This is a genomic window from Streptomyces sp. NPDC026301, assembly GCF_055567935.1.
Genome location: NZ_JBVHPN010000022.1, coordinates 1 through 56,853 on the forward strand (window position 1 = coordinate 1; position 56,853 = coordinate 56,853).

The following is a 56,853-nucleotide window of genomic DNA, read 5'->3' on the forward strand; positions in this document are numbered from 1 at the left end:
TTTGGGGGGGGTGGGGGGGGGAGGTGGACGAAGGGTGTCTTTTGGGCGGTGTGTTTTTTTCGGGGGGGTTTGGGGGGCCACACGCGAAGGATCACCCCGCGACGTCGACCGGTCAGCGCGGCCAGAAGCTGGTACGCCAGGCGCGCGGGCCCGGGTGCGGAATCCGTCGCGGTACGAGGGACGCCGGGTCGGACCACTCCTCGCCCTGGTCCCGGCCGCCGGGCGCGGCGGCAGCGGCGGCCGCCGCGCGGGCTTGGACCACCGCGACTGCGGCGGCCAGCTCCTCTGGTGTCGGGTTGCCCCGCAGGACCTTGATCACCGTCAGCCTCCTTGCAGCAGTGGATTCACAGCAGTCGATCCCGGCGTCTCTACAGCGGGATGTTGCCGTGCTTCTTCGGGGGCAGCTGCTCGCGCTTGTTGCGCAGCGTGCGCAGGCCGCGGACGATGTGCCGGCGGGTCTCGGACGGCATGATCACCGCGTCGACGTAGCCTCGCTCGGCCGCCGCGTAGGGGTTGAGGAGGGTGTCCTCGTACTCGGCGATCAGCTCCTGGCGCTTGGCCTCCTGCGCGGCGGGGTCCTCGATGGCGGCGAGGGTGCGCCGGTGCAGGATGTTGACCGCGCCCTGCGCGCCCATCACCGCGATCTGGGCGGTGGGCCAGGCGAGGTTGAGGTCGGCGCCCAGGTGCTTGGAGCCCATGACGTCGTACGCGCCGCCGAACGCCTTGCGCGTGATGACCGTGATCAGCGGGACGGTGGCCTCGGCGTAGGCGTAGATCAGCTTGGCGCCGCGGCGGATGATGCCGTCCCACTCCTGGTCGGTGCCGGGCAGGAAGCCGGGCACGTCCACGAAGGTCAGGACGGGGATGTTGTAGGCGTCACAGGTGCGCACGAAGCGGGCGGCCTTCTCGGACGCCTTGATGTCCAGCGTGCCGGCGAACTGCATCGGCTGGTTGGCGACGATGCCCACCGAGTGGCCCTCCACGCGGCCGTAGCCGGTGACCATGTTCGGCGCGTACAGCGCCTGGACCTCCAGGAACTCGCCGTCGTCCAGCACATGTTCGATGACGGAGAGCATGTCGTAGGGCTGGTTGGCGGAGTCCGGGATCAGCGTGTCCAGCTCGCGGTCGTGGTCGCTGGTCTCCAGGTCCGCTTCCTCGGGGAAGGAGGGCGGCTCGGAGAGGTTGTTGGAGGGCAGGTAGGACAGCAGCGCCTTGATGTACTCGACGGCGTCCTTCTCGTCCCCTGCCATGTGGTGGGCCACGCCGGAGGTGGCGTTGTGGGTGCGGGCGCCGCCCAGCTCCTCCATGCCGACGTCCTCGCCGGTGACGGTCTTGATGACGTCGGGCCCGGTGATGAACATGTGCGAGGTCTGGTCGACCATGACCGTGAAGTCGGTGATGGCGGGGGAGTACACCGCGCCGCCCGCGCAGGGCCCGACGACCAGGGAGATCTGCGGGATCACACCCGACGCGTGGGTGTTGCGGCGGAAGATCTCGCCGTACGCGCCGAGCGAGACCACGCCCTCCTGGATGCGCGCGCCGCCCGAGTCGTTGATGCCGATGACCGGACAGCCGTTCTTCAGCGCGAAGTCCATCACCTTCACGATCTTCTCGCCGAACACGCCGCCCAGCGCGCCGCCGAAGACCGTGAAGTCCTGCGAGAACACCGCCACCGGGCGCCCGTCGACGGTGCCGTAGCCGGTGACCACGCCATCGCCGTAGGGGCGGTTCTCCGCCATGCCGAAGTCGGTGGAGCGGTGCCGCGCGAACTCGTCCAGCTCGACGAAGGATCCTTCGTCCAGCAGCAGGTCGATCCGCTCACGGGCGGTCAACTTGCCCTTCGCGTGCTGCTTTTCCACCGCGCGCGCGGAACCGGCGTGCGTGGCTTCTTCGATGCGTCGCTGAAGATCGGCCAGCTTGCCCGCGGTGGTGTGACTGCCTGAATTGTTCAAAGCGGTTGCTTCCGGCTCGGACATCGGGATGCGGCTCCTGCTCGTCCTGGACTGGTGCTCGTACGGGGTGCGCTTCGCTCAGGGGTTGGCTACCGATTCGTAGCGTATCCGCGGCACTGCTCAGCGGCACTGCGTCGTTGGCCACACTCCGGGGCCCCAAAGCCTCCTAGGCTGGGCACCATGACGCCTCAACCTCCCGTAAACCCCGAAGGCCCTGGAAACCCGGGAAATGCTGACAAAGGCCGTGGCGGCCGGTGGACCGACCTCGACCGCCCCCCGCTGAACGCGACGGCGCTGCGCACGGCCCTCGTACGCCCCGGCTCCCTGTGGACCTCCCTGGACGTGGTCCAGGTCACCGGCTCCACCAACACCGACCTGGCGGGCCGCGCGGCCAAGGGTGAGGCGGCGGCGGGCAGCGTGCTCGTCGCGGAGGAGCAGTCGGCGGGCCGCGGCCGGCTGGACCGCCAGTGGTCCGCGCCGCCCCGCTCCGGGCTCTTCTTCTCCGTGCACCTCAAGCCCGAGGTGCCCACGGACCGGTGGGGCTGGCTGCCGCTGCTGGCCGGCGTCGCCACCGCCACCGCGCTCTCCCGCGCGGCCGGCGTGGACACCGCGCTGAAGTGGCCCAACGACCTCCTCGTCACGGTCGACGGGGAGGAGCGCAAGGCGGGCGGCATCCTCGCCGAGGCGGCCGCCGGCGGCGTCGTCGTCGGCATCGGCCTGAACGTCTCGCTGCGCGCCGACGAGCTCCCGGTGCCCGGCGCCGGCTCGCTCGCCCTGGCCGGCGCGCAGGGCACCGACCGGGACCCGCTGCTGCGTGCCGTACTGCGCTCGCTGGAGCAGTGGTACGGCGACTGGCAGGCGGCCGGCGGCGACCCGGCGGCCTGCGGGCTGCAGGAGGCGTACGCGGCGGGCTGCGCGACACTCGGCCGCACGGTCCGCGCGCTGCTCCCGGGCGACCGGGAGATCCGCGGCGAGGCGGTGGCGCTGGACGGCGACGGACGGCTGGTTCTGGCCACCGCCGACGGCGTACAGCTGCCGGTAGCGGCGGGCGACATCGTCCACCTGCGGCCGGCGGGCGAAGCGGAGTAACGGGACACCGCAGATCAGGGAAATGGACCGGAGCGGAGCGACGGGAGACGCCGAGTGGTTCTTGACGACATTCCACACCTGCGAATGGTGCGCTATGTGTGGAATGGGAGAGTGAGCCAGAGCACACCTGCCGTATCGTTGACGCGATCGGCCCGGCAGCGGGCCGCGGGCGAACAGTGATCGGAAGGGCAGTGCGCAGGGATCGGAAGAGGAGGGCGCGGTGACCCTCGACGACTCGGGCGCATCACCGCGCGACGCGGAAGCGGTACCGCGTGACGCCGACACCGCCGACGGCTCCGACGGGGAGTCCGGCGACGACACCATCGCCATCCGCCTGGAACAGCTGATCCTCGGCTCCGAACGGCGCTACACGCCGTTCCAGGCGGCCCGCAGCGCCGGCGTCTCCATGGACCTGGCCTCCCGTTTCTGGCGGGCCATGGGCTTCGCCGACATCGGCCAGGTCAAGGCGCTCACCGAGGCCGACGTGCTGGCCCTGCGCCGGCTCTCCGGCCTGGTGGAGGCCGGACTGCTGAGCGAGGCGATGGCCGTACAGGTCGCCCGCTCGACCGGGCAGACCACCGCCCGGCTCGCCGACTGGCAGATCGACTCCTTCCTGGAGGGCCTGACCGAGCCGCAGGACTCGGGCCTGACCCGTACGGAGATCACCTACCCGCTGGTCGAGCTGCTCCTTCCCGAGCTGGAGGAGTTCCTGGTCTACGTCTGGCGCCGGCAGCTCGCCGCCTCGACCGGCCGCGTCGTGCAGGCCCAGGACGACGCCGAGATGGTCGACCGGCGGCTCGCCGTCGGCTTCGCCGACCTGGTCGGCTTCACCCGCCTCACCCGCCGCCTGGAGGAGGAGGAACTGGGCGAGCTGGTCGAGGCGTTCGAGACCACGGCTGCCGACCTGGTCGCCGCGCACGGCGGCCGGCTCATCAAGACCCTGGGCGACGAGGTGCTGTACTCGGCCGACGACGCGGGCACCGCGGCGGAGATCGGGCTGCGCCTCATCGAGACCATGAGCCACGACGACACCATGCCCGAGCTGCGGGTGGGCATCGCCTTCGGCACGGTCACGACCCGCATGGGCGACGTCTTCGGCAACACGGTGAACCTCGCCAGCCGGCTCACGTCCATAGCGCCGAAGGACACCGTCCTGGTCGACGAGGCGTTCGCCGAGGAGCTGAGCCGGACCGGCGAGGCCCCGGTCTCCGAGGCCGAGGCGGCAGCGGCGGAAAAGGAGGGCGACGGCCCGGTCCCCGCGTACCGCTTCGCACTCCAGCCCATGTGGCAACGCCCGGTCCGCGGCCTGGGCGTGGTCGAGCCGTGGCTGCTGACGCGCCGGTCTTCGAGGCCCTGACGCCCGGTGCGGCCGGCCCGCCCGGTTACGATCGCCGCGTAAGCGACCGTTAACCGGGAGGGGCGGCCCCCATGGGCGACCAGCAGGAACAGCGATACGGCGACTTCGTGGCGGTCCGGCGACACGGCGAGAACGTCGCCGAACTCGCCATGGACCGCCCCAAGGCCATGAACGCCGTCTCCACGGCCATGGCACAGGCGCTGACCGCCGCCTGCGACGCCCTCGCCGCCGACCGCACCGTACGCACCGTCGTCCTCACCTCCACCCACGACCGCGCCTTCTGCGTCGGCGCCGACCTCAAGGAGCGCAACTCCTTCACCGACGCCGACCTGATGCGCCAGCGCCCGTACACCCGCGCCGCCTACACCGGCGTACTGGAGCTGCCGATGCCCACCATCGCGGCCGTGCACGGCTTCGCGCTCGGCGGCGGCTTCGAGCTGGCGCTCTCCTGCGACCTGATCGTGGCCGACCCGACCGCCGTCGTGGGCCTCCCCGAGGTCTCGGTCGGCGTGATCCCCGGGGGCGGCGGTACGCAGCTGCTGCCGCGCCGGGTCGGCGCGGCCCGGGCGGCCGAGCTGGTCTTCACCGCGCGCCGCGTCGAGGCCGCCGAGGCCGCCGAGTTGGGCCTGGTCGACCAGCTCGTCGGCGCGGGCGAGGACCGTACGCAGGCGCTGGAGCTGGCCGCGCGCATCGCCCGCAACTCCCCGGTCGGGCTGCGCGCCGCCAAGCGCGCCATGCGCCTGGGGCACGGCCTGGACCTGCGGACCGGGCTGGACCTGGAGGACGGCGCCTGGCGCAGCGTCGCGTTCTCCGGCGACCGGGCCGAGGGCGTGGCCGCCTTCAACGAGAAGCGGACGCCGGACTGGCCGGGGGAGTGACCCCGGGCCCTCTCCCTAGCAATCCGTAACCCCATAAGGGGCGGACCGTGGCAAACCTTCCTACTCTGTAAGGTCAAGGTGCGCCTACGGTTACGGATTGTGAGGATCAGTGACGGGCGAGGCTGCGGGCGGGAGCGAATACGGGTGCGACGCCCGGCTGCGGGCCGTCGTGGCGCTCGCGCAGGCCATGGCCGCGGCGCACCACCCCAAGGAGTCGGCACGCGCCGCGGCGCACGGCGCGTGCCGGGCGCTGGGCGGCTCCTTCGCCGCGGTCTCCGTCTGGGAGCGTCAGCTCGGCCGGCTCCGGGTCCTGGTGAACGTCGGCGACCTGGCCGACGGCGAGCAGGAGTACCCGGACGACGAGTCCTACCCGGTGCACCAGTTCCCCGAGATCGTCGGCTTCCTGCACGAGCGGTGGGCCGGCGGCGGCGAGCCCGACGCCTGGGTGGAGACCGCCGACGGGCCGCACGAGGACGGCTCGTACTGCCACCAGCGCGTGGCCGCGCTGCGCCGCCGCGGCCGGGGCAGCTGCGTGGTGGCGCCGATCGTGCTGCACGGCCGCGCCTGGGGCGAGCTGTACGTGGCCCGGCCGCGCGGCGCGCCGGTCTTCGGCCGGAACGACGCGGACTTCGCCACCGTCCTGGCCGCGGTGGCGGCGGCCGGCATCGCGCAGACCGAGCGGCTGGCCGAGGCCCGCAGGCTGGCCTTCACCGACGCGCTGACCGGCCTGGCGAACCGGCGCGCGGTCGACATGCGGCTGGACGAGGCGCTGGAGCGGCACCGGGCCGACGGCACGGTCGTCAGCCTGGCGGTCTGTGACCTCAACGGTCTGAAGCGGGTGAACGACACCCAGGGGCACGCGGCGGGCGACCGCCTGCTGGAGCGGTTCGGGTCGGTGCTGTCCCTGTGCGGCGCGATACTGCCGGGCACCCTCGCGGCCCGCCTCGGCGGCGACGAGTTCTGCCTGCTCGCGGTCGGGCCGCCGGCCGGGGACGTGGTGCGGGCCGCGTCGGAATTGTGCCGCCGCGCGGGCGCGTTGGACCTCGGTGAGGGCGTGGCGGTCGGCGTCGCCTCCACCGGCGACCCGGTCGGCGAGGTGCGGTCGGCGCGCCGCCTCTTCCGGCTGGCGGACGCCGCGCAGTACCGCGCCAAGGCGGCCCGTTCGCCGGGCCCGGTGGTGGCGGGCCGGGACGGCGGCGAGGACGACCCGGTGGTCCGCATGGCCGACGCGCCGGACCGCGGCCCGGCGGCGCCGCACGGGGAGCGCCGCCGCTTCCGCCGCTGAACCAAGAGGCGGGGCGGGCCGTGCCCGTGCGTTCTCCGAGGTAAGGGGTGCTGCCGCACCCCGCTGATGACATCTGCGCTTTCACTCTCTAGGGTGCCTGAATATGGATATGCACACCGTGGTGCTGGGGACGACCGGCACGACCGCTCAGGACGTCATCGACGTGGCCCGTGGCGCCGCCCGGATCGAGGTGTCCGCCGACGCGCGCGCGGCCGTCGCCGCCTCCCGCGCCTTCATCGACGACCTCGCCGCCAAGCCGGACCCGGTCTACGGCGTCTCCACGGGCTTCGGCGCGCTCGCCACCCGGCACATCAGCCCCGAGCTCCGCGCCCAGCTGCAGCGCAACATCGTCCGCTCGCACGCGGCCGGCATGGGCCCGCGCGTCGAGCGCGAGGTGGTACGCGCGCTGATGTTCCTGCGCCTGAAGACCCTCGCCTCGGGCCGTACGGGCGTACGCCCCCTGGTCGTCGACACGATGGCGGAGCTGCTGAACGCGGGCATCACCCCGGTCGTCCACGAGTACGGCTCGCTCGGCTGCTCCGGCGACCTCGCGCCGCTCTCGCACTGCGCGCTGACCCTGATGGGCGAGGGTGAGGCCGAGGGCCCCGACGGCGTCGTGCGGCCCTCCGCCGAGCTGCTCGCGGCGCACGGCATCGAGCCTGTCGAGCTGCGCGAGAAGGAGGGCCTGGCCCTCCTCAACGGCACCGACGGGATGCTCGGCATGCTCGTGATGGCCTGTGCCGACCTCGCTCGCCTGTTCACCTCGGCCGACATCACCGCCGCGCTCTCCCTGGAGGCGCTGCTCGGTACGGACAAGGTCCTCGCGCCCGAGCTGCACGCCATCCGCCCGCATCCGGGCCAGGCCGCCTCGGCCGCCAACATGCTCAAGGTGCTGGCCGGCTCCGGCCTCACCGGTCACCACCAGGACGACGCGCCGCGCGTCCAGGACGCCTACTCCGTGCGCTGCGCCCCGCAGGTCGCGGGCGCGGGCCGGGACACCCTCGCGCACGCCCTCCTTGTCGCCGAGCGCGAGCTGGCGGCCGCCGTGGACAACCCCGTCGTCCTGGAGGACGGCCGGGTGGAGTCCAACGGCAACTTCCACGGCGCCCCGGTCGCCTATGTCCTGGACTTCCTCGCCATCGCCGCCGCGGACCTCGGCTCGGTCGCCGAGCGCCGCACCGACCGGCTGCTGGACAAGAACCGCTCGCACGGCCTGCCCGCCTTCCTGGCCGGCGACCCGGGCGTGGACTCCGGGCTGATGATCGCCCAGTACACGCAGGCCGCGCTGGTCAGCGAGATGAAGCGGCTCGCGGCCCCGGCCTCGGTGGACTCCATCCCGTCCTCCGCCATGCAGGAGGACCACGTCTCGATGGGCTGGTCGGCGGCGCGCAAGCTGCGGACCGCGATCGACAACCTGACCCGGGTGGTCGCCGTCGAGATGTACGCGGCGACCCGCGCGGTGGAGCTGCGCGCCGGGCTGACCCCGTCGCCCGCCACCCGCGCGGTGCTGGACGCCGTACGGGCCGAGGGCGTGCAGGGACCGGGGGAGGACCGTTTCCTCGCTCCTGACCTGGCGGCGGCGTACGACGTCGTACGCAGCGGCAGGCTGGTCGCGGCCGCGGAGTCGGTCACGGGGAAGCTGGCCTGAGCGCCGGCGAACCGGCCTCAGGACCGGCGAACCGGCCTGAGCGCCGGCGGACTGGCCTGAGCGCGGAGCCGGAGGTTCCCCGCCGTCCCCTCTGGGTAACCCCCTGCTGGGGGGATGTGATCGTTCGAATCGCCCCGAAGGGCGCGGCGGGTTCCGGCCGTCAGGCCGTTTCGCGCGAGCGGCGCACGGCGAGGGTGACCAGGGCGGCCCCGACGCCGAGGAAGGCCGTACCGCCGACGGCGTACGGGGTCGTGTCGATGGAGCCGGAGTCGGCGAGCCGGACCTCGCCGGTGCCCTGCGCGCCGTCCGTGCCGTCGGCGACCTGCGTACCGGGGGCGACGCGCGCCTGCTGACCGGTCCCCGCGGTCGGGTCCGTACTCGTGTCGGTACTCGTGCCCGTACTCGTGTCCGTACCGGCCCGTACGTCCTGGCCCACGGCCGGGACGGCGGAGTGCCGCATTCCGTCGTCGTGCTCGGCCGTGGCGTTCGCCGACGGTACGAAACACAGCGCGATCAGCACCGAACCGGCCGCTGCGGCAGTCACCAGTGGTCGGCGTGCGGTCACGGAACGATCCCCCTTCACGGCTCGGCGCGTTGGCCGTTACGCAGATGTTAGTAACAGCCGCGGGTCGCGGGGAAGGCAGGGGCCCGACGTGCCTACGCTCCGTGGCATGAACAACGGTGACACATCACGGTTTGTCCGCTTGCGCGTCGACCTGATCATGGAGATCACGGACCCCGATCTGCTGACCGGCGCGGCACTCGACGGGATCAGCGACGAGGACCACCTGTCCGATCGGGAGCGCAGCTACGCGCGACAAGCGGTCCAGGCGGAGCCGGCCGAGGCCGTCGCCCACCTCGTCGACCCCTTCGACCTCGTCAACGACGTGCCCGGCGTCGAGCTCACCCAGGCGTCCTGGACCAGCGAGGAGACCGACTACGACCCCGAGGCCGAGGAGTGGGAGCTCGGGGATGCGGGGGACGACGAAGACCTCGCCTGAGGCCCTGCTCCGGGGGCCTGAAGGGCCGGTACGGGCGGCCGTCCGCCCGCCCGTACCGGCGGTGTCCGCCCGCCCGTACCGGCGGGTGTCCTTTCCCACACTTTCCGGGCGAATGGAACGGGAAATGGGGAACAGGTGTTCATCATGGGAGCGACTGGGACCAAGTGTGCCCAGTCAGGCTCGGGGAACCTTCAGGTTCAGTAAGCAATGGAGTAGTGACTGATGACGGACAGCAAGCGCCGCAGGGGCTTCATAGCCACCGCCGCGCTGCTCGGCGGGGCGCTGACGCTCGCGGCCTGCGGCGGCGGTGGTGACAAGGCGAGCGGCGACAGCGGCGGCTCGGGACCTCCCCAGCAGCACCAGAAGCAGGAACAGGTCGACAGGGCGGCCGCCCAGGACGCCTCGGACGCCTCGATCAAGATCGCGCCGAAGAGCGGTACGGACAACGCGGGCATCAACAGCGACACCAAGGTCACCGTCGCGCACGGCAAGCTGACCGACGTCACCATGACCTCCCTGGAGTCCAAGGAGAAGGTGGCCGGCACGCTCGCGCCCGACGGCAAGTCCTGGAAGCCGCAGTCCCCGCTGAAGCGCTCCACGCAGTACCGGATCACCGCGCACGCCGAGGACTCCAAGGGCCGCACGGCGGTCGAGCACTCCACGTTCACCACCGTCTCGCCCACCAACAGCTTCATCGGGAACTTCACCCCCGAGGACGGCTCGACCGTCGGCGTCGGCATGCCGGTGTCGCTGAACTTCGACAAGCCGGTCAAGAACAAGGCCGCCGTCGAGTCGAAGATCAAGGTCGCGGCGAGCAGCAACCAGAAGGTCGTCGGCCACTGGTTCAGCGACACCCGCCTGGACTTCCGCCCGCAGGAGTACTGGAAGGCCGGCTCCAAGGTCACCATGAACCTCGACCTGGACGGCGTCGAGGCGTCGCCCGGCGTGCAGGGCATCCAGGACAAGACCGTCAGCTTCGACGTGGGCCGCTCCCAGGTGAGCACCGTCGACGCCAAGACGCACCAGATGACCGTGGTGCGCGACGGCAGGACCGTCAAGCAGATCCCGATCTCGGCCGGCGGCCCGGAGAACCCGACCTACAACGGTCAGCTGGTGATCTCCGAGAAGTACCTCCAGACCCGCATGGACGGCTCGACGGTCGGCTTCAAGAAGAAGGACGGCAAGGGCGAGTACGACATCCCCGACGTCCCGCACGCCATGCGGCTGTCCAACTCCGGCACCTTCATCCACGGCAACTACTGGGGCAAGGGCATCTTCGGCAAGGCCAACACCAGCCACGGCTGCATCGGCCTCGAGGACGCGAAGGGCGCCAAGAGCGACAAGACCGACGGCGCGTGGTTCTACGACCACTCCCTCCTCGGTGACGTCGTCGTCATGAAGAACTCCCCGGACAAGACCATCCAGCCCGACAACGGCCTGAACGGCTGGAACATGGACTGGTCCCAGTGGGCGGCGGGCAGCGCCCTGCAGTGACCCGGGCGACCCGACCTGGCCCGACCTGACAGCTCACCGACCCGACGGCTTCCCCGAGCCGTGCGCGGGCGGCACCCCGGACACCGGTCCGGAGTGCCGCCCGCTGTCGTTTCCGGCCGCACCGTACGCGTCCGTACAGTGACCCGGTGGGCAACAAGGGCAACAAGGGCAGCAAGGGCGACGGGCGCGGCGGGCGCCGGGAGAGCGGGGCCGGGAACGGCGCCGAGGAGACCGTGGCACGCGTACTGGGCGCGGTCCGGTACGCCGCTGACGGCAGGGCCGCCGAGGACGCCGTCGAGGCCGGAGCCTCGGCGCTGAGCGCGGACCCGGCAGGCCCCGAGGCCGTGAGCCGGGCCCTGCTGACCGCCGCGGCGGCGACCGTGCGCGGCTGCTGGGAGGGCGGCTGGCACCCCGCCGACCTGGTACGCCTCGTACGGCGCGCGGGCGCGGCGCCCGCGCTGGCCGCCGACCTCGTCGCCGCCGAGCTCCGCCGCTACCCCGCCGAGGAGCTGCCGCCGCGCTGGCCCGCGCAGCTGCGCGAGGCGGGCGCGGAGGTCTGGTGGCCGGACGACGGCGGTTACCCGGACGCGCTGGCCCGGCGCCGCCGCACCACCCGCTTCGAGGCGCTCTGCGCCGTCCTGGAGGTACTGCGGGTCCTCGGCCGACTGCCCCGCGTCACGCCTACGGGGCCGGTGCCGGGGGCGCGGGGCACGCGCACGGCCGGTGCGGCCGGTGCGGCCGGGTCCGGCACTTGCGGGGCGGGGTCCGGCACTCGCGGGGCGGGGTCCGGCACCCCGGCGGCCGGAGAGCCGCGCGTCCTCGGCCGCATCCGGGGCCTGCTCGCCAAGGCCGAGTCCACCGCCTTCCCCGAAGAGGCCGAAGCCCTCTCCGCGAAGGCCCAGGAGCTGATGGCCCGGCACAGCGTCTCCGAGGCGCTGCTCGCGGGCGCCGAGCCCACCGGCGGCCCGGAGACCCTGCGCATCGGCGTCGAGGGCCCGTACGAGAGCGCCAAGGCGCTGCTCCTGGACGCGGTGGCCGTCGCCAACCGCTGCCAGGCGGTCTGGTCCCCGGAAGTCGCCTTCACCACCCTCGTCGGCTTCCCGTCCGACCTGGACGCCGCCGAACTGCTCTACACCTCCCTTCTCGTCCAGGCCACCACGGCCATGAACCGCGCGGCCGACACCCTCCCCCAAGCTCTTAAGGGGCAGGGAGGTGCCCCCATCGCCCGCGGCAGATCCCGCCGCACCAAGGATTTCCGCCAGTCCTTCCTCGCCGGATACGCCTCGCGCATCCGCGACCGCCTCACCGACGCCGCCGACCACGTCACCTCCGAGGCCGCCGAGGGCACGCCGGACCTGCTGCCGGTACTGGCCGCCCGCGACCTCGCGGTCCAGGAACGCACCGGCGCGCTCTTCCCCGAGACCACGGCCGTACGGATGCGCGGCGTACGGGACGCGGAGGGCCTCCACCAGGGCGCGGCCGCGGCGGACCGGGCCCGACTGGACCACCGCCGCCGGTAGGGCCTGCCGCCTCGCCGGCCTCAACTCCCCCACTGGTAACGTCACTTACGTCACTTACTGGTGGCCCGGTACGTGCCGGTACCGGCCGGGAGGGGAGCGGGTGGCATGACGGACGCCGACGCACACACGGAGTCGAGGTCGCCGTCGACATCGACATCGACATCGACATCGACACCGACATCGATGTCCCGGATCAACACCGGGGTCGCGCACAACGCCCGGGTCTGGAACCACTGGCTCGGCGGCAAGGACAATTACGCCGTCGACCGCGCGGTCGGTGACCACGTCACCGGCCTGTACCCGAGCATCGGCGAGGTGGCACGCGCCGACCGCGCGTTCCTCGGCCGGGCCGTGCGCCACCTCGCGGGGGCCGGCATCCGCCAGTTCCTGGACATCGGTACCGGCCTGCCCACCGCCGACAACACCCACGAAGTCGCCCAGCGCGTGGCCCCCGACGCCCGCGTCGTCTACGTCGACAACGACCCCATCGTCCTCACCCACGCCCGCGCGCTGCTCACCAGCGCCCCGGACGGCGCCACCGACTACATCGACGCGGACGCGCAGGACCCGGACGCGATCCTCCACGCGGCCGCCCGGACTCTCGACCTCGGCCGGCCCGTCGCGATCATGCTCCTCGGCATCCTCAACTTCGTGCTCGACACCGAGCGGGCGCAGCGGACCGTGGACCGGCTGCTCGCCGCCGTACCGTCCGGCAGCCACCTCGTCCTCACCCACCCCACCCTCGAACTGGGCGGCGAGGGCAACGCCGAGGCCATGCGCTTCTGGAACGAGAACGCCACCCCGCCCATCACCGCCCGCACCGGCGAACAGATCGCCCGCTTCGCCGCGACCCTGGACCTCCTCCCACCCGGCCTGGTCTCCTGCACCCGCTGGCGCCCGACCCCCACCCCGGACGGCAGCCCCACCGACCCCCCGCAGCTGGCCCAATACGCCCTAGTGGCCCGCAAGCCCTAATTCCCCGGCACCCTCCCCCTCCCCCCTTCTCCTCTCTTCTCCCCCCTTCCGTCCCTTGACCCCGGGGGTTGACGGTCTGGTGTCACCGGGCGTGGAGCGGGCACACCAAGAAAACGCACCTGACAAGTGATCAAGTGATCAGCCGGCGCGGCCGCGGCAGTTCCGGGCCCGCCGCCGGCGCGGAGAGGAGCAGCGGTGGCCAAGACGCTCGTGGTGGTCGGTGCCGGGCCGGGTCGGGGCATGGGGGTGGCCCGCGCGTTCGGGCGCCACGGCTTCCGGGTCGGGCTCGTCGCCCGTACGAAGGACCGGCTGGACGCCCAGGTCGCCGAGCTGGCCGGGCTGGACATCCCCGCCGCCGCGTTCCCCGCGGACATCCGCGACCGCGACGCGCTGGCCGCCGCGCTCGCGCAGGCGACCGAGACGCTGGGCCCCGCCGACGTACTGGACTACGCCCCCGGCCCCTCAGGCCCGGTCACGCACGCCGCGCAGACCACCGCCGCCTCGGCGTCCGCCCAGTTCGACCTGTACGTCCTGGGCGCGATCACCGCCGTGGGCCAGGTACTCCCGGACATGCTCGCCCGCGGCTCCGGCACGCTACTCGTCACCACCGGCGCCGCGGCGACGGTCCCCACCCCCTCCCTGGCCAACGCCGGCCTGGCCATGGCCGCCCTCCGCAACTACGCCCAAACCCTCCACGCCGAACTGGCCCCCCACAACATCCACACAGCCACAATCACGATGACGTCCCCACCGACGTCCCCGACCGCAGCAGACACGATCGGCGCGGCCTACTACACCCTCTACGAACACCGCACTCCGGCCGAAGCCCACATCAGCCCCACGGGAGCCCTCACCCCGCAATCTCCACAGCCCTCTCAGCCCTCCGCCTGAGCCACTCCCACCGGGCAGGAGACGCCCGTGCCGCCGATGCCGCAGTAGCCTGCGGGGTTTTTGTCGAGGTACTGCTGGTGGTAGGGCTCGGCCGGGTAGAAGGGGCCGGCCGGGAGGAGTTCGGTGGTGATGTCGGCGTAGCCGGATGCGGTGAGGACCTTTTGGTAGGCCTCGCGGGAGGCTTCGGCGGTCTGCTGTTGGGCGGGGGAGTGGGTGTAGATCGCGGAGCGGTACTGCGTGCCGACGTCGTTGCCCTGGCGGAAGCCTTGGGTGGGGTCGTGGGACTCCCAGAAGACCTTGAGGAGGGTGGCGTAGGAGACCTTCGACGGGTCGAAGACGACGCGGACGGCTTCCGTGTGGCCGGTGTGGCCGCTGCAGACCTCTTCGTACGCGGGGTTCGGAGTGTGGCCGCCCTGGTAGCCGACGAGGGTGGTCCATACGCCGTCGGTCTGCCAGAACTTGCGCTCGGCGCCCCAGAAGCAGCCCAGCCCGAAGTCGGCGATCTCCAGGCCCTCCGGGTAAGGGCCGAGCAGGGCGTTGCCGAGGACGGTGTGGCGGTCGGGGACCGTGAACTCCGGCTCGGGGCGGCCCTTCAGTGCCTCGTCGGCGGAGGGGAGGTGGTTCTTGAAGCGGGAGAACAGCATCGTGATCAGGCTCCGGAGGGACGAAGGACGAAGGATGGAGGACGGGGACGGAGTACGGGGACGACGGAGGGGGTGTTGGGCGGCGGGTGGAGTGTCGACCGGTAAACGTTCCGGGCGCGTGGGGAATTCCGGTCAGAACGGGGGGTGGTCCGGGGGCAGTGTCGCGGGGGTGCCGCCCTGGGACTCCCAGCCGGCTACGGCGAGGGCGCGGTAGGTGGCGTACGCGGCGGCCGGCTGGGGGTGGTACGACCAGGGCATCGCGCCGACGTGGCCGTCCACCAGGCGCAGCTGCTCCATGGCCTCGGCGTACCGCTCCGCCTGGACGAGGAACCAGATGAGGAGGTGGCGGACGTGCGGCGCCACCGGGTGGTCGGCGGGGGCCTGGCGCAGTGCGTAGTGCGCCCCCTCGACGGCCCGTTCGACGACCGCGCTCTGGAAGAGGCTGCGGACCATGTTGGCCTCGGGGAGGTGGTCGAAGACGGAGAAGAGCGGAAGGGCGGGCAGGAGCGACTTCGCGGGGGCGCCCGCGGCCGCGCGTTCGGTGAACGCGTCGGCGTCCTCCTTGGAGCCGTGCCACTTCTCCGACCAGTACGGCAGCGCGGCCAGATGCGCGCCCATGTGGTGCGGGGCGCGCTGGATCACCTTGGACCAGAGCTCTTCGTAATCGGGGCGGCGGTCGCCGAGGCCGCGGGCCACGGCCAGTTCGATGATGTACGGGACCGGGCTGCCGGGGGCGAGGAGGGTGGCCTCGCCGCAGACCGTGCGGGCCTCTTCCAGGATCATGCGGAAGTCCTGCGAGCCGGGGTCGCGCATGGCCTGGACGACCAGGAACTGGGCGTGCGACTGGGCGCCGCCGGAGTCCTTGGGGGCCTCGGAGCGCCACGTGCGCAGCCAGATGCCGCCCCGGGACCCGCCCGGCGCATCGCTGTGCGCACTCGGCGCACCGTCCCCCTCGTGCGCCGACGCGAACGCCGCGGCGCCCGCCAGCGACTGCACGCGCTGCCACCGCCGCTCGTCGCCCTCGGGCGTCCCGGCCAGCAGCCGGGACGCCGGCCGCCAGTCCTGCGTGCGGGCGATCTCCGCCAGCGCCTCCGTCAGTTCCGGGTCGGGCCCGGGCAGCCGTGCGTCCAGCTGCTCGGCCGGGACGAAGCCGTAGCCCGCCATCGGGTCGGCGACCGATGCCAGGCCCTGCCCGGCCTGCTGGAGCGCGCGCCGGCGCCGCGCCAGGGGATAGCCGATCAGCCCCGCGATCGCGAGGAGGGCGATGAGGGCGAGCAGTACGTCCATGAGCAGTCAGTCGTTCCCAGGTCGGTCGGTCGGTCGGGCGGTCGGTCGGGGCGACCGATAGGTCGACCGATGGGTCGGCCGAGCGGGAGTCGGCCGGGTCGGTCGTGTCGGTCGTGTCGGGCGGAGGTGAGGTCCGGCGGCACGGTGTCTTGTTCTCTTTCCACTCTCCAGCGAAGCAGAAAGTTCCTGACCGCGTGCGCGCCTGTGGAGGACTACCCTCGTCAGCCATGAGTGATCAGCGCGGACAGCGCCACCAGCACTTCGAAACTCTCGCTATTCACGCAGGTCAGGAGCCCGACCAGGCGACCGGCGCGGTAGCGGTGCCCATCTACCAGGTTTCCACTTACAAGCAGGACGGCGTGGGCGGGCTGCGCGGCGGTTACGAGTACAGCCGCAGCGCGAACCCGACCCGTACGGCCCTGGAGGAGAACCTCGCGGCCCTGGACGGCGGCCGCCGCGGCCTCGCCTTCGCCTCCGGCCTCGCCGCCGAGGACTGCCTGCTGCGGACCCTGCTCGTCCCCGGTGACCACGTCGTCATCCCCGATGACGCGTACGGCGGCACGTTCCGCCTCTTCGCCAAGGTCGCCGAGCGCTGGGGCGTGGAATGGTCGGTCGCCTCCTCCTCCGACCCGCGGGCCGTACGGGAGGCCATCCGGCCGCGTACGAAGGCCATCTGGGTCGAGACGCCCAGCAACCCGCTGCTCGGCATCACCGACATCGCCGCCCTCGCCGACGTCGCGCGCACCGCGGGCGCGAAGCTCGTCGTGGACAACACCTTCGCCAGCCCCTACCTCCAGCAGCCGCTCGCACTCGGCGCCGACGTGGTCGTGTACTCGACGACCAAGTACATGGGCGGCCACTCCGACGTGGTGGGCGGCGCGCTGGTCGTCGACGACGACGCGCTGGGCGAGGAGCTGGCCTTCCACCAGAACGCGATGGGCGCGATCGCCGGGCCGTTCGACGCGTGGCTGGTCATGCGCGGCATCAAGACGCTCGCCGTACGGATGGACCGGCACAGCGCCAACGCGGCGCGGGTCGCCGAGCTGCTGGCCGCGCACCCGAAGGTGACCAAGGTGTACTACCCGGGCCTCCCGGACCACCCCGGCCACGAGACCGCCGCCAAGCAGATGCGGTCCTTCGGGGGCATGGTGTCCTTCCAGGTCGCGGGCGGGGAGCAGGCCGCGGTGGACGTCTGCGACCGGGCGCAGCTGTTCACGCTGGGCGAGTCGCTGGGCGGCGTGGAGTCGCTGATCGAGCACCCGGGCCGGATGACGCACGCCTCGGCGGCGGGCTCCGCGCTGGAGGTGCCGGCGGACCTCGTACGCCTGTCGGTCGGCATCGAGTCCGTCGACGACCTGCTCGCGGACCTGACACAGGCGCTGGGCTAGGCACCGCGCTGTACGCACCGGCCGGGCGCCGCACATGGGCCCGGCCGGGGCCCGGCGGATTCGGGTCACCCCGTCCTCGTCACCACCCCTCCAGCGGCGGTGTCGTACGCGTCGGCGGGGGCATCCACGGCTGCTGGGTGACGGCCCAGAGCGTGAATGCCGCGGCCGCCAGGAACAGCAGCAGCCAGCCGGCCCGCTCCAGTCGGCGCCGCCGCGACAGCAGTCGGCGCCCGCGCGCGGCGGCCCGCAGCGCGAGGTCGGGCGGGACGAGGGGGTGCGGCCCGTCGAGCATCCGCCGCACCTCCGCCTCCTTGCGGTCGGGCGGGCTCACGTCGCCACCGCCCCGGCCGCGGCGCGCGGGCTCACGTTGCCACCGCCCCGGCCGCGGCGCGCGGGCTCACGGAGCCACCGCCCCGGCCCCCGCGGCGGCGGACGGCGGTCCGGTGCCGCGCCGGGTACCCGGCCTCGTGCTGCGCATCTCGGCGACCGCCCGTAGGCACAGCGCGTGTACGCGTTCGGCGGGCAGTCCCAGTAAGGCCGCGGTCTGCTCCTCGGCGATGCCCTCGTACAGCCGCAGGACGAGAACCAGCCGTTCCTGCGGGGTGAGCCGGTCCAGCAGGCCGCCGCGCGCCCGCCGGTGGCGCCACGCCGTACGGGCGAAGTGCCCGGCCAGCTCCTGGCGGGTGCGGTCGTAGGGGTCCTCGCCGCGCAGCCGGTCCCAGGACGCGTACGTGCGGGCCAGCGCGACGGTCAGCAGTTCTTCGGCGGCGGGTGCGGGGACGCCGGGCGGTTCGGCCGTCAGCAGCGTGGCCGTGCGCAGTAACCGACCCGCCGCGCCCGCCACGAAGGCTTCGAATTCCTGGGCGCGGCGGTGCTCCAGTGCAGCCCGCCGCTCTCGCACAGCGCCTCCCGGCTCGCGGACCCGATGGCCCGGCCATGGCTCCATGGCACGGCAGCGCGGGGCACGGGGTCAAGAGGCGTGCGGCGGGCGGGCGCGGCCCGAGGGCCGGCGCGGCTCGGCTCAGGAAGCCGGCACCGCACGCTTCAGGGCGTCGCTCAGGAAGCCGGCACCGTACGTGTCCGGGCGTCGCTCAGGACGCCGGTACTGCACGTGTCCGGGCGTCGCTCAGGACGCCGGCGCCCCCGGGGACAGTGACGCCGTCACCGTCGAGAGGGAGACATTGAAGCGGGTCAGGAGCGTGGTGAAGGCGTTGCGCTCCTCCTCGCTCCACTCCTCCGTGACCAGCGCCATCAGCTCGCGGCGTGACGCGCGTACCTCCTCCAGGCGGGCCCGGCCGCGCTCGGAGAGCTGCAGGACGACCGCGCGCCCGTCCTCGGGGTGCGAGGCGCGGGTGACCAGCCCCGCGTCGACCAGCGGCGCGACCTGGCGGGTGACGGTCGAGGAGTCGATGCCCATGCCCGCGGCGAGGGCCTTGACGCCCATCGCGCCTTCCTGGTCGAGCCGGTTGAGCAGCAGGTAGGCGGCGCGGTCCATGGAGTTGCGCGCCTGCCCGACCCCGCCGAGCCGGCTCTGTTCGGCGCGACGGGCGAAGACGGCCACTTGATGTTGCAGCGCGTCAAGGAGAGCGGGATCGGTGTGGGTCGTCATGTCCGAAGAGGTGGGCATGGCCGGATGCTCGCTTCATGGGGGTGCGTACGGATTGGGGGACAGAGTACGCGGCCCGCGCGGGGACCGTACCGGCGCTGACCAAAGATGTACGGCCGCGGGGCGGCTCTCCGGGCCGCGGGCGCCCGCGGCGGCGTGAGCTGTAAGACTGGCGCCATGGCCGATCACACGCCGCAGACGCCCGCTTCCGCCGCATCCGGGACCACCGGTTCCGAGGCGGCCGCCGCCGCTTCGCAGGCCGCCGCAGACACAGGGGTGCTTCCCGCCGTCACGCTTGACGACATCATCGGCGCGCAGAAGCTGCTCTCCGGGGTGAGCCGGTCCACCGCCATGGAGGGCAGCCGTTACCTGTCCGGGCTGGTGGGCGCGCCGGTGCACTTCAAGTGCGAGAACCTCCAGCGCACCGGCTCGTTCAAGATCCGCGGTGCGTACGTGCGGATCGCGGGGCTCTCTGCGGAGGAACGTTCCTGCGGAGTGGTGGCGGCGAGCGCCGGTAACCACGCGCAGGGGGTGGCGCTGGCCGCGTCCCTGCTGGGCGTCCGCTCGACCGTCTTCATGCCCGAAGGGGCCCCGCTGCCCAAGGTCGCCGCGACCCGCGACTACGGCGCCGAGGTGCGGCTGCACGGTCAGGTCGTCGACGAGACGCTGGCCGCCGCGCAGGAGTACGCGCGCGAGACGGGCGCGGTCTTCATCCACCCCTTCGACCACCGCGACATCATCGCCGGACAGGGCACGGTCGGCCTGGAGATCCTGGAGCAGTGCCCCGAGGTCCGCACGATCGTGGTCGGCATCGGGGGCGGCGGGCTCGCCGCGGGCGTCGCGGTCGCCGTGAAGGCGGTACGTCCCGACGTGCGGGTCATCGGCGTGCAGGCGGCCGGCGCCGCCGCGTACCCGCCCTCGCTGGCCGCCGGGCGCCCGGTCTCCATCGAGTCGCCGACGACGATGGCGGACGGGATCAAGGTCGGGCGGCCGGGCGACGTGCCGTTCGGGATCATCGGCGAGCTGGTCGACGAGGTCCGTACGGTCTCCGAGGACGCGCTCTCCAGCGCCCTGCTGCTCTGCCTGGAGCGGGCGAAGATGGTCGTGGAGCCGGCCGGCGCGAGCCCGGTCGCGGCGCTGCTGTCGGAGCCGGAGGCGTTCCAGGGACCGGTGGTCGCGGTGCTCTCCGGCGGCAACGTCGACCCGCTGCTCACGCAGCGCATCCTGCGGCACGGCATGGCGGCGGCCGGTCGCTATCTGTCGCTGCGGCTGCGGCTGACGGACCGCCCGGGCGCGCTCGCGACGCTGCTGGGCGTGCTGTCCGAGGCGGACGCCAATGTGCTCGACGTGAGCCACGTACGGACCGATCCGCGGCTCGGCATCACGGAGGCCGAGGTCGAACTGCACCTGGAGACGCAGGGGCCGGAGCACTGCACGGAGGTCGGCACGGCGCTCCGCGAGGCCGGATACACGGTCATCGCCTGATCTCGTACCGTTCACCGTCCTGGCGCGCACGCCAGGACACGACATATGCATGCTGCGGCCGATGTCCTTTGGGGCGTCAGCCGTTGCGCATGGGTGCCCGGGAGTGCCCGGGAGTACTCGGGAGAGTGCGCGGAGGAGAGGGGTACGCGAACCCGTACGGGTATCGCGATGTATCGCGTGCGTCGGTAACATCCGTGGAACGGTCGCTGAAAGCCGCGCCGGAACGGTCCCGTCCTGTGGCGCAATCGTGCCGTCCTGTGAGCCGGCCGTCCGCCGAGCGGGTGAAGCCCGGCAAACGTAAGATTTCCCTCGAAACCCAACCCCGGGAGTGCCTCCATGCCAGGCGCTATTCACGCCGAGGGTCTCGTGAAGACCTTCGGCGAAGTCAGGGCTCTGGACGGCGTCGACCTCGACGTCCCCGAAGGAACCGTCCTCGGTCTGCTCGGCCCGAACGGCGCCGGCAAGACCACCACCGTCCGGGTCCTGACGACCCTGCTGCGGCCCGACAGCGGCACGGCGGAGGTGGCCGGGATCGACGTACTGAAACACCCCAACGAAGTGCGGCGCGCGATCGGCCTGTCCGGCCAGTTCGCCGCCGTGGACGAGTACTTGACCGGCCGCGAGAACCTCACGATGGTCGGCCGGCTGTACCAGATGGGCGCGAAGGCGGCGAAGGCGCGGGCCGGCGAACTGCTCGACCGGTTCCACCTCGCCGACGCGGGGGACCGGCCCGCGAAGACCTACTCCGGCGGTATGCGGCGCCGGCTGGACCTGGCCGCAGCGCTGGTCGTCAGCCCGCCCGTGATGTTCATGGACGAGCCGACCACCGGCCTGGACCCGCGCAACCGCCAGCAGCTGTGGGACGTCATCCAGGAGCTGGTCGCGGGCGGCACGACGCTGCTGCTCACCACCCAGTACCTCGAAGAGGCCGACCACCTCGCGCACGACATCTGCGTGGTCGACCACGGCCGGGTCATCGCACGCGGCACGTCCGACCAGCTCAAGGCACAGACCGGCGGCGAACGCGTCGAGGTCGTCGTGCACACGCCCGAGCAGCTGGGCACCGCCGACGAGGTGCTGCGCGGCTTCGGCAAGGGCGCGACGAAGGTCGAGCCGCACACCCGCAGGATCACCGTGCCGGTCAGCGGCGGCGCGAAGCTGCTCGCCGAGGTCATCCGTGAGCTGGACGCCCGGGGCGTCGAGATCGACGACATCGGGCTGCGCCGGCCGACCCTGGACGACGTCTTCATCTCGCTGACCGGCCACGCGGCCGAGATCCCGGCGGAAGAGGAGGAGGGCGCATGAGCATCATCACGGAAGCGTCCCGGCGGGCCGGTGCGCCGCAGCCGCAGGGCGGTGTCGGGCAGTCCGTACGGGACTCGCTCGTGGTCGCCAGGCGCAACCTCATCAGGATGCTGCGCATCCCGGAGATGGTGATCTTCGGTCTGGTGCAGCCGATCATGTTCGTGGTGCTGTTCAGCTACGTCTTCGGCGGCGCGATCCAGCTGCCGGGCCAGCAGGGGCCGATCGACCCGGAGCAGTACCGCGCCTTCCTGATGGCGGGCATCTTCGCGCAGACCGTCACCTTCGCCACGGCGGGCGCGGGCGCGGGCATCGCGGACGACATGCACAAGGGCCTCATCGACCGCTTCCGGTCGCTGCCGATGGCCCGCGGCGCGGTCCTCACCGGGCGCACGCTCGCCGACCTCGTACAGACGGCGCTCACCCTCGTCGTGCTCGCGGCCGTCGCGCTGATCATCGGCTGGCGCACGCACGAGAACCTCGGCAAGGTACTGGCCGGATTCGGCCTGCTGCTCCTGCTGGGGTACGCCTTCTCGTGGATCGGCGCGCTGATCGGGCTCTCCGTGCGGACCCCGGAGGCGGCGACCTCCGGCGGCCTGATCTGGCTGTTCCCGCTGACCTTCGTCTCGAACGCGTTCGTGCCCTCGGACTCCATGCCGGCGTTCCTGCGGCACATCGCCGAGTGGAACCCGTTCAGCGCCACGGTGCAGGCCGCGCGCGATCTGTTCGGCAATCTGCCGGCCGGTTATCCGGTGCCGGACGCCTGGCCCATGCAGCACCCGATCCTGGCCTCGGTGCTGTGGTCGGTCGTCATCATCGCGGTCTTCCGCACGCTGGCGGTACGGAAGTACCGGTCGGCGACGGCTTGAGCGGGCGCGGCGTGCGCCGTGTGCGGGTGGGTCGACGCCTCGTACAGGTACGTCGACGGGCGCGTGAGGGTACGTCGGCGCCGCATGCGGGGTACGTCGAAGGGGCCCGGATCAGCTCTGCCGATCCGGGCCCCTTCGATGCTGCTGGGCGGCCGCCGCGCGTCGCGGGCGCGGCCGTGGTGGCCGTGGTCCGTGGGGCTCAGCCCGTGTAGGGCTTGGCCTCCAGGATCTTCACGGCCGCCTTCTTGCCGTTGGGCAGCTCGTACTCCGCGGTCTCGCCGATCTTCTTGCCGTTGACCCCGGTGCCCAGCGGGGACTGCGGGGAGTAGGTCTCGATGTCCGAGCTCGCGTACTCCCGCGAGGCCAGCAGGAACGTCAGCGTGTCGTCCGGGTCTCCGTCGAACGCGATGGTGACGACCGTGCCGGGGGCCACGACACCGGCGGTGGAGGGCGCCTCGCCGACCTTCGCGGTCTCCAGCAGCTGCTTGAGCTGGCGCATCCGGAGGTCCTGCTTGCCCTGCTCCTCCTTGGCCGCGTGGTACCCGGCGTTCTCCTTCAGGTCACCTTCCTCGCGGGCCGCCGCGATCTTTTCGGTGATCTCGGCGCGTGCGGGACCAGACAGGTACTCCAGCTCGGCCTTGAGCTGGTCGTACGCCTCCTGGGTCAGCCAGGTGACGTTGTCGCTGGTCTGGGTCACAGGTGCTCCTCGTCGGTACTGGGGATAAATCAAACGCCCTACCAGGAAGGCTTGCGCCTTCTCGGGTGGGCGAAACCACGAGCCTAACAATTACGGCACAAAAGGGGGAGCGGTAAACCGCAAAAAACACGTCACCGCTGGTCAGGCGGGCCGGAAGGCGATTCCGGGCGAGTCCTGGGGCGGCCTGGCGGCCACCGGCTTTCAGGTGTTTCGGCCCGGGGCGTCCGAGGTCGTGCAGCCGACCAGCTCGGCGTTGGTCGCCCGGGCCGTGGTCCGGATCGTGATCACCGTGTCGACCTGCCCCTTCGCCTGATCGACCGGGACGTCCTTGCGGCCGACCTCGGTGCCGTCGGCGGACTGCGAGCGGAGGGTGCACGTGCCCGTGGCGCCGGTGTCCTTCACGACCTCCAGGTGCGCCTGCACCGCCGTGTCGGAGACGACCTTGTACGTGACCAGGCGGCCGCTGACGTCCTGCCCGGTGATGTAGGAGATCCCGAACCAGGCGACCACGGCGACCAGCGCGGCACCGAGCACCGCGCCGATGACCTTCAGCTTGCGGTCGGCTCGCTCGTCGGCGGTACGGCCGTACCGTCCGTCGGGCAGTCCGTCGCGCACCGCGGTCATGATCTTCCTCCTGGTAAGGGGAACCTGGAATTAATTGCCCCCTCGCTTCGGTCACTATAGAAGGCGTCGTTCAACGGCGTCCCGTGACCCTTGACTGAGGATCGAGTCTTGACTGAGCAGCTGCGAATGATGGCCGTGCACGCCCACCCCGACGATGAGTCGAGCAAGGGCGCGGCCACCATGGCCAAGTACGTGTCCGAGGGGGTGGACGTGCTGGTCGCTACCTGCACCGGGGGAGAGCGCGGCGACATCCTCAATCCGAAACTCCAGGGCGATCCGTACATCGAGGCGCACATCCACGAGGTGCGCAAGAAGGAGATGGACGAGGCCCGGGAGATCCTGGGCGTCAAGCAGGAGTGGCTGGGCTTCGTGGACTCCGGGCTGCCCGAGGGCGACCCGCTGCCGCCGCTGCCCGAGGGCTGCTTCGCACTCCAGGACGTCGAGGCCGCGGCCGAGCCGCTGGTGAAGCTGATCCGTTCGTTCAAGCCGCAGGTCATCACGACGTACGACGAGAACGGCGGCTACCCGCACCCCGACCACATCATGACGCACAAGATCACGATGGTGGCCTTCGAGGCGGCCGGTGACGCTTCGAAGTACCCGGACGCGGGCGAGCCCTACCAGCCGCTGAAGCTGTACTACAACCAGGGCTTCAACCGCCCCCGCACGGTCGCGCTGCACGAGGCGCTGCTGGAGCGCGGCATGGACTCGCCGTACGGCGACTGGCTGGAGCGCTGGAAGTCCTTCGAGCGGGCCGAGCGCACGCTGACCACGTACATCCCGTGCGCGGACTACTTCGAGATCCGGGACAAGGCGCTGATCGCGCACGCCACGCAGATCGACCCCGACGGCGGGTGGTTCCGCGTCCCGATGGAGATCCAGAAGGAGGTCTGGCCCACCGAGGAGTACGAGCTCGCCAAGTCTCTGGTGGACACCTCCCTCCCCGAGGACGACCTCTTCGCGGGCATCCGCAACAATTGACCTCATGATGAGCGCGAACAGCACCCTCGCCATGACTCATCTCGTCCCCCTCGCAAAGGACCTGGACGAGAACAAGGTGACCCCCGGAGTCCTCGGCTTCATCGTCTTCGCGGTCATCGGCGGCGCCGTCTGGCTGCTGATGAAGTCGATGAACAAGCACATGCGGAAGGTCGACTTCGAGCAGAAGCCCGGCGCAGCCGCCACGGGCGACAGCGGTGACGGCGCCGACGGCGGCGCCCCGGAGCCGTCGGCGAAGAACACCACGGCCTCCTCGGCCTCTCCGGCCTCTCCGGCCTCTCCGGCCTCTCCGGCCTCTCCGGCCGAGGGCACCCCGAAGACGACCTGAGCGGGGGCGGCGGCCGCCCTCGGGGGCTGCCGCCTGCCCGCCCGCTTCCGCGCGGCGCCCGAGCCGCCCGGCCGGTCTGCATGCCGCCCGGCCGGGCTTCGTGCTGCCCGGGAAGCCGGGCTTCGTGGTGCGCCGGCGCGCCTCGTACCGACTGGGCGGCCGGGCCCGGCCGCCGTCCGCGGGCCGGGTCGGCCATGGCCGTTACGCGGGCGTCGCCCGCGGCCGGTCCGGCCTGGGTATTGGCTCCAGCGGGACGCCCATGACCTCGCGGGCGTGGCGGGTCGGGACCATGCCCAGGCGCCACGCCTGCCAGCCGGCCTCCGGCTCGACGCCGCGGTCCAGCAGCACGGCGTACGCCTCGGCGCAGTCCTCCAGCTTGGAGTCGCGGGCCGGATGCGGGGAGCGCCGCAGCTCCGCCAGCTCCTCCTGGGCGACGGCCGTGCCCACCACAGAGCCGCCCGGCGAGGCCAGCGGCAGCAGCGTGCAGCGCAGGAAGCGGGCCCAGTCCTCGCCGCGCCGGTCGCCGTAGCCCGCGAAGATCTCCGCCGCCTCGTCGGCCAGCTCCAGGGCCTGCGCGCTCCGGCCGTTCCCCGCGTCGATGACCACCAGCTCCAGGCAGGACCACGCCTCGCTGTGCGGCACCCCGATCCGCTGGAAGTCCCGGCGGGCGTCCTGCAGCAGCTGGCGCGCGAAGCCGCTGTTGCGCAGCGAGCCGGTCTGGGTGGCCCGCACGTCACGGGTGATCCGCCCGGAGTGGTGCCGGGCGCACGCCAGGCCGTACGCGTCGTGCATCCGGCTGAACATCGTGCGCGCCCGGTCCAGCTGCCGCACGCCCCCGTCCTTGTCGCCGTCCTCCTCCAGGGCCTGGCCGAGGTAGTACAGCGTCCAGGCCTCGCCCCGGGCGTCCTCGTGCCGGCGGTGCAGCGGGAGGGCCTGGCGCAGCTGGTCCACGGCGGAGCCCGGATCGCCGTCCACCAGCCGGGCCCGGGCCAGCTGGGTCATCGCCCACGCCTCGCCGCGCTCGTCGTGCGTGCGGCCGTACAGCTCCAGCGCCTCCTGGAGCTCGCGCTCGGCCCGCGGCACGTCACCCTGGCGCAGACACGCCTGGCCGAGCTGGAAGTGCGCCCACGCCTGGCCGTGCACGCTCTCGCTCTCCCGGTGCAGCTCCAGCGCCTCGTCGAGCAGCGCGAAGGCCTCGCCCAGCTGCGCGCGGTCCCGCTCCACCGCCGCCAGGGCGTGCAGCGTCCACGCGCGGTCGCCGCGCATGGCGTCCCCGCCCTGCATCGTCAGCGCCTCCCGCAGCTTCGCCGCCGCCTCGGTGAGATTGCCCTGCTGCTGGAGGGTGATGCCCAGGTCGCGCAGGGCGCGCGCCGCGCCCACCGGGTGCTCCGCCTCGAAGTACAGGTCGACCACCGAGGACAGCGTCGTACGGGCCTTGTCCAGCTCGCCGAGCTGACGGGCCGCGACGCCCGTGCGCCACTGGACAGAGCGGGCCAGCAGACCCTTGTCGGCGGCCTTCGTCAGCTCGTTCAGCTCGCCCAGGCGGTACAGGTCGCCGCGGAGCAGGCAGTAGTCGGCGAGGGCGCCGAGGAGGTGGGAGAGCGTGGCCTGGTCCACGTCCTGGTCGGCGTGGCGCAGCGCGGACGTGATGAAGCTGGTCTCGTCGTCCAGCCACTGCAGCGCCGCGTCCAGCGAGGTGAAGCCGTGTGAGCCGAAGCGGTCGGCGCGGGTGGAGGTGTTGCCGTCCACCAGGCGGATGACGGAGTCCGCGAGCTCGGCGTAGCTGCGCATCAGCCGCTCCTGGGCGGTGGACCGCTCGGCCGGGTCCTCCTCGTCCAGCAGCCGGGCGTGCGCGAAGCGGTGCACCAGGGAGTGCAGGCGGTACCGGCTGCCGCGCACGTGCTCGACCAGGCCGGCCGCGGCCAGCCGGGCCAGCCGCTGCTCCGCCTCCTGCTCCTCGACGCCCAGCAGCGCCGCCGCCGCTGCCGCGCCCAGGCTCGCCCGGCCGACCAGCGCCAGCCGGCGCAGCAGCCGCCGCTCCGTCTCGGACTGATCGGCGTACCGCAGCCACAGGGCCCGCTCCACGGGCGTCACGGGGCCGTAGGCCGCGAGGTCCGCCGCCAGCGTGGCGGGGTCGCGCGGGCCGAGCGAGGAGCCCGCCACCCGCAGCGGCAGCGGCAGCCCGGCGCAGAGCTCGCCGATCCGGTCCAGCGCCTGGGAGTCGTACGGCCCGGCCGCGTCCCCCGCCTCCGTACCGGCGGCGCGCAGCAGCTCCTCGACGCCCGCGGTGTCCAGCGGGCCCACCGGCAGTTGGTGCACCCACGCGGCAGGGCCGGCGGGCAGCTCCAGCGGCTCCCGCGCCGTGACCAGCACCAGGGACTCCGAACGGTCCGGCACCAGCGTGCGGACCTGCTCCGGGTCGGTGGCGTCGTCCAGCAGGACCACCACCGGGAGGTTGGTCAGATGCTGGTGGTACAGCTCCGTCAGCCGCTTCACGTGCTGCTCGGGCGAGGGCCGCTCGCGGAACAGCAGCTGCTCGCGCGGCGCCCCGAGGCGGTTCAGCAGGTGCAGCAGCGCGTCCCGGGTGGCCAGCGGGGCCTCGCCCGGCGTCTCGCCGCGCAGGTCCACCACGCACGCCCCGCGGAACTGGTCGCGCAACTGCCGCGCGGCCCGCACCGCGAGCGCGGTGCGCCCCGAGCCCGGCTCGCCGTGCAGCACCACCACCGTCGGCTTGGTCTCCGTACTGGCGCGGGCGGCGTGCACCCACTGGGTGATCTGCGTCAGCTGGGGCCGGCGCCCGGCGAACGGGCCCTGCGGGTCCGGGAGATGGTGGAAGGACTCCGCCAGCACCGACCGCCGGCGGGCCGCCGCGCTGCGGTCGCCGCCGCGCAACTGCGGTCCGCGCCCGCCCGTCCCGGCGCTCTTGCCGCTGCCCCCCGCGCTGTTCCGCGTCGCCGCCGTCAGCATCCGCTGCTGGTCCAGATACGGGCGGATGCCGCGCACCTCCAGGGCCGTCAGCCACTGCAGCCGCAGCTGCTCCGGGCCGCCCGGCTGGCCGCGCATCCCCGCCTCCTGGTGCGCGGCCGGCCAGTGCCCCGCCGTCAGCTTCAGGACCGTCGCCGCGGCCCCCGCGACCGCGACCGCGGCCCCGGTGCCCAGCGCCGGTCCCGGGCCCGTGCCGAACGCGAGGTCGGCGATGACGGCGGCGACCGCCGCGGTCAGCGTGACCACCGCGGGCGTGCCCGTCTCCTTGCGGGTCAGCCGCTCCGTCAGCGGCCGGCGCGCCGCCGCCGTCTCGTCCAGCGCCCGCACATACGCGCCGTACTCCTCGGCGGCACCGGCCGCCAGCTGGTCCAGCGCGGCGCGCGCCCTGCCGAGCAGGACACCCCCGTCGACGCGCCCGCCCGAGCGGCGCACCTCTTCCTCGACCGCGCGCGCCAACAGCGCGTCCGCGTCCGCGCGATGGGCGTCGCGCAGAACAGTCGGTGAGCCCGTCATCCGGATCCCCCTCCAGCGATGATCGCTTTGTACGCCCAGTGTTCCGTCTCCCCGCCGAATCCGGCAGCCCTGTGGATAACTCCGCCCGGACGTGTCACACGGACCGTGAAACATCCGCCGTGCCGGGTATTGCGGGCCCCCGGCGGATCCGCCACGCACGTTCCGGGCGCACCCGTGAGAGAGGATGGCCCCATGCCGAACCGCCTGGCTCATGAGACTTCCCCGTATCTGCTCCAGCACGCCGAAAACCCGGTCGAGTGGTGGCCGTGGTCCACAGAGGCGTTCGAGGAGGCGCGGCGGCGCGGCGTCCCGGTGCTGCTCAGCGTCGGTTACAGCAGCTGTCACTGGTGTCATGTCATGGCGCACGAATCCTTCGAGGACGAGGCCACCGCCGCGCTGCTGAACGAGAACTTCGTGCCGGTGAAGGTGGACCGCGAGGAACGCCCGGACGTCGATGCCGTGTACATGGAGGCCGTGCAGGCCGCCACGGGGCACGGGGGCTGGCCGATGACGGTCTTCCTCACGCCGGAGGCCGAGCCGTTCTACTTCGGTACCTACTTCCCGCCCGCGCCGCGCCACGGCATGCCCTCGTTCTCCCAGGTCCTGGAGGGCGTGAAGAGCGCCTGGACGGACCGCAGGGAGGAGGTCGGGGAGGTCGCGGGGAAGATCGTGCGCGATCTCGCCGGCCGCTCGCTGACCGCCGGCGGGGCGCGGCCGCCGGAGCGGGAGGATCTGCTCGCCGCTCTCATGCAGCTGACCCGGGACTTCGACGCGAGCCGCGGCGGATTCGGCGGCGCGCCGAAATTCCCGCCGTCGATGGTGCTGGAATTCCTGCTGCGCCACCACGCCAGGACCGATTCCGAGGGCGCGCTGCAGATGGTGACGGCCACCTGCGAGGCGATGGCGCGCGGCGGCATTTACGACCAGCTCGGCGGCGGCTTCGCGCGCTATTCCGTGGACGCGGAATGGGTAGTTCCGCATTTCGAGAAGATGCTGTACGACAATGCGCTGCTGTGCCGGGTGTACGCACACCTGTGGCGCGCCACGGGCTCCGGCCTCGCCCGCCGCATCGCCCTGGAGACCGCCGACTTCATGGTCCGCGAACTCCGCACCGACCAGCTCGGTTTCGCCTCCGCACTGGACGCGGACAGCGACGACGGGTCGGGCAAACACGTGGAGGGCGCGTACTACGTCTGGACGCCCGAGCAGCTGACCGAGGTGCTGGGGGAGAAGGACGCGCAGGTGGCCGCCGAGTACTTCGGCGTCACCGAGGAGGGCACCTTCGAGGAGGGCGCCTCCGTGCTCCAGCTCCCCGACACCGACGGGCTGCTGGACGCCGACCGGATCGCCGGCATCAAGGAGCGGCTGCGCGCCGCGCGCGACGAACGGCCCCGCCCCGGCCGGGACGACAAGGTCGTGGCCGCCTGGAACGGCCTGGCCATCGCCGCGCTCGCGGAGACCGGCGCGTACTTCGACCGCCCGGACCTCGTCCAGGCCGCGACCGACGCCGCCGACCTGCTCGTCCGCGTCCACCTGGACGGCCGGGCGCGGCTGCACCGCACCTCGCGCGACGGCACCCCCGGCACCAACTCCGGTGTCCTGGAGGACTACGCGGACGTCTCCGAGGGCTTCCTCGCGCTGGCCCAGGTCACCGGCGAAGGCGTGTGGGCCGACTTCGCGGGCCTCCTCCTGGACACCGTGCTGATCCACTTCCGGGGTACGGACGGCTCGTTGTACGACACCGCGGACGACGCCGAGGCGCTGATCCGCCGCCCCCAGGACCCGACCGACAACGCCACGCCCTCCGGGTGGACCGCGGCGGCCGGCGCCCTGCTCTCGTATGCGGCGCTCACCGGCAGCGCGCCGCACCGGGAGGCCGCCGAGGGCGCGCTCGGCATCGTCAAGGCGCTCAGCGGCCGCGCCCCGCGCTTCATCGGCTGGGGGCTCGCGGCCGCCGAGGCGCTGCTGGACGGCCCGCGCGAGGTCGCGGTGGTCGGCTCGTACGACGACGAGGCCACCCGCGAACTGCACCGCGCCGCGCTGCTGGGCACCGCGCCCGGCGCGGTGGTCGCGGTCGGCGAGCCCGGGAGCGAGGAGGTGCCGCTCCTGAAGGACCGGCCGCTGCTGGACGGCCGCCCCGCCGCCTACGTGTGCCGAAACTTCACCTGTGAGCGGCCCACCGCCGACCCGGGTGAACTGGCCGAGCGTCTCAAAGAGCGGTGACACAGGGAGGTGGGCACTAGCGTCGTCCCATGACCACCCATCGCAGTGAAGTGCCCACCACCCACCGCGAAGTCCGGCTGGCCGCCCGCCCTACGGGCGCGGTCACCGACGACCTCTTCGAGATCGCCGAAGTGCCCGTACCGGAACCGGCGCCGGGCCAGATCCTCGTCCGCACCACCACCATGGGCGTCGCCGCCGTGATGCGCACCCTCATGGACGAACAGAGCGCCGTGCCGATGCCGTCCTACGAGATCGGTGCCCCGCTGCACGGCGCCGCCGTGGGCGAGGTGGTGGCCGCGCCCGGCACCGACCTCACCCCCGGCGACCTGGTGGAACACCGGCTCGGCTGGCGCGAGTTCGCCGTCATGGACGCCTCCCAGGCGCAGCGGCTGGACCCGGACCTGCTGCCCGACCCCGCGGCGTACCTCTCCCAGGGGCCCACCGCGCTGATGGGGATCGGGCGGGGCGCCGACGTGCGCCCCGGGGACACCGTGTTCATCACCGGGGCCGCCGGCGGCGTCGGGTCGCTCGCCGGGCAGCTAGCCAAGCAGCGCGGCGCCGCCCGCGTCATCGGCAGTACGGGCTCCCGCGCCAAGGCCGACCGGCTCATGGACGGGCTCGGCTACGACGCCGTGGTGATCCGCGGCGCGGGCCCGATCGTGGACCAGCTGCGCAAGGCGGCGCCGGACGGCGTCGACGCGCTCTTCGACAACGTGGGCGGCGAGCAACTGCAGGCCGCCCTCACCCTCGCCAACCGCGGCGCCCGGATGGCGATCGTCGGCGCGCTGGCCGCCCAGATGTCCGCCGCCGCCCCGGCCACGACCGAGATCGACACGCTGTCGGTCCTCTCGCGCAGCATCACGCTGCGCGGCATGGCCCTCTTCGACCATCTGGACCTCATCCCGGAATGGAACCGGCAGTTCGGCCAGGGGCTGCGCGAGGGCACGCTCACCTTCCCGCACGTGCGCTTCGAGGGGATCGAGCAGGCCCCGCGCGCGCTGCGGGAGTTGACCGAGGGCCGCCACCTCGGCGCGGTACTCGTGGACCTGTAAAGCGGTACTGGCGGGCCTGTAAAGCGTTATTGGTGGACCTGTAAAGCGGTCCGGCCCGCCTCCCGTCGCCGTCCCGCCCGCTCCCGCCCGCTTCGGCGGTCTCCCCGTTGTCAGTGGGATGTGTAACGCTCTAAGAGCGCACAGTCACATTCAGTGAGAGCTGGAGGGGGTGTTGCGGATGCGTACCGCGCTGCACGGAGCGGTCGTACTGGCCGCCGTGGTGTGTGTCGGCGGCTTCCTGGTGGGCGGCACGGCCGTGGTCCTCGCGCTGGTACTGGCCGGGGTGACGGCCCTGACATGGCAAGTGGCCGCGGCGTCGAGGCCGCGGCCACGGTGGGGCCGGATCGCCGGGGGCGGTGGGGCCGCGCCCTGCGGCCCCGCGCCCGTATCAGGCGTGCGAATAGGCGACCAGCGAGATGCCCACGTAGTGCACGACGAACGCCGCGAGGGTGAAGGAGTGGAAGACCTCATGGAAGCCGAACCACCGAGGTGACGGGTTCGGGCGCTTGATCCCGTAGATCACGCCGCCCGCGCTGTAGAGCAGCCCGCCGACGATCACGAGCACGAGGACGGCGACGCCGCCCTTCTGCAGGAAGTCCGGGAGGAAGAAGACCGCCGCCCAGCCCATCGCGATGTAGCAGGGTGTGTAGAGCCATCGTGGCGCGCCGACCCAGAAGACGCGGAAGGCGATGCCGAGGGCGGCGGCCGCCCAGATGCCCCACAGCAGGAGGTCCCGGCGGCCGTCCGGGAGCAGCAGGATCGTCAGTGGCGTGTAGGTGCCCGCGATGATCAGAAAAATATTGGCGTGATCCAGTCGGCGCAGGATCCCCAGTACCCGTGGGCCCCAGTTGCCCCGGTGGTAGATCGCGCTGACGCCGAAGAGCAGGCAGGCGGTGAGCGTGTAGACGCCGCACGCCACCCGGCCCCGGGTGCTGTCTGCCAATGCGGTGAGCATGACACCCGAGAAGAGGACCGCCGGGAACATCCCGGCGTGCAGCCACCCCCGCAGCTTGGGCTTGAAGGGGGCAGCCAGCGCGGAGACCGCGGAGTTCACGGCCTGAGCAGGGCTTTCGGCAGTGCGGCTGTCGGCGGCTTCGGGCGCGGAAGACATGGCCGCCACCCTATCTACGCAACCGTAGGTTACGGATCAGTCCGCCGAGTGGTGACGGTCACGAGGGGGCCCTCTGGACAGAATCCGGTCGGCGACGGATGATCATATGAGTGCGGTCGGCACCGGATGAGCGGTCACGAAGCATCCGGGTCGCAGCCCCCAAGGGGCCAACATCTTCAAAAGCGGACATTGTGCTGATGTTCGTAAAAACCCCTCATCTAGGAGCGATCGTGGCGCGCGACAACGCGGCTCCCTCCCTCAAGCACCCGACCACCCACCAGGAGCTCATCGCCTGGGTCGATGAGATCGCGTCGATCACCCAGCCGGACCGCATCGTGTGGTGCGACGGCTCGGAGGCGGAGTACGACCGCCTGTGTGAGGAACTGGTCGCCAAGGGAACGTTCAAGAAGCTCGACCCGATCAAACGGCCCAACTCCTACTACGCGGCCTCCGACCCGAGGGACGTCGCCCGTGTGGAGGACCGCACCTTCATCTGTTCCGAGAAGGAGGAGGACGCGGGCCCGACGAACCACTGGAAAGCCCCCGCTGAGATGCGGGAGATCTTCTCCGGTGAGCAGGGCATCTTCCGGGGCGCGATGCGCGGCCGGACGATGTACGTCGTCCCGTTCTGCATGGGCCCGCTGGGCTCGCCGCTCTCCGCGCTCGGCGTGGAGATCACCGACTCGGCGTACGTCGCCGTCTCGATGCGCACCATGACCCGCATGGGCCAGCCGGTCCTGGACGAGCTCGGCTCGGACGGCTTCTTCGTCAAGGCCGTGCACACCCTCGGCGCCCCGCTCGCGGAGGGCGAGCAGGACGTGCCGTGGCCGTGCAACTCCACGAAGTACATCTCGCACTTCCCCGAGGACCGCGAGATCTGGTCCTACGGCTCGGGCTACGGCGGCAACGCCCTGCTCGGCAAGAAGTGCTACGCGCTGCGCATCGCCTCCGTCATGGCGCGCGACGAGGGCTGGCTCGCCGAGCACATGCTGATCCTCAAGCTCACCCCGCCGCAGGGCGAGTCGAAGTACGTCGCGGCCGCGTTCCCGAGCGCCTGCGGCAAGACCAACCTCGCGATGCTGGAGCCCACGATCTCCGGCTGGACGGTCGAGACGATCGGCGACGACATCGCCTGGATGCGGTTCGGCGAGGACGGCCGGCTGTACGCGATCAACCCCGAGGCCGGCTTCTTCGGCGTCGCGCCCGGCACCGGCGAGCACACCAACGCCAACGCCATGAAGACCCTGTGGGGCAACTCCGTCTTCACCAACGTCGCGCTGACCGACGACGGCGACGTCTGGTGGGAGGGCATGACGGAGGAGACCCCCGCCCACCTCACCGACTGGAAGGGCAACGACTGGACCCCGGAGTCGGAGACGCCGGCGGCGCACCCCAACGCCCGGTTCACCACCCCGGCCGGCCAGTGCCCGATCATCGCGCCCGAGTGGGAGGACCCCAAGGGCGTGCCGATCTCGGCGATCCTCTTCGGCGGCCGCCGCGCCAGCGCGGTACCGCTGGTCACCGAGTCCTTCGACTGGCAGCACGGCGTCTTCCTCGGCGCGAACGTCGCCTCCGAGAAGACCGCGGCGGCCGAGGGCAAGGTCGGCGAGCTGCGCCGCGACCCGTTCGCCATGCTGCCGTTCTGCGGCTACAACATGGGTGACTACATGGGTCACTGGGTCAAGGTCGGAAAGAACGCCGACGCGGCCAAGCTGCCCAAGATCTACTACGTCAACTGGTTCCGCAAGAACGACGCGGGCAAGTTCGTCTGGCCCGGCTTCGGCGAGAACAGCCGCGTCCTGAAGTGGATCGTGGAGCGCCTGGAGGGCAAGGCCGAGGGCGTCGAGACCCCCATCGGCGTGCTGCCGACCAAGGAGGCCCTGGACACCGACGGCCTGGACCTGGCCGACGCGGACCTGGACTTCCTGCTCAGCGTCGACAAGGACGTCTGGCGCGACGAGGCCTCGCTGGTCCCCGAGCACCTCAACACCTTCGGTGACCACACGCCGACGGAGATGTGGGACGAGTACCGCGCGCTGGTCAAGCGCCTCGGCTGAGTCCCCTTTTTGCGGCTAAACCGCCGCCGCTCTCGCGGAGGTGGTTGCTCGCCGCGGGGGTTCCTCAATTGATGGCTGATGTGGAAATCCGGGGGCGGGCGGGTTAATCACCGCCCGCCCCCGGAAGCCGTGGGGTCAGGCGGTCGCCAGCCGTTCGGCGTCCGCGTGGACCCTGATCAGTTCCGCGGCCAGCTCCGCGGCGGCCTTGTCGGACCGGGAGTTGGCCACGACCAGGGCGTGCCCGGCGAGGGTGTGGGCACGGCGGTGGAGCGAGGGGACGCGCTCCGGGGCGCCGCCGGACGGCCGGGCGCGCAGCGGGAAGTCGCCGCCGCGCAGCCGGGCGACCTGCTCGGCGAGCCGGTCGGCGGCGTCGTCGAGCGAGCCGTCGGGCGTCAGCGCACGCAGCTCGTCGAGGGTGGTCAGCAGGGCGGTCAGATGCCCGGCGAGCCGGATGTCCAGCTCCTCCTCGCGGGAGCGGTGCGGGAAATCATCCTGCTCGGCCATGGTGTGGACCGACTTGGTGCGGATCGGCTCGTACATGGAATGGCCTCCTGGCAACGTCAGGAGACCATCCTACCTTGGACTCAGTCTAAAGTTGTCCCGCGTACAGAAAAAGAGTCCCCTCAGTACTGACCGTAACCGTCCAGGAAGCTGCCGATCCGGGTCACCGCATCCGTCAGATCGTCCTTGTTCGGCAGCGTGACCAGGCGGAAGTGGTCCGGCTCCGGCCAGTTGAAGCCCGTGCCGTGCACGATCATGATCTTCTCGGCGCGCAGCAGGTCCAGCACCATCTGCCGGTCGTCCTTGATCTTGTACACCTTCGGGTCCAGCCGCGGGAACGCGTACAGCGCGCCCTTGGGCTTCACGCAGCTGACGCCCGGGATCTGCGAGAGCAGGTCGAACGCCGCGTCACGCTGCTCCAGCAGCCGGCCGCCCGGGAGCACGAGGTCGTTGATCGACTGCCGGCCGCCGAGCGCCGTGGCCACCGCGTGCTGGGCCGGCATGTTGGCGCACAGCCGCATGTTCGCGAGGATCGTCAGCCCCTCGATGTACGAGGTGGCGTGCGCCTTCGGGCCGCACACCGCGAGCCAGCCGCTGCGGTAGCCCGCCACCCGGTACGCCTTCGACAGGCCGTTGAACGTCAGCGTCAGCAGGTCGGGCGCGAGGGAGGCGAACGGTGTGTGCGTCACGCCGTCGTAGAGGATCTTGTCGTAGATCTCGTCGGCGCAGACGATCAGGTTGTGCCGGCGGGCGATCTCCGCGATGCCGCGCAGCAGCTCTTCGTCGTACACCGCGCCCGTGGGGTTGTTCGGGTTGATGACGACGATGGCCTTCGTGCGGTCGGTGACCTTCCGCTCGATGTCGGCCAGGTCCGGCATCCAGTCCGCCTGCTCGTCGCAGCGGTAGTGCACGGCCGTACCGCCGGACAGCGACACCGACGCCGTCCACAGCGGATAGTCCGGGGCCGGTACGAGCACCTCGTCGCCGTCGTCGAGCAGCGCCTGCATCGACATCTGGATCAGCTCGGAGACGCCGTTGCCGAGGTAGATGTCCTCGACCGACAGCTCGATGCCGCGGGTCTGGTAGTGCTGCATCACCGCGCGCCGCGCGGAGAGCAGACCCTTCGCGTCGCCGTAGCCGTGCGCCGTGCCGACGCTGCGGAGGATGTCCTCCAGGATCTCCGGCGGGCACTCGAAGCCGAACGCGGCGGGGTTGCCGGTGTTGAGCTTGAGTATGCGATGACCTGCCGCCTCCAGCCGCATCGCCTCCTCAAGAACCGGGCCACGGATCTCGTAGCAGACATTGGCGAGCTTGGTTGACTGGATCACCTGCATGTCCGCCACCTTACGGGGGCGTAACAGGGGACGCGCGGTGTTATTGCGCACGTGGGAGGCGGTGCGGGGGCGGCGTACCCGGCGGCGCGGGGCGCCCTCGATGTGCATTCCAAGCCAGCGGCGACTTACCGCCGATATTTCGCAAGTCGTCACCATCGAGCGCTTCGTCATCCAAGCCGGCGACGAAATCCGCAGGCCGCTGCCGGGCGGCGGCCGGACGGGGTGTGAGCTTCGACATGCCGGGCGGACGGGCGACGCCGCACGCGCGCCCGGCATGTTCCGAAAGACGCGCCCTACCTCCGCGCCGCGGGGGTGCGCCGCACCGACCGGCCCGCGAGGACGTCGGTCCGCCTGCCGTCCTCGATCACGAAGCGCCCGTCGATCAGCACGTGCGGGATGCCCGTCGGGAGCGTGCGCGGCACCTCGAAGGTCGACCCCGCGGCCACCGTCTCCGGGTCGAACAGCACCAGGTCCGCGCGGTACCCCTCCCGTACGAGCCCCCGGTCCGGCAGCCGCAGCCGGGCGGCCGCCCGCCCGGTGAGGTGCGCGACGCACTCCTCCAGCGAGAGGATGCCCAGCTCACGGACGTACTTGCCCAGGTACTGGGGGAACGTGCCGTACGCGCGCGGGTGCGGCTTGGCGCCCTGCAGGATGCCGTCGCTGCCACCCGTGTGCACGCGGTGCCGCATGATCTGCCGGACGTTCTCCTCGTGCCCGACGTGCTGCAGGATCGTCGAGCCGAGGCGGTCCTCGATGAGCAGCCGGCGCGCGGTCACCCACGGCTCCTCGCCGCGCTCGGCCGCGCTCGCGGCGACCGTCTTGCCCACGTACCCGGCCAGCTCCGGATGCGAGACGCCGGAGATCTCGATCGTGTCCCACTCCATCGGGACGCCGTGGCAGCCGTCCGCGCCCTCGACCTCCATGACGTGCCGGATGCGGGCCGCCTCGGCGTCGTCCCGCAGCCGCGCCAGGATCGCCTCGGGCCCGCCCTCGCTCGCCCAGCTCGGCAGCATCGCGACCAGCGTCGTACAGCCGGGCGTGTACGGATACGTGTCCAGCGTGATGTCGGCGCCGTCGCCGAGGGCCTTGTCCAGCAGGGCCAGCAGCTCGGGCGCGCGGCCCTTGTTCACGCCGAAGTTCATGGTGGCGTGCGCCAGGTGCAGCGCGCAGCCCGCCTCCCGCGTCAGGCCCACCATCTCCTCGTACGCCTGGAGCGCGCCCGCGCCGTACGAGCGGTGGTGCGGGCAGTAGTACCCCTCGTACCGGGCCACCACCCGGCACAGCTCGGCCAGCTCGGAGTCCGAGGCGTACATGCCGGGCGTGTAGGTGAGGCCCGAGGACAGGCCCACAGCGCCCTGCTCCAGGCCCTCGGCGACCAGCCGCTTCATGCGGGCCAGCTCGGCGTCGGTCGCCGCGCGGTCGTCCCAGCCCATCGCCAGCATCCGGACCGTGCCCTGCGGGATCAGGTACGCGGCGTTGACCGCGATGCCCTGGCCGTCGAAGCCGTGGTCCAGCCGGTCGAGGTACTCGCCGACCGAGCGCCAGGTGAAGTCGATGTCCGAGCCGTCACCGTTCCAGCCCGCGATCTGGGCGCGGACCTCGGCGAGCGTGCGGTCGTCGACCGGCGCGTACGACAGCCCGTCCTGGCCGATGACCTCCAGGGTCACGCCCTGCGCCGCCTTCGCCTCGTGCGCGGGGTCGCGCAGCAGGGCGAGGTCGCTGTGGGCGTGCATGTCGATGAAGCCGGGGGAGAGCGCGAGTCCGTGCGCGTCGAGCACGCGCGCGGCCGACGGGCGGTCGCCCGCGCCCTCGGGCACGACGGCGGCTATCCGGCCGCCGTCGAGTGCCACGTCGGCCCGGTAGGAGGCACCGCCGGTGCCGTCGATGACGCGTACGCCGCGGATGACGAGATCCATGACCGGGCCTCTCAGAAGAACGTACGGACGAAGTCCGACACCGTGCCGTCGGCCTCGACCAGCGGGATCAGCTGCCACTTGTCGAAGGACGTGCACGGGTGGGACAGGCCCATCCCGATCCAGTCGCCGACCTCCAGCCCGGCCCCCGGCTCGGTGCGGATCCAGGCGTGCTGGTCGGAGAGGCCGGTCACGGAGACGCCGTCGGCGGGGCGCACCGAGCCGTCCCGGGCGGACCGGACGACCTGCGCCTCGGGCAGGTCCAGGTCGTACGCCGCGTCCCGCTTGCCCGCGTTGGCGAACGCCTGCGCGCCGTTGGGGCGCGAGACGACCTGCGCCCAGAGGCGGAAGGCGGGCTGCAGGGCGCCCTCGTCGGGGTGGCGGTTGAAGGGGGTGAGGTGGCGGTAGTGGCCGTCGTCGTGCGAGACGTACGCGCCGGAGCGCAGCAGCTTCAGTACCGGCCGGGACAGCTCGGGCACCTCGGCGAAGACCTCGGCGACCGTGTCGAACCACGCGCTGCCGCCCGCGCTCAGCACGATCTCGTCGAGGTCGGCGAAGCGGCCCGCCTTGTCGAAGTCGACGAGGAGGGCCACGAGGCGGCGCAGCCAGGCGGCGACCCGCTCGGCGTTCGCGTCCGGCACCTCGCCCTCGTAGCCGGCGATGCCGACCAGGCGGAGGGTGTCGGCGGCGGCGATCGCGTTGGCCAGGTCCAGGCAGGTGGCCTCGTCGCGGACGCCCGTACGGGCCGAGTCGCCCGCGCCCAGCTCGATGACGACGTCCACCGGGCGGGACGCGCCGGCCTCGCGCAGCGCGGCGTTCATCAGCTCGATGCCGCGGAGGGAGTCGACGTAACAGATGAAGCGGAAGTCCGGGTCGGCGGCCAGCTCGCCCGCCAGCCAGCGCAGCGCGGCGGCGTCCACCAGCTCGTTGGCGAGGAAGATCCGCTGGATGCCGAACGCGCGGTAGACCCGGGCCTGGTGCGGTACGGCGGCGGTGATGCCCCACGCGCCGTGCGCCAGCTGGCGGGCGAAGAGCTGCGGGGACATCGAGGTCTTGCCGTGCGGTGCGAAGGCCAGGCCGTGCCGGTTGGAGTACTCCTCCATCAGCGCGAGGTTGTGCTCGACCGACTCGGCGGACAGGGCCAGGACCGGGGTGGTGAAGCCGCCGGTGAAGAGGTTGCGGCGCTGGGCCGCCAGGGCGCCGACCGTGAGTCCTTCCGCGTCCGGAGGGAGGGCCTTGAAGCGGTGGTCCACCCGTTCGTCCGCGAGCTGTCCGATGGGGTGGTCGGACTGGGGATCGGCGGCCATGGGATGTCTCCTCAATTTCCTGTTGCATCATCTGCAACGCCCATTGCGCATATCGCTGAATGCTGTCTAGCATCCGTTTCATCGTCGGGTCAATGGTGGGAAACAGGGAGCTGAACACGCCCCCGCGACACCGCCACGGCCCCGCACCACCCACCGCAAGGAGCAGGGAAACACCGTGACCACAGCGACCACGCCACCGCACGTCACCACCGACGTCGTCTGCCTGGGCGAGTCCATGGTCACCTTCCTGCCCGCACGCCCCGGCAGACTCGCCGACGTGCCCTCCTTCGACCGCGGCATCGGCGGCGCCGAGTCCAACGTCGCCTGCGCGCTCGCCGCCATCGGACACCCCGCCCGGTGGATCTCCCGGGTCGGCACCGACGGCTTCGGCGACCACCTCCTGGAGACCATCGCCGCGCACGGCGTCGACGTCACCCACGTCCAGCGCGACCCCAAGCGCCCCACCGGCATCTACTTCCGTACCGCGGGCGAGCGCGCCACCGGTACGGAGTCGGAGGAGAACGCGGAGCAGCAGCTCGCCGAGGTCGTCTACTACCGCGCCGGCTCCGCCGCCTCCGCGATGACCCCCGCCCTCCTCGACGGACAGGCCCTCTGGGACGCCCGCGTCGTCCACGTCACCGGCATCACCGCCGCCCTCTCCGACGGCTGCCTCGACGTACTGAAGACGATCACCGAGCGCCGCCCGGGCCGCCCGCTCGTCTCCTTCGACCTCAACTACCGCGTCGGCCTCTGGCAGGACCGCGCCGACGCGGCGCCCGGCATCCTCCTCGGCCTCGCCCGCGGCTGCGACCTGGTCTTCGTCGGCGAGGACGAGGCCGCGGCCGCCTGGGACGTGCACGGCCCCGCCGCCGTACGCGCGGCGCTCCCCGAGCCCGGCGTCCTCGTCGTCAAGCAGGGCGGCGAAGGCGCCACCGTGTACGAACGGCAGCCCGACGGCACCGACACCGTGACCTTCGCGCCCGCGCTCAAGGTCGAGGTCGCGGCCCCGGTCGGCGCCGGCGACGCCTTCGCCGCCGGCTTCCTCTCCGCGACCCTGCGCGGCCTGCCCGTCTTCGACCGGATACGGCACGGCCACCTCATGGCCGCCGCCTCCCTCACCGTCCCCGGCGACCTCGGCACCCCGCCCGCCCGCGAGCTCACCGACCACCTCGTCGCGCTCGACGCCGCCGCCTGGGAGACACTGCGACTCGGCCCCGGCTGGACGGACGACGGGGCCGGGAACGTACGGGTGGAGGTCCCCACATCATGAGTCAGACAGTCGACCGCGCGCTGAGCATCCTGCCGCTGCTCGCCCAGGGACCGGCCAACCTCGAACAGGTCGCCGACCGGCTCGGCGTGCACAAGTCCACCGCCCTGCGGCTGCTGCGCACCCTCCACGAGCACGGCATGGTCTACCGCCAGCCCGACCAGCGCTACCGCCTCGGCGCCCGGCTCTTCGCCCTCGCCCAGGAAGCCGTCGAGAACCTCGACGTCCGCGACATCGCCCACCCCCACCTGGCCGAACTCAACGAAAAGGTCGGCCACACCGTCCACCTCGCCGTGTACGAGGAGAACGAAGTCCTCTACATCGACAAGGTCGAGAGCCGCTACCCGGTCCGGATGTACTCGCGCATCGGCAAGCCCGTCGCGATCACCGTCGCCGCCGTCGCCAAACTCCTGCTCGCCGACCTCCCCGAGCCCGAGCGCCGCGCCGTCGCCGAACGGCTCGAATACCCCCAGTACACGGCCCGTTCAACCCCCGACGCCACGGCCTTCATGGCCGAGCTGGCCAAGGTACGCGAACAGGGCTGGGCCACCGACCTCGGTGGCCACGAGGAGTCCATCAACTGCATCGGGGCACCCATCCGCGGTGCGGACGGCCGGCTGGTCGCGGCGATGTCGGTCTCCGCGCCGAACGTCGTCGTCTCCGCCGAGGAACTCCTCAAACTGCTCCCCCTGGTGCGCCGTACCGCGGACGCCATCAGCCGGGAGTACTCCGGCAACGCCCCGGTAAGAACCCCGCAGGACCACAAGGAAGCCTGAGAACCACCATGACCGAGAAGACCGCCCTCACCCCGGCCACCCACACCACCCCGCCCGCGAAGTTCTCCCACGGCGTCAAGAAGGGCAACATCCTTCAGGTCGCCGGCCAGGTCGGCTTCCTCCCGGCCGAGGAGGGCAAGGCCCCCACCCCCGCGGGCCCGACCCTGCGCGAGCAGACCCTGCAGACCTTCGCCAACGTCAAGGCGATCCTCGAAGAGGGCGGCGCGAGCTGGGACGACGTCATGATGATGCGCGTCTACCTCACCGACGTCGACCACTTCGCCGAGATGAACGAGATCTACAACGCCTACTTCGAGGAGCAGGGCCTGAAGGAGGCGCCGGCCGCGCGTACGACGGTGTACGTCGGCCTGCCCAAGGGCCTGCTCATCGAGATCGACGCGCTCGCCGTCCTCGGCTGAGTCTCGGCTGAACCACCCCTCCGCCCTCCCGCTACCGCACGGAAAGAGGCGTCGGCCCCCTTGCCGTTAGCGCGAGTCCTTCCCCACCCGCACGACCTGCCGCACGGCGCGGCGCTCCGTACCGACGGGGCGCCGTGCCGCGGTCCCCCCTGCCTGGAACCCCCCTGCCTGACAACGGAGCCCCGCCATGTCCCCACTGTTCCTTGCCGCGGCCCCCACCCCACCGCCACCACCGCACACCGGCGGTCTGCTCGCCCTGATACCGGGCACGCCCGGCCTGCTCATCGTCGCGGCCCTCGGCATCGCCCTCCTCCTCTTCCTGATCATCAAGGTCAGGCTGCAGCCGTTCGTCGCGCTGCTCTCCGTCTCCATCGTGGTCGGCCTGGCCGCCGGGCTCTCCGTCACCGAACTCTTCGGCACCGTCCAGAAGTCCGACGTCGTCTCGATGATCGAGAGCGGCATGGGCGGCATCCTCGGCCACGTCGCGATCATCATCGGCCTGGGCACGATGCTCGGCGCGATCCTCGAGGTCTCCGGCGGCGCCGAAGTACTCAGCTCCCGCCTGCTCCGCCTCTTCGGCGAGCAGCGCGCGCCCCTCGCGATGGGCCTGACCGGCCTGATCTTCGGCATCCCGGTCTTCTTCGACGTCGGCATCTTCGTCCTCGCGCCGATCGTCTACGCCGCCGCCAAGCGCTCCGGCAAGTCGATCATCCTGTACTGCATGCCGCTGCTCGCCGGCCTGTCGATGACCCACGCCTTCCTGCCGCCGCACCCGGGCCCGGTCGCCGCGGCCGGCCTCTTCAAGGTCGACCTCGGCTGGATCATCCTGATGGGCCTGATCTGCGGCATCCCGGCCGTGCTGGCGGCCTGGGCGTACGCCGCCTGGATCGGCAAGCGCGTCTTCGTCCCGGTCCCGCACGACATGGTCGAGGCCGCCGAGGAGGCCAAGGCCGCGGTCGCCGCGGAGAAGGCGGCGGCCGGCGTCGGCGCCGACGAGAAGCCGGTGCCGCTCGGCACCGTCCTCGCCATCATCGGCACCCCACTCGTCCTCATCCTCCTCGCGACGTTCTCCTCCATCGCGCTGCAGCCGTCCTCCGGCCGCTCGATCATCGAGTTCTTCGGCCACCCCTTCACGGCCCTGACCATCGCGCTCCTCCTCGCGTACTACCTCCTCGGCATCCGCCGCGGCTGGTCCCGCAAGTCCCTGGAGACGGTCTCCACCGCGTCCCTGAAGCCGGTCGGCAACATCCTGCTGGTCGTCGGCGCCGGCGGGATCTTCGGCGCCGTACTCAAGGGCAGCGGCGTCGCCGACGCCCTCTCCGAGACCTTCCACAACGTCGGCCTCCCGGTCATCGTCCTGGCCTGGCTGCTCTCCGTCGTCCTCCGCGTCGCCCAAGGCTCCGCCACGGTCGCCATCGTGACGACCGCCGGCATCGTCCTCCCCCTGGTAGAGGCCCAACACCTCTCCCAGCCCCACCTGGCCCTCATCATCATGGCGATTTCGGCGGGATCTATTTTCGCCTCGCATGTGAATGACGGGGGGTTCTGGATGGTCGCCAAGTATTTCGGGATCTCCGAACGCGACACCCTCAAGACCTGGACGGTCCTGGAAACCGTGCTCTCCGTCGCGGGCTTCGTGGTCGCGGCGCTGGTGAGTCTCGTGGTCTGACGCGGTCATTGCCGTGCGCGGCCATTGCCTTGCCGCCCCCGTACCCCGAGTATGTGCATGACAACGCCGGAGATTGGTGTCTTCGGTTCGCATATCGGAGAGGACCCCACATGCACAGACCTCTCGTCGGCGCTCTCGCCAGTGCCGTACTCGGAAGCACGGCTCTCATAGGTGCGGGGGCCGGGACCGCTGTGGCCGATGCGCCGCGGGTGAAGGCCGTGGACTTCGCCGGGACCGTGGCGCTCAGCAACTGTTCCGGTTCGGTGGTGCGGATGCCGGACTCGGTGGACAGCGACAAGGCGCTGGTCATGTCCAACGGGCACTGTGTGGAGTCGGGGATGCCGGGGGCCGGTGAGGTCCTCGTCGACCAGCCGTCCAGCCGCAGCTTCACTCTGCTCAGCGCGTCCGGCGGCAACAAGGGCACGCTGCGGGCGAGCAAGATCGCGTACGCGACGATGACGGACACCGACGTCTCGCTGTACGAACTGACCTCCAGCTACGCCGACATCCAGCGGAAGTACGGCATCAAGGCGTTGCAGCTGGCGACCGAGCACCCCGCGCAGGGGGCCGGCATCAAGGTCGTCTCCGGGTACTGGAAGAAGATCTACTCGTGCAGCATCGACGGGTTCGCGCATGAGCTGAAGGAGGGGGAGTGGACCTGGAAGGACTCGGTCCGGTACACCTCCGGCTGCGACATCATCGGCGGCACCTCGGGCTCACCGGTGATCGACAGCGCCACCGGCAAGGTCGCGGCGGTCAACAACACCCTGAACGAGGACGGCGCACGCTGCACGCTGAACAATCCCTGCGAGGTGGATGGGAACGGCACCGTGACGGTCCGGCAGGGCATCGGCTACGCCCAGGAGACCTACGGCATACCCAAGTGCTTCGGTACGGGCAACAAGCTCGACCTGGGGAGGGAGGGGTGCGCGCTGCCCAGGCCGGCTGGGGAGTGACCGCCTGAAAGAGGGGCCCGCCGCCGGGGAGAGCCGGCGGCGGGCCCGTTCGCGGGCGGTGGGGTGACCCGCGGGTGTGGAGGGTGGTCCGGGGGGCGCCGGGGTGCCTACGGGAGGCCGTGGACGTGGCCGCCGACCTCGTTCGCGAAGGCGTTGCCGTTCGCCGCGTCCCAGTTGGTCGACCAGGTCATCGCGCCGCGCAGCCCGGGGTAGGTCTTCGACGGCTTGAACGAGCCGCAGTTGGTTCCCTTGGTGAGGCAGTCGAGGGCCGCGTTGACCACGTCAGGTGCGACGTATCCGCTGCCGGCGGCCCGGGAGGACGCCGGGACGCCGATGCCTATCTGCGATGCGTCCAGGCCGTTCTCCAGTTGGATACAGGCCAGCGAGGTGAGGAAGTCGACCGAGCCCTGGCTGTAGACCTTGCCGTCGCAGCCGTTCATCGAGCCGCTGTTGTAGTACTGCATGTTGACGGCCGTGAGGAAGTCCTTGATGCCGAGCGCCGTCTTGAAGTACTCGTTCTGCGGCGACTGCATGTCGACGGTCTGCGGTGCCATGGTGACCACGAGGTCGCCGTGCGCGGCGCGCAGGGACTTCAGCGCCTGGGTCATATACGTGGAATTGAGGCCGTTCTCCAGGTCTATGTCGACGCCGTCGAAGCCGTAATCGTCCATCAGCCGGCCGACGGAATCGGCGAAGTTCTTCGCGGAGGCGTCATCGGCGACGGAGACGGCGCCCTTCTCGCCGCCGACCGAGACGATCACGGATTTGCCGGCCGCCTTTTTGGCCTTGATGTCCGCTTTGAAGTCGTCCGTCGAGGCATAGCCGAGCGCGGGGTCGAGGGTGAAGCCGACCTGGCCGGGTGTGCCGGTGGCGTCGGCGAACGCGACCGCGATGATGTCGTAGGCGTCGGGGACGTCCTTGAGCTTCTGGACGGTGGCCCCGTTGTCGAAGTTCTGCCAGTAGCCGGTGACCGCGTGCGCAGGTGGGGCGGCCTGGGCGGGCTGGACGGCGCCGGCCGCCGTCAGTCCGGCGGCCGCCAGCGCGGCGGCGGCCAGGGTGCCGAGCAGTCTCTTTGTGAGCGTGAACGTGCGTGGGCGTGGGCGGACCACGACAGCCTCCGGTGGGGGGTGTGGGGGTGTTACGGAGTGCGCGTTCAGGGGCCCCTGTTGCTGCCCTACAACGTGGTCCAGACCAATAAATCTGTCAAGGGTTCGGACGGGAAGGGGAATTGGCGGAGATCACGTTTCGGAGCGCCTTTTCCGGGACAGGGGGCGGAATTCCTCGGCGGGCGCCCACTGTCCGTGCGCGTTATGCGGGAAGCGGAATTCCGGTGAGGGTGAACCGGAGTGGGGGTGCCCGAAACAGTACGGAATGGCGCGTCATGGGTGGGTCGTTGCGGGCGGGTAAGCGGCAACTGATCGCTGGTTGCCCTTACTTGTGGCTGGATCGCGCCCCTTGTCCGGATCCTGCCTTGCACCGACTTGTAAACTTGATCGTTCAACGGTAATGGCCGTGGATAGATCGCCGTTGATCGGTAAATGATCTCCGGAATGGCTACGGTGAGACCGTTGTGGTGACGGTCATCGGAGGCGGCGAAGTGTTTTCTGTTGCCCGGGACGCGGCTAAAGTCTGCGCAGGACAAGACACCGCAGCGAGGGAAGTTGTGGAGCGACTGACGTGGTGAAACGGGGACACACACATGCCGACCGCGATAGCCGTCACCAGCCCTGATCTGGTGCTCGCGCCGCCGGACAGGGTGACGCCCCCCGCGCATGTGCTCGGCCCTCCGGAACGCCAGTCGCTGGACGACGCGCTGTCCCAGATGCACTTTCTCCTGGAGCAGCACGGCCATGTCCTGGTGGTCCACTCCCTGGCGGCGCCGCAGGAGCACGTGCGCCGCCTGCAGACTCTTCGGTCCGTCCTGGAAAGTGACCGGATCGCGCTGATCGGCAGCGCGTTGCCGCCGCTCGGCGTCGGTCTGCTGGTCCGTCAGTTACGCCAGCTGTCGGCGTGCGACGTGGGCCCCGGTGTGCTGGGCGCCGCCGCGAAGCTGCTCACGTACTACATCCACGCGGGCGCGCTGCTGAACAGCGTGACCCGCCTCGACGCCGTGCCCGTCAGCCTCAAGGCGCACGCCAGATCCTGGGTGCCGGGCTCGCAGTTCGCCGTGCTGGCCCACCCCACCCCGCAGCTGGTCATGCTCGGGCAGGACGGCGCCCGGCTGCCCGGTCCCGACTTCCCCACCCACCTGACGGTGGCGCAGGGGCAGTTCGTATCGGAATGGCCGGCGACCCTGGCGCGTCAGTGGGCCGTACAGGCCGTGCAGCAGGCCGAGTTGCCCGGTGAGTCGGCGCGGTGGTGGGGGACCGGCCGGCTGACCGAGTTCGCGGCCGGCATCGCGGACACCGCCGTACTCGCCCGGCTCGTGGCCTCCGTGCACCGCTTCCCCTGCCCCTGGTGCGGTCTGGAACTGATCGGCGACCGCTGCGCGTTCTGTGCCGCCCCAGTGCTCCCCGCGGAACACTCCAGCCCCTCCGGCACCACCGCCACGCGCGGAGCCGGACCGTCCGGCCGGTCGCGGTAGCGGCCATCCGGTGCGGCGGCCACAGTGGGCACATGGACGGATTACTCGGCGACGGGGGCAGCGCACGACCCGGTCACGGCCCCGCCGCACCCGCACCACCCCTGCGTCATGCCCCGCCCCGCTCACCGTAATCGCCCTGAACGAGGTAGTCCGCAACCATGAACTCACGCCAGCGCCGCGGCATCGTCCTGCTGCTCCTGTCGGTCCTGTGCGCATTCGGCGCCTTCGCCGGCGTCCTCTCGGTGATCAGCGATGTGCGGTCCAAGGTGGGCCCCGAGGTCTCCGCGTACGAGCTGCGGACCGACGTCGCCGCGTACAAGGCCCTGAGCGCGGGGCAGTTCCGGAAGGTACAGGTGCCCGAGCGCTGGCTGCCGAGGACCGCGGTGCGGGACCTGGACCAGGTGGTGGGCAGGATCGCGGTCAATCCGCTGCGGAAGGGCTCGTTGCTGCAGTCCGACATGGTCGCCGACCGGCCGGCCCTGAAGCCGGGCCAGCAGGAGATCGCGATCATGATCGACGCGGCGACCGGCGTGGCCGGCAAGATCACGCCCGGTGCCTCGGTCAACATCTACGCCACCTTCGCCGGGGAGGACGGCGACGCCAACAGCTCCAAGGTGATCGTCAGCAACGCCAAGGTCATCGATGTCGGCCGGCTCACCGCGCTCAAGCCCCGGCCGGGCGAGACGGCCGACGCCGGCGGCGAGGCGGTGCCGATCACGTTCGCGCTCAAGACGCTGGACGCGCAGCGCGTCGCGTACGCGGAGTCCTTCGCCACCCACGTACGCCTGGCGCTGGTCGCGCCGGGCAGCGACGCCACCATCCCGGACGATCAGCGGGACTACACCCTGGCCGGGGACAAGTGAGGTAACGGATGGTCACACGAATCCTCCCGGCCGTCGGCGACGCGGAAGCGGCCCGCTCGGTGACGACGCTGCTGAGCCAGCTGCCGGACACCGAGCCCGCCCCGCCCGTCGGCAACTCCACGCTGCTTCTCGACACCCTCGCGCAGCTCGCCGAGGAGTCGCTCGCCGACCTGCCGGAGGTCGTCCTCGTCCACGAGCGCGTCGGCCCGGTGCCGGCACTGGAGCTGATCCGCGAGGTCGCCCTCCGCTTCCCGGCGGTCGGGGTGATCCTGATAACCGCCGACACCGGTTCCGGGGTGTACGCCGCGGCCATGGACTCCGGCGCCCGCGGCGTCGTCGGCCTGCCCCTGTCGTACGACGAGCTGTCGGCACGCGTGCACGCCGCCGGGAGCTGGGCGGCCGGGGTGCGCCGCCACCTGACGGCGGACGCCGGGCTGCCGGCCGGGCCCGGCGGCACGGTCATCACCGTCAGCGGCGCCAAGGGCGGCGTCGGTACCACCACGCTCGCCGTGCAGCTGGCGCTGGCGGCCAAGGCGGTGGGCAGGCACGTGGCGCTGGTCGACATGGACCTCCAGAGCGGCGACGTCGCGTCCTACCTGGACGTGCAGTTCCGCCGGTCCATCGCCGACCTGGCCGGCATCAAGGACATCTCGCCGCGCGTCCTGCAGGACGTGGTGCTGCACCACGAGACGGGCGTCGGGCTGCTGCTCGCGCCGGGCGAGGGGGAGCGCGGCGAGGAGGTGGACGAGCGGACCACCCGGCAGGTCATCGGCGCGCTGCGCAGCCGGTACCACGTGGTGATCGTCGACTGCGGGGCCCAGCTGACCGGCGCGAACGCCGCGGCGGTGGAGATGGCCGACGGCGCGCTGCTGGTCGTCACGCCGGACGTGGTCACGGTACGGGCCGCCAAGCGCACGGTACGGATGTGGGACCGGCTCCAGGTCCGCAAGGCGGAGGACACCCTGGCGGTGGTCAACCGGCACAACCGCACCACCGAGATCCAGCCGCAGCTGGTCGAGCGGATCGTCGGCACCCGGGTGGCCCGTACGGCCGTGCCCGCGGGCTTCAAGGAGCTGCAGCCGGCGGTCGACGCGGGCCGGCTGCAGGACCTGGACGACCGGGGCCAGGTCAAGCAGGCGATGTGGGCGCTGGCCGGCGAACTGGGGCTGGGCCGGGGCGCGGAGGACGGCCCGGTCGGGCACGGCCGGAGCCGGCGCGGCAAGTACCGCAACGACCGCGGCTCGATCGGCCTGCGGCGCCGCCGCGGCGGCGACCCGGCCGACGGCAGACCGGCCGGGGAGGGCTGACCTATGACGGCCTGGCGAGTACGTGCTGCGCGGCGCCTGCGACGGATGCGGCAGGACCGGGGGCAGGTGGCGGTCGAGTTCCTCGGCATGCTGCCGCTCATCCTGGTCACCCTGGTGCTGCTGTGGCAGTGCGCGCTGGTCGGTTTCACGTACACGCTGGCCGGCAACGCCGCCGACCAGGCCGCCCGCGCGGGCGCCTCGCGCGGCTCCGGGGCGTGCGAGCGCGGCGGCCGGTCGGACCTGGGGGCGAGCTGGCGGGCCGCCGCGCGCATCGGCTGCGGCGAGGCCCCCGGCCTGTACCGGGCCCGGGTCACGCTGGCCGTGCCGGTGCTGTTCCCCGGTTCCCTCGCCTTCCCCTTCCACGTCACCGGCGAGGCCGCCGCCGTGAAGGAGGACTGAGCCATGGTGCCGAGCGCGCGGCGGCGGGCCGACCGGGGACAGACGGCCGTCGAGTTCGTCGGCATGCTGCCGGTGCTGATCCTGGTCGGCCTGGCCCTGGTCCAGTTCGGCATCGCCGCGTACGCGATCCAGCAGACCGGTACGGGAGCGCGCGCCGCGGCCCGTACCGCCGGGCTGGACGAGCCGCAGATCAGCCCGGACGCGGCCGGGCGGGCGGCGATGAGCGGCTGGGTCGCCAGAGGGGCGGCCTTCACGCAGCGCACGGGCGGGCCGGACGCGGTGACGGTGACCGCCAAAGTACGCATCCCCTCGATCATCCCGTTCGTCGAAGACTTCGGCGCCACCGAGAAGACGGTCACCATGCCGCGTACGAAGGAGTCCGGACCATGAGCCTGAGGGCGCGCATCAACGCCCCCGAGGAGCGAGGCGGGCAGCAGGAGGAGAACCACCTCGTCGCCGTCTACCGCGGCAAGCTGCTGGAGGAGATCGACCTCGCGGAGATGTCCTCGCTGGCCGCGGCCGAGCGGCGGGCCCGGCTGGAGCGGGTACTGGGGCACATCATCAGCCGCGAGGGCCCGGTCCTGTCCACGCACGAGCGCGCCATGCTCATCCGGCGCGTCGTCGACGAGGCGCTGGGTCTGGGCATCCTCGAACCGCTCCTGGAGGACGCCTCGGTCACCGAGATCATGGTGAACGGGCCCGACCAGATCTTCGTCGAGCGGGCCGGCAAGGTCGAGCTGCTGCCGCTGCGGTTCGCCTCCAACGAGCAGCTGATGCAGACCATCGAGCGCATCGTCTCCACCGTCAACCGCCGCGTGGACGAGAGCAATCCGATGGTCGACGCGCGGCTGCCCTCCGGCGAGCGGGTCAACGTCGTCATCCCGCCGCTGGCGCTGTCCGGTGCCACCCTCACCATCCGCCGCTTCCCCCGCTCCTACACCCTGCAGGAGATGATCGGCCTCGGCTCGCTGGACGAGCACATGCTGATGCTGCTGTCGGGGCTGGTGCGGGCGAAGTTCAACATCGTCGTCTCCGGCGCGACGGGCTCCGGCAAGACCACGCTGCTCAACGCGCTCTCCGGGCTGATCCCCGAGGGCGAGCGCATCATCACCATCGAGGACTCCGCCGAACTCCAGCTCCAGCAGGCGCATGTGATCACGCTGGAGGCCCGCCCCGCCAACGTCGAGGGCAAGGGCCGGATCACCATCCGCGACCTGGTGCGGAACTCGCTGCGGATGCGCCCGGACCGGATCATCGTCGGCGAGGTGCGCGGCGGCGAGACGCTGGACATGCTGCAGGCGATGTCCACGGGGCACGACGGCTCGCTGGCCACCGTGCACGCCAACAGCGCGGAGGACGCGCTGATGCGGCTGCAGACCCTCGCGTCGATGTCCGAGGTGGAGATCCCGTTCGTGGCGATCAAGGATCAGATCAACAGCGCGCTGGACGTCCTCGTCCAGCTCACCCGGCACGCCGACGGCACCCGCAAGATCAGCGAGATCGCGATCGTGGACTCCTACGGCCGCGAGGACTACCGGCTCGTCTCGGTGGCCAAGTTCCTGGCCCGCCCGATGGCCGCGGACGGCAGAGTGCACGGCAGTTTCGAGTACTACCCGCTGCCGCGCCGGGTCGCCGACCGCCTCTACATGAAGAACGAGCCGCTGCCGGCCGCCTTCGGCGTCGCCTCCGACGCCGGGCAGCTCGTCATGCGCAAGGGCGAGTACCCCGCCTGACCCTCCGCCCGCCACCCCGCCCCCTCACGGAGGAAACCCCCGCCGCCATGGACAACCTCGCGCTCCTGACGCTCGGCAGCACGCTGCTGTGCTGCGTGTTCGCCGTGCTCGGCGTGCACGCCGTCGCCTCGGGCCGGGCGCAGCACGCCGCGCTGGTCGACCGGCTCGACCGGGCCGGGCAGCTCCGCGCGCCGGGCCGCCGCCGCGGCTTCGACGGCCTGGACCGCCGGCTGCGCGGGACGCGGTTCGGCAAGCGGCTGGAGATCCGGCTCGCCGCGACCGGCCTGGACCTCACGCCCGGCGTGTTCTTCGCCGCCGTGGTCGCGGCGGTGCTCGGCCTGTGGATCCTCGCCAGTGTGCTGCTCGCGCCGTTCTTCGGGCCGATCGCCGGGGCGGCGGGCCTGTGGGGCGCGTTCGCGTACCTCAACTGGCAGCGCCAGAAGCGCACCGAGCGGTTCATCGGCCAGCTCCCCGAGCTCTCCCGGGTGCTCGCCAACGCCACCCAGGCGGGCCTGGCGCTGCGTACCGCGCTGGCCATGGCCGCCGAGGAGCTGGAGGCGCCGGCCGGCGAGGAGCTGGGCAAGGTCGCCGACCAGCTCGCCATCGGCCACTCCATCGACGACGCGCTCGGCGCGCTCGCCGAACGGCTGCCCTCGCGCGAGCTGGTCGTCCTGGTCACCACGCTGGTACTCGCCAACCGGGCGGGCGGCACGGTCGTCAGCTCGCTGCGCAACCTCACCGAGACGCTGGAGGAGCGCAAGGAGACCCGTCGCGAGGTCCGTACGCAGCTGTCGCAGGTCACCGCCACCGGGTACGTCGTCCCGCTGCTGGGCCTGGGCGCGCTGCTCGTCATGAACGGCATCTGGCCCGGCGCCCTGGACAAGATCACCGGCAGCGTACTGGGCCAGGGCGCGATCCTCGTCTCGCTCGCCCTGTACGCGCTGGGCTTCGTCCTCGTCCGCCGGCTCGGCAAGATCGACGTCTGAGAGGCCGCATCATGGGACTCCTCTTCGCCCTCCTCCTCGGCCTCGCCGTCCTCGGCGCGGTGTACGGCTGGCGGCTGTACCGCTCCGAGGCCAAGCTGCCCGCCGACCTCGTCGTGGCGCTGGAGGTCGGCTCCTCCCGCACCAGCGCGGCGGGCTCGGCCATCGACCGGCTCGGCATGCGGTACGCGCCGATGGTGCTGCGCATGATGGGCCCCAAGCGCGTCGACCGGCTGCGCAAGCGCATCGACATGGCGGGCAACCCCGGCGGCCTCACCGTCGACCGGTACGCGGCCCGCCGCTTCGTCTACGGCGTCACCGGCGCGCTCGGCGCCCTCGCGATGGCGGCGAACGGCCAGCCGGTGCTGGCCCTCCTCATGGTCGGGTTCGGGCTCTTCTGGGTCGAGGTCGCCCTGTGGGCCGCCGTCCGGCAGCGCAAGGAGGCCATCGAGCGCACCCTCCCCGACTTCCTCGACGTGCTCGCCGTCGTGGTCTCGGCGGGCCTCGGGTTCCGCCAGGCCCTGGACCGTACCGCCGAGAAGTACCAGGGCCCCTGGTCCGACGAACTGCGCATCACGCTGCGCCAGATGGACATGGGCGTCAGCCGCCGCCAGGCGTTCGAGGAGCTGCGCAGGCGCAACGACTCCGAGCAGGTCGCGATGTTCGTCACCGCCCTCCAGCAGGGCGAGGAGCTGGGCGCGCCGATCGTCGACACGCTCATCGCGATCGCCAACGACATGCGGCGCACCGACGCCCAGAACGCCCGCCGCAAGGCGGCCAGGGCCGTGCCGAAGGCCACCACCACGATCACGATGGTGATGGTCCCGGCCACGATCCTGCTGATCGGCGCGGGGATGTTCCTGGGATCGGGGCTGCTGGGGTGAAGCGCGGCGCGGCGGACCGGCGGGTGCGGCGGGGCGGTGCGTTCCGGCGGCGCGCCGCCGCGCCCATCACCGCGGGCGGTCCGCTGCCGCCGCACGGCCCCGAGGACCCGGCCGCGCCCACCGCGGAGCCCACCCTCCGCCTCCAGCTCAGCGCGCTCCAGGCGCTGTGCCGGCAGGTCTTCGGCTTCCGGCTGGCGATGATCGCCCTCGCCACCCCGTTCGCGATCTACGGCACCAAGCGCGGCTGGCCCACGGTCCTGGTCTGCTCCGCCGTGCTGTTCACCTTCATGGCCTCCTACATGCTCTTCCGCGACTGGGAGCGCTTCGGGCCGCTGCTGCTGCGCCACCACTGGCTGCTCGCCCTGGACGCCGCCTTCGGCGCCCTCCTGCTCTTCACGGCCTCGCCCGCCAGCCCGCTCAGCTACGTCACGATGTGCACGCCGCTGCTGGCGGGCCTGGCCTACGGCTGGCGCGGCGCCGGCGTCTTCGCCTCGCTGACCGTCTGCATCGTCCTGCTGGCGTATGTGGGCGACGCCGACCTCGACGTCACGCTCGCCGGCTCCACCCTGCTGCCCGGCGTCTGCGTCCTGGCCGGCGCGGTCGGCGTCACCCTGCGCAACCTGATGCTGCGGTTCGGCGCGGCCAGCCAGGCGCTGAGCGAGACCCGCTCCCGGCTCGCCGTCAACGAGGCCGTCGAGTCCGAACGTGCCCGGCTGGCCCGCGAGATGCACGACTCGGTCGCCAAGACGCTGCACGGCCTGGCGCTGGCCGCCGACGGCCTGGCCGGCTCCGCCGACCGCACCGATGCCTCGACGGTCAAGCGCCGGGCCGAGCTGGTCTCCCGCGCCGCCCGCCGGGCCGCCGCCGAATCCCGCGAACTCCTCTCCGACTTGCGGCGCGAGACCGGCCTGGACGGCGGCGTCGACGTGTTCGGCGAACTCGCCGCGCGGGTCGCCGACTTCGCCCGCCGGACGAATTTCACGGCCTGCTACCGCCCGCTCGGCGACGCCGCCGCGCTCCAGGTCCCGCACGCCATCGCCCGCCAGCTGCTCACCATCGCCACCGAGGCCATGGACAACGCCCGCCGGCACGCGGCACCCAGCCGCCTGGACGTCTCGGCGGGCGTGGTCGAGAGCAGCCTGCGCATCAGCGTGTACGACGACGGCCGCGGCCTGCCGCCCGGCACCACCCTGGACGGCCTGCGCCGAGCCGGGCACTTCGGCCTGGTCGGCATGGTGGAACGGGCGGCCGGCATCGGCGCCCGCATCCGCATCGGCCGCGGCCGCGCCACGAAGGGGACGGAGGTCCGGGTGGAACTCCCGCTGGCGGCCGTCCTGCCGAAGGCACCGCTCGCGCCGCTCCCCGTACCGCTGTCCCGTCCCCCCGCCAGGCCGTGAGAGGAGGCCGCACCATGCCGGAATTCCGTGATCCGGGCGGCGCGCCCGCCACCGATCCGTTCACCTTCGACGACATGTTCCCCTTCGACGACGAGATGTTCGCCCTCGACGACGAGCCGTTCCCCTTCGGGGACGGGCCGTCGGGGTTCGGAGACGGGCCGTCGGGCTTCGGGGAGGCCCCGGCCGTCTTCGGGGACGGCCCCCTGCCCGGGCGGGGCGCGCCCCTCCGCGTCCTCGTCGCGGACGACAACCCCGTCGTACGCGCCGGGCTCACCGTCCTGCTCTCCGGGCGCCCGGACATCGAGGTCGTCGCGGAGGCCGCCGACGGCCGCCAGGCGTACGACGAGGCGCGCCTGCACCGCCCCGACGTCGTCCTGCTCGACGTGCGGATGCCCGGCGTCGACGGCATCTCGGCGCTGCCCCACCTCGCCCGCCTCGCGCCCGTCATGATGCTGACGTACAGCCGGGAGAGCGCGCTCGTACGGGAGTCGCTGCGGCTCGGTGCGGGCGGTTACCTCGTGCACGGCGAGTTCACCGCGGACGAACTGGCCGACGCGGTACGCGACATCACGGCGGGCCGCGCCCGCTTCACCACAACGGCCTGCAACGCCCTGCTGGCCCACGTCCGTTCCGGCGGCGCGCCGTACGGAACCGGCCAAGGAGCCGGTGCTTCACCTTCCGGCCACCGTGTGGGCGCCCCGGACGAACGCGCTGCTCCTGCAAATGGCAATTCCGGTCAGAATGGCCCGGCCGGGGACGCTAGTTCGCAGTATTGCGGGGCACACTCGGTCTCGAATTCATCGCGTCCGTTGCAAACCACTTCGCAACCGCAAGTCGATATGGCACAGTCTGCGACTGGGCCGCACCGAGCGGCCGCTGCCGTCCCCGCACAGCGGGACGGTGCCCGGTGGGCGCAGCAGGGAAACGGCACGGACCGGTTCGGGCTGAGCCATCGCGAGGCGGAGGTGATGGGACTGATCGCGGCAGGCATGACCAACGCGCAGATCGCCGCCACGTGCTTCATCAGCGAGAAGACCGTCAAGAACCACATCAACCGGATCTTCACCAAGCTGCACGCCACCAGCCGCAGCCAGGCCATCGCGGTCTGGCTCGGTACCGCCCGAAGGGGAACGCAGAGCCATGGCTGACGGGGGGACGGGCCGCCCGGCCCGACGGGTGCCCGGCGCGGACCGCGCCGATTTTTGGGCCCGCGGGGAGGTTTGGGCCCGGTTTTGGGCCCGGGGACCCATGCCGGGCGCGGTGTCCGCGGCGTACGTTTCCGGGGTCGCCGGCGGTACCGG

Annotated in this window: 51 protein-coding genes; 34 read left to right on the forward strand and 17 right to left on the reverse strand. The window is 72.0% G+C overall.

Translation table 11 applies throughout. The annotated features are described in order from the left end of the window. Positions 1-112: 112 nt before the first annotated feature. Together ACZ4MH_RS29795 and ACZ4MH_RS29800 are read right to left on the reverse strand one after the other, a co-directional pair. Positions 113-319 (reverse strand): acyl-CoA carboxylase epsilon subunit, encoded by a 207-nt coding sequence (locus ACZ4MH_RS29795; protein ID WP_351590940.1) that lies wholly within the window; start codon positions 317-319, stop codon positions 113-115. 49 nt (positions 320-368) lie between these two features. Next, positions 369-1,976 (reverse strand): acyl-CoA carboxylase subunit beta, encoded by a 1,608-nt coding sequence (locus tag ACZ4MH_RS29800; protein ID WP_351590943.1) that lies wholly within the window; start codon positions 1,974-1,976, stop codon positions 369-371. A gap of 156 nt (positions 1,977-2,132) precedes the next feature. Between ACZ4MH_RS29800 and ACZ4MH_RS29805 the strand changes: the two genes are divergently transcribed. The 5 genes from ACZ4MH_RS29805 (at position 2,133) to hutH (ending at position 8,209) form a co-directional block, all read left to right on the forward strand. After that, positions 2,133-3,041 (forward strand): biotin--[acetyl-CoA-carboxylase] ligase, encoded by a 909-nt coding sequence (locus ACZ4MH_RS29805; protein WP_351590946.1) that lies wholly within the window; start codon positions 2,133-2,135, stop codon positions 3,039-3,041. 220 nt (positions 3,042-3,261) lie between these two features. Next, on the forward strand, positions 3,262-4,398 hold the full coding sequence (locus ACZ4MH_RS29810; protein ID WP_351590949.1) for an adenylate/guanylate cyclase domain-containing protein: 1,137 nt from the start codon (positions 3,262-3,264) through the stop codon (positions 4,396-4,398). A 71-nt stretch (positions 4,399-4,469) separates the two neighbouring features. Next, positions 4,470-5,276, forward strand: coding sequence for an enoyl-CoA hydratase/isomerase family protein (locus ACZ4MH_RS29815; protein WP_351590952.1), 807 nt, complete (start codon positions 4,470-4,472; stop codon positions 5,274-5,276). A gap of 187 nt (positions 5,277-5,463) precedes the next feature. After that, entirely contained in the window at positions 5,464-6,561 is a 1,098-nt protein-coding gene (locus ACZ4MH_RS29820) for a GGDEF domain-containing protein (RefSeq protein ID WP_467754786.1), read from the forward strand. Between the two features lie 103 nt (positions 6,562-6,664). Then, positions 6,665-8,209, forward strand: coding sequence for a histidine ammonia-lyase (gene hutH, locus ACZ4MH_RS29825; protein ID WP_351602013.1), 1,545 nt, complete (start codon positions 6,665-6,667; stop codon positions 8,207-8,209). A gap of 160 nt (positions 8,210-8,369) precedes the next feature. On the opposite strand, the gene ACZ4MH_RS29830 is transcribed toward hutH, so the two are convergent. Beyond that, positions 8,370-8,774, reverse strand: coding sequence for a hypothetical protein (locus ACZ4MH_RS29830; RefSeq protein ID WP_351602011.1), 405 nt, complete (start codon positions 8,772-8,774; stop codon positions 8,370-8,372). Between the two features lie 106 nt (positions 8,775-8,880). On the opposite strand from ACZ4MH_RS29830, the gene ACZ4MH_RS29835 reads away from it, so the two are divergent. The 5 genes from ACZ4MH_RS29835 to ACZ4MH_RS29855 all read left to right on the forward strand — a co-directional run bounded on the left by ACZ4MH_RS29835 (position 8,881) and on the right by ACZ4MH_RS29855 (position 14,090). Further along, entirely contained in the window at positions 8,881-9,210 is a 330-nt protein-coding gene (locus ACZ4MH_RS29835; RefSeq protein ID WP_351602009.1) for a hypothetical protein, read from the forward strand. A 222-nt stretch (positions 9,211-9,432) separates the two neighbouring features. After that, on the forward strand, positions 9,433-10,704 hold the full coding sequence (locus ACZ4MH_RS29840) for a L,D-transpeptidase (RefSeq protein ID WP_351602006.1): 1,272 nt from the start codon (positions 9,433-9,435) through the stop codon (positions 10,702-10,704). Between the two features lie 146 nt (positions 10,705-10,850). Then, a complete protein-coding gene (locus ACZ4MH_RS29845) occupies positions 10,851-12,224 on the forward strand; it encodes a DUF2786 domain-containing protein (protein ID WP_467754776.1) in 1,374 nt (457 codons plus the stop codon). Between the two features lie 183 nt (positions 12,225-12,407). After that, a complete protein-coding gene (locus tag ACZ4MH_RS29850; protein ID WP_351601622.1) occupies positions 12,408-13,199 on the forward strand; it encodes an SAM-dependent methyltransferase in 792 nt (263 codons plus the stop codon). A gap of 195 nt (positions 13,200-13,394) precedes the next feature. Beyond that, positions 13,395-14,090 carry an SDR family NAD(P)-dependent oxidoreductase gene (locus tag ACZ4MH_RS29855; protein ID WP_351601625.1) on the forward strand — a complete coding sequence of 232 codons (696 nt, stop codon included), beginning with the start codon at positions 13,395-13,397 and terminating at the stop codon, positions 14,088-14,090. Here ACZ4MH_RS29855 and msrA read toward each other — a convergent pair. Further along, positions 14,075-14,734 (reverse strand): peptide-methionine (S)-S-oxide reductase MsrA, encoded by a 660-nt coding sequence (msrA, locus tag ACZ4MH_RS29860; protein ID WP_351601628.1) that lies wholly within the window; start codon positions 14,732-14,734, stop codon positions 14,075-14,077. The two genes, ACZ4MH_RS29855 and msrA, sit on opposite strands and share 16 nt — an antisense overlap. A 132-nt stretch (positions 14,735-14,866) precedes the next feature. Continuing rightward, positions 14,867-16,021 (reverse strand): hypothetical protein, encoded by a 1,155-nt coding sequence (locus ACZ4MH_RS29865; RefSeq protein ID WP_351601631.1) that lies wholly within the window; start codon positions 16,019-16,021, stop codon positions 14,867-14,869. Positions 16,022-16,248: 227 nt separating this feature from the next. Between ACZ4MH_RS29865 and ACZ4MH_RS29870 the strand changes: the two genes are divergently transcribed. After that, positions 16,249-17,409 carry a cystathionine gamma-synthase gene (locus ACZ4MH_RS29870; protein ID WP_351601634.1) on the forward strand — a complete coding sequence of 387 codons (1,161 nt, stop codon included), beginning with the start codon at positions 16,249-16,251 and terminating at the stop codon, positions 17,407-17,409. Between the two features lie 79 nt (positions 17,410-17,488). On the opposite strand, the gene ACZ4MH_RS29875 is transcribed toward ACZ4MH_RS29870, so the two are convergent. From ACZ4MH_RS29875 to ACZ4MH_RS29885, 3 genes are all read right to left on the reverse strand, one after another. Then, positions 17,489-17,740 carry a hypothetical protein gene (locus ACZ4MH_RS29875; RefSeq protein ID WP_467754777.1) on the reverse strand — a complete coding sequence of 84 codons (252 nt, stop codon included), beginning with the start codon at positions 17,738-17,740 and terminating at the stop codon, positions 17,489-17,491. A gap of 66 nt (positions 17,741-17,806) precedes the next feature. Further along, entirely contained in the window at positions 17,807-18,310 is a 504-nt protein-coding gene (locus ACZ4MH_RS29880) for a sigma factor-like helix-turn-helix DNA-binding protein (RefSeq protein ID WP_351596377.1), read from the reverse strand. A 225-nt stretch (positions 18,311-18,535) separates the two neighbouring features. Beyond that, a complete protein-coding gene (locus ACZ4MH_RS29885; protein WP_351596379.1) occupies positions 18,536-19,036 on the reverse strand; it encodes a MarR family winged helix-turn-helix transcriptional regulator in 501 nt (166 codons plus the stop codon). 156 nt (positions 19,037-19,192) lie between these two features. Between ACZ4MH_RS29885 and ilvA the strand changes: the two genes are divergently transcribed. The 3 genes from ilvA to ACZ4MH_RS29900 all read left to right on the forward strand — a co-directional run bounded on the left by ilvA (position 19,193) and on the right by ACZ4MH_RS29900 (position 22,671). Further along, on the forward strand, positions 19,193-20,500 hold the full coding sequence (ilvA, locus tag ACZ4MH_RS29890; RefSeq protein ID WP_351596381.1) for a threonine ammonia-lyase: 1,308 nt from the start codon (positions 19,193-19,195) through the stop codon (positions 20,498-20,500). 336 nt (positions 20,501-20,836) lie between these two features. Next, the gene (locus ACZ4MH_RS29895) at positions 20,837-21,805 is read left to right on the forward strand and encodes an ATP-binding cassette domain-containing protein (protein ID WP_351596383.1); all 969 of its coding nucleotides are present in this window, start codon (positions 20,837-20,839) and stop codon (positions 21,803-21,805) included. Then, a complete protein-coding gene (locus ACZ4MH_RS29900) occupies positions 21,802-22,671 on the forward strand; it encodes an ABC transporter permease (protein WP_351596386.1) in 870 nt (289 codons plus the stop codon). The genes ACZ4MH_RS29895 and ACZ4MH_RS29900 overlap by 4 nt, the downstream gene beginning before the upstream one ends. A gap of 199 nt (positions 22,672-22,870) precedes the next feature. Here ACZ4MH_RS29900 and greA read toward each other — a convergent pair whose 3' ends face one another. Together greA and ACZ4MH_RS29910 are read right to left on the reverse strand one after the other, a co-directional pair. After that, complete coding sequence (gene greA / locus ACZ4MH_RS29905; protein ID WP_351596389.1) at positions 22,871-23,368, reverse strand: transcription elongation factor GreA; 498 nt, start codon at positions 23,366-23,368, stop codon at positions 22,871-22,873. Positions 23,369-23,569: 201 nt separating this feature from the next. Next, positions 23,570-23,992 (reverse strand): DUF4307 domain-containing protein, encoded by a 423-nt coding sequence (locus tag ACZ4MH_RS29910; protein WP_351596391.1) that lies wholly within the window; start codon positions 23,990-23,992, stop codon positions 23,570-23,572. Positions 23,993-24,100: 108 nt separating this feature from the next. Here ACZ4MH_RS29910 and mca point away from each other — a divergent pair, with 108 nt between their 5' ends. Together mca and ACZ4MH_RS29920 are read left to right on the forward strand one after the other, a co-directional pair. Beyond that, complete coding sequence (mca, locus tag ACZ4MH_RS29915) at positions 24,101-24,973, forward strand: mycothiol conjugate amidase Mca (protein WP_351596394.1); 873 nt, start codon at positions 24,101-24,103, stop codon at positions 24,971-24,973. 4 nt (positions 24,974-24,977) lie between these two features. Then, entirely contained in the window at positions 24,978-25,319 is a 342-nt protein-coding gene (locus tag ACZ4MH_RS29920) for an RAMP4 family protein (protein WP_351596397.1), read from the forward strand. A 201-nt stretch (positions 25,320-25,520) separates the two neighbouring features. Here ACZ4MH_RS29920 and ACZ4MH_RS29925 read toward each other — a convergent pair whose 3' ends face one another. Continuing rightward, a complete protein-coding gene (locus ACZ4MH_RS29925; RefSeq protein WP_351596400.1) occupies positions 25,521-28,817 on the reverse strand; it encodes a tetratricopeptide repeat protein in 3,297 nt (1,098 codons plus the stop codon). Between the two features lie 192 nt (positions 28,818-29,009). Here ACZ4MH_RS29925 and ACZ4MH_RS29930 point away from each other — a divergent pair, with 192 nt between their 5' ends. Next, positions 29,010-31,040 carry a thioredoxin domain-containing protein gene (locus tag ACZ4MH_RS29930; protein ID WP_351596403.1) on the forward strand — a complete coding sequence of 677 codons (2,031 nt, stop codon included), beginning with the start codon at positions 29,010-29,012 and terminating at the stop codon, positions 31,038-31,040. Positions 31,041-31,069: 29 nt separating this feature from the next. Further along, on the forward strand, positions 31,070-32,092 hold the full coding sequence (locus ACZ4MH_RS29935) for an NADP-dependent oxidoreductase (RefSeq protein WP_351596406.1): 1,023 nt from the start codon (positions 31,070-31,072) through the stop codon (positions 32,090-32,092). Between the two features lie 388 nt (positions 32,093-32,480). On the opposite strand, the gene trhA is transcribed toward ACZ4MH_RS29935, so the two are convergent. Further along, positions 32,481-33,203, reverse strand: a complete 723-nt coding sequence (trhA, locus tag ACZ4MH_RS29940; protein WP_351596409.1) for a PAQR family membrane homeostasis protein TrhA — start codon at positions 33,201-33,203, stop codon at positions 32,481-32,483. A 230-nt stretch (positions 33,204-33,433) separates the two neighbouring features. Between trhA and ACZ4MH_RS29945 the strand changes: the two genes are divergently transcribed. After that, entirely contained in the window at positions 33,434-35,260 is a 1,827-nt protein-coding gene (locus ACZ4MH_RS29945) for a phosphoenolpyruvate carboxykinase (GTP) (RefSeq protein ID WP_351596412.1), read from the forward strand. A 135-nt stretch (positions 35,261-35,395) separates the two neighbouring features. Here ACZ4MH_RS29945 and ACZ4MH_RS29950 read toward each other — a convergent pair whose 3' ends face one another. The 4 genes from ACZ4MH_RS29950 to ACZ4MH_RS29965 form a co-directional block, all read right to left on the reverse strand. Further along, complete coding sequence (locus ACZ4MH_RS29950; RefSeq protein ID WP_351596415.1) at positions 35,396-35,800, reverse strand: SCO4983 family protein; 405 nt, start codon at positions 35,798-35,800, stop codon at positions 35,396-35,398. An 83-nt stretch (positions 35,801-35,883) separates the two neighbouring features. Next, on the reverse strand, positions 35,884-37,095 hold the full coding sequence (locus ACZ4MH_RS29955) for a pyridoxal phosphate-dependent aminotransferase (RefSeq protein ID WP_030265453.1): 1,212 nt from the start codon (positions 37,093-37,095) through the stop codon (positions 35,884-35,886). A 293-nt stretch (positions 37,096-37,388) separates the two neighbouring features. Beyond that, on the reverse strand, positions 37,389-39,011 hold the full coding sequence (locus ACZ4MH_RS29960; RefSeq protein ID WP_351596418.1) for an N-acyl-D-amino-acid deacylase family protein: 1,623 nt from the start codon (positions 39,009-39,011) through the stop codon (positions 37,389-37,391). A gap of 11 nt (positions 39,012-39,022) precedes the next feature. After that, positions 39,023-40,315, reverse strand: coding sequence for an amino acid deaminase (locus ACZ4MH_RS29965; RefSeq protein WP_351596420.1), 1,293 nt, complete (start codon positions 40,313-40,315; stop codon positions 39,023-39,025). Between the two features lie 235 nt (positions 40,316-40,550). Here ACZ4MH_RS29965 and ACZ4MH_RS29970 point away from each other — a divergent pair, with 235 nt between their 5' ends. The 5 genes from ACZ4MH_RS29970 to ACZ4MH_RS29990 all read left to right on the forward strand — a co-directional run bounded on the left by ACZ4MH_RS29970 (position 40,551) and on the right by ACZ4MH_RS29990 (position 45,402). Then, positions 40,551-41,585 carry a sugar kinase gene (locus tag ACZ4MH_RS29970; RefSeq protein ID WP_467754787.1) on the forward strand — a complete coding sequence of 345 codons (1,035 nt, stop codon included), beginning with the start codon at positions 40,551-40,553 and terminating at the stop codon, positions 41,583-41,585. Further along, the gene (locus ACZ4MH_RS29975; RefSeq protein WP_351596424.1) at positions 41,582-42,358 is read left to right on the forward strand and encodes an IclR family transcriptional regulator; all 777 of its coding nucleotides are present in this window, start codon (positions 41,582-41,584) and stop codon (positions 42,356-42,358) included. Before ACZ4MH_RS29970 ends, ACZ4MH_RS29975 begins: the two co-directional genes overlap by 4 nt. An 8-nt stretch (positions 42,359-42,366) precedes the next feature. After that, positions 42,367-42,777, forward strand: a complete 411-nt coding sequence (locus ACZ4MH_RS29980; RefSeq protein WP_351596427.1) for a RidA family protein — start codon at positions 42,367-42,369, stop codon at positions 42,775-42,777. A 187-nt stretch (positions 42,778-42,964) separates the two neighbouring features. Then, on the forward strand, positions 42,965-44,446 hold the full coding sequence (locus ACZ4MH_RS29985; protein WP_351596430.1) for a GntP family permease: 1,482 nt from the start codon (positions 42,965-42,967) through the stop codon (positions 44,444-44,446). A 110-nt stretch (positions 44,447-44,556) separates the two neighbouring features. Then, positions 44,557-45,402 carry a trypsin-like peptidase domain-containing protein gene (locus tag ACZ4MH_RS29990; protein ID WP_351596433.1) on the forward strand — a complete coding sequence of 282 codons (846 nt, stop codon included), beginning with the start codon at positions 44,557-44,559 and terminating at the stop codon, positions 45,400-45,402. A gap of 107 nt (positions 45,403-45,509) precedes the next feature. Here ACZ4MH_RS29990 and ACZ4MH_RS29995 read toward each other — a convergent pair whose 3' ends face one another. Beyond that, a complete protein-coding gene (locus ACZ4MH_RS29995) occupies positions 45,510-46,511 on the reverse strand; it encodes a chitinase (protein ID WP_467754778.1) in 1,002 nt (333 codons plus the stop codon). Between the two features lie 590 nt (positions 46,512-47,101). Between ACZ4MH_RS29995 and ACZ4MH_RS30000 the strand changes: the two genes are divergently transcribed. From ACZ4MH_RS30000 to ACZ4MH_RS30045, 10 genes are all read left to right on the forward strand, one after another. Further along, positions 47,102-47,986, forward strand: a complete 885-nt coding sequence (locus tag ACZ4MH_RS30000; RefSeq protein WP_351596436.1) for a hypothetical protein — start codon at positions 47,102-47,104, stop codon at positions 47,984-47,986. A 158-nt stretch (positions 47,987-48,144) separates the two neighbouring features. Further along, complete coding sequence (gene cpaB, locus ACZ4MH_RS30005; RefSeq protein ID WP_351596439.1) at positions 48,145-48,849, forward strand: Flp pilus assembly protein CpaB; 705 nt, start codon at positions 48,145-48,147, stop codon at positions 48,847-48,849. Between the two features lie 8 nt (positions 48,850-48,857). Further along, positions 48,858-50,156, forward strand: coding sequence for a CpaE/TadZ family protein (locus ACZ4MH_RS30010; protein WP_351596443.1), 1,299 nt, complete (start codon positions 48,858-48,860; stop codon positions 50,154-50,156). Between the two features lie 45 nt (positions 50,157-50,201). Further along, positions 50,202-50,555 (forward strand): TadE/TadG family type IV pilus assembly protein, encoded by a 354-nt coding sequence (locus ACZ4MH_RS30015; protein WP_467754779.1) that lies wholly within the window; start codon positions 50,202-50,204, stop codon positions 50,553-50,555. Between the two features lie 3 nt (positions 50,556-50,558). Next, entirely contained in the window at positions 50,559-50,945 is a 387-nt protein-coding gene (locus ACZ4MH_RS30020) for a TadE family protein (RefSeq protein ID WP_351599773.1), read from the forward strand. Beyond that, positions 50,942-52,288, forward strand: coding sequence for a CpaF family protein (locus ACZ4MH_RS30025; RefSeq protein WP_351599774.1), 1,347 nt, complete (start codon positions 50,942-50,944; stop codon positions 52,286-52,288). The genes ACZ4MH_RS30020 and ACZ4MH_RS30025 overlap by 4 nt, the downstream gene beginning before the upstream one ends. A 47-nt stretch (positions 52,289-52,335) precedes the next feature. Next, positions 52,336-53,274 (forward strand): type II secretion system F family protein, encoded by a 939-nt coding sequence (locus tag ACZ4MH_RS30030; protein ID WP_351599775.1) that lies wholly within the window; start codon positions 52,336-52,338, stop codon positions 53,272-53,274. 11 nt (positions 53,275-53,285) lie between these two features. Beyond that, positions 53,286-54,155, forward strand: coding sequence for a DUF5936 domain-containing protein (locus ACZ4MH_RS30035; RefSeq protein ID WP_351599776.1), 870 nt, complete (start codon positions 53,286-53,288; stop codon positions 54,153-54,155). 83 nt (positions 54,156-54,238) lie between these two features. Further along, positions 54,239-55,552, forward strand: coding sequence for a sensor histidine kinase (locus ACZ4MH_RS30040; RefSeq protein ID WP_351599794.1), 1,314 nt, complete (start codon positions 54,239-54,241; stop codon positions 55,550-55,552). Positions 55,553-55,566: 14 nt separating this feature from the next. Continuing rightward, complete coding sequence (locus tag ACZ4MH_RS30045) at positions 55,567-56,700, forward strand: response regulator transcription factor (protein WP_351599777.1); 1,134 nt, start codon at positions 55,567-55,569, stop codon at positions 56,698-56,700. The last annotated feature ends 153 nt before the right edge of the window (positions 56,701-56,853 follow it).

Coding starts and splice junctions, on each gene's coding strand:
- ACZ4MH_RS29800 (WP_351590943.1), bottom strand. CDS start 1,976: ATGTCCGAGCCGGAAGCAACCGCTTTGAACAATTCAGGCAGTCACACC.
- ACZ4MH_RS29805 (WP_351590946.1), top strand. CDS start 2,133: ATGACGCCTCAACCTCCCGTAAACCCCGAAGGCCCTGGAAACCCGGGA.
- ACZ4MH_RS29815 (WP_351590952.1), top strand. CDS start 4,470: ATGGGCGACCAGCAGGAACAGCGATACGGCGACTTCGTGGCGGTCCGG.
- ACZ4MH_RS29820 (WP_467754786.1), top strand. CDS start 5,464: ATGGCCGCGGCGCACCACCCCAAGGAGTCGGCACGCGCCGCGGCGCAC.
- hutH (WP_351602013.1), top strand. CDS start 6,665: ATGGATATGCACACCGTGGTGCTGGGGACGACCGGCACGACCGCTCAG.
- ACZ4MH_RS29835 (WP_351602009.1), top strand. CDS start 8,881: ATGAACAACGGTGACACATCACGGTTTGTCCGCTTGCGCGTCGACCTG.
- ACZ4MH_RS29840 (WP_351602006.1), top strand. CDS start 9,433: ATGACGGACAGCAAGCGCCGCAGGGGCTTCATAGCCACCGCCGCGCTG.
- ACZ4MH_RS29850 (WP_351601622.1), top strand. CDS start 12,408: ATGTCCCGGATCAACACCGGGGTCGCGCACAACGCCCGGGTCTGGAAC.
- msrA (WP_351601628.1), bottom strand. CDS start 14,734: ATGCTGTTCTCCCGCTTCAAGAACCACCTCCCCTCCGCCGACGAGGCA.
- ACZ4MH_RS29865 (WP_351601631.1), bottom strand. CDS start 16,021: ATGGACGTACTGCTCGCCCTCATCGCCCTCCTCGCGATCGCGGGGCTG.
- ACZ4MH_RS29870 (WP_351601634.1), top strand. CDS start 16,249: ATGAGTGATCAGCGCGGACAGCGCCACCAGCACTTCGAAACTCTCGCT.
- ACZ4MH_RS29885 (WP_351596379.1), bottom strand. CDS start 19,036: ATGCCCACCTCTTCGGACATGACGACCCACACCGATCCCGCTCTCCTT.
- ilvA (WP_351596381.1), top strand. CDS start 19,193: ATGGCCGATCACACGCCGCAGACGCCCGCTTCCGCCGCATCCGGGACC.
- ACZ4MH_RS29895 (WP_351596383.1), top strand. CDS start 20,837: ATGCCAGGCGCTATTCACGCCGAGGGTCTCGTGAAGACCTTCGGCGAA.
- ACZ4MH_RS29900 (WP_351596386.1), top strand. CDS start 21,802: ATGAGCATCATCACGGAAGCGTCCCGGCGGGCCGGTGCGCCGCAGCCG.
- ACZ4MH_RS29910 (WP_351596391.1), bottom strand. CDS start 23,992: ATGACCGCGGTGCGCGACGGACTGCCCGACGGACGGTACGGCCGTACC.
- ACZ4MH_RS29920 (WP_351596397.1), top strand. CDS start 24,978: ATGATGAGCGCGAACAGCACCCTCGCCATGACTCATCTCGTCCCCCTC.
- ACZ4MH_RS29925 (WP_351596400.1), bottom strand. CDS start 28,817: ATGACGGGCTCACCGACTGTTCTGCGCGACGCCCATCGCGCGGACGCG.
- ACZ4MH_RS29930 (WP_351596403.1), top strand. CDS start 29,010: ATGCCGAACCGCCTGGCTCATGAGACTTCCCCGTATCTGCTCCAGCAC.
- ACZ4MH_RS29935 (WP_351596406.1), top strand. CDS start 31,070: ATGACCACCCATCGCAGTGAAGTGCCCACCACCCACCGCGAAGTCCGG.
- trhA (WP_351596409.1), bottom strand. CDS start 33,203: ATGTCTTCCGCGCCCGAAGCCGCCGACAGCCGCACTGCCGAAAGCCCT.
- ACZ4MH_RS29950 (WP_351596415.1), bottom strand. CDS start 35,800: ATGTACGAGCCGATCCGCACCAAGTCGGTCCACACCATGGCCGAGCAG.
- ACZ4MH_RS29955 (WP_030265453.1), bottom strand. CDS start 37,095: ATGCAGGTGATCCAGTCAACCAAGCTCGCCAATGTCTGCTACGAGATC.
- ACZ4MH_RS29960 (WP_351596418.1), bottom strand. CDS start 39,011: ATGGATCTCGTCATCCGCGGCGTACGCGTCATCGACGGCACCGGCGGT.
- ACZ4MH_RS29965 (WP_351596420.1), bottom strand. CDS start 40,315: ATGGCCGCCGATCCCCAGTCCGACCACCCCATCGGACAGCTCGCGGAC.
- ACZ4MH_RS29970 (WP_467754787.1), top strand. CDS start 40,551: ATGGTCACCTTCCTGCCCGCACGCCCCGGCAGACTCGCCGACGTGCCC.
- ACZ4MH_RS29975 (WP_351596424.1), top strand. CDS start 41,582: ATGAGTCAGACAGTCGACCGCGCGCTGAGCATCCTGCCGCTGCTCGCC.
- ACZ4MH_RS29980 (WP_351596427.1), top strand. CDS start 42,367: ATGACCGAGAAGACCGCCCTCACCCCGGCCACCCACACCACCCCGCCC.
- ACZ4MH_RS29985 (WP_351596430.1), top strand. CDS start 42,965: ATGTCCCCACTGTTCCTTGCCGCGGCCCCCACCCCACCGCCACCACCG.
- ACZ4MH_RS29990 (WP_351596433.1), top strand. CDS start 44,557: ATGCACAGACCTCTCGTCGGCGCTCTCGCCAGTGCCGTACTCGGAAGC.
- ACZ4MH_RS30000 (WP_351596436.1), top strand. CDS start 47,102: ATGCCGACCGCGATAGCCGTCACCAGCCCTGATCTGGTGCTCGCGCCG.
- cpaB (WP_351596439.1), top strand. CDS start 48,145: ATGAACTCACGCCAGCGCCGCGGCATCGTCCTGCTGCTCCTGTCGGTC.
- ACZ4MH_RS30010 (WP_351596443.1), top strand. CDS start 48,858: ATGGTCACACGAATCCTCCCGGCCGTCGGCGACGCGGAAGCGGCCCGC.
- ACZ4MH_RS30015 (WP_467754779.1), top strand. CDS start 50,202: ATGCGGCAGGACCGGGGGCAGGTGGCGGTCGAGTTCCTCGGCATGCTG.
- ACZ4MH_RS30020 (WP_351599773.1), top strand. CDS start 50,559: ATGGTGCCGAGCGCGCGGCGGCGGGCCGACCGGGGACAGACGGCCGTC.
- ACZ4MH_RS30025 (WP_351599774.1), top strand. CDS start 50,942: ATGAGCCTGAGGGCGCGCATCAACGCCCCCGAGGAGCGAGGCGGGCAG.
- ACZ4MH_RS30030 (WP_351599775.1), top strand. CDS start 52,336: ATGGACAACCTCGCGCTCCTGACGCTCGGCAGCACGCTGCTGTGCTGC.
- ACZ4MH_RS30035 (WP_351599776.1), top strand. CDS start 53,286: ATGGGACTCCTCTTCGCCCTCCTCCTCGGCCTCGCCGTCCTCGGCGCG.
- ACZ4MH_RS30045 (WP_351599777.1), top strand. CDS start 55,567: ATGCCGGAATTCCGTGATCCGGGCGGCGCGCCCGCCACCGATCCGTTC.